The 53,124-nt window shown below is 40.4% G+C and carries 43 protein-coding genes (1 of these 43 cut by a window edge); 22 read left to right on the top strand and 21 right to left on the bottom strand.

Annotated features, from left to right (window positions below):
- Positions 1 to 1,093 carry the 3' portion of a PepSY-associated TM helix domain-containing protein gene (locus I6F54_RS13375; RefSeq protein WP_197119551.1) on the top strand. It extends 44 nt beyond the left edge of the window, so only the last 1,093 of its 1,137 coding nucleotides appear in the window; its start codon lies beyond the left edge, outside the window; its stop codon occupies positions 1,091 to 1,093.
- A 483-nt stretch (positions 1,094 to 1,576) separates the two neighbouring features.
- On the opposite strand, the gene I6F54_RS13380 is transcribed toward I6F54_RS13375, so the two are convergent.
- Positions 1,577 to 2,296 (bottom strand): DUF6445 family protein, encoded by a 720-nt coding sequence (locus I6F54_RS13380; protein ID WP_197141740.1) that lies wholly within the window; start codon positions 2,294 to 2,296, stop codon positions 1,577 to 1,579.
- A 316-nt stretch (positions 2,297 to 2,612) separates the two neighbouring features.
- Between I6F54_RS13380 and I6F54_RS13385 the strand changes: the two genes are divergently transcribed.
- Positions 2,613 to 3,773, top strand: a complete 1,161-nt coding sequence (locus I6F54_RS13385; protein ID WP_197141743.1) for a tetratricopeptide repeat protein — start codon at positions 2,613 to 2,615, stop codon at positions 3,771 to 3,773.
- Positions 3,774 to 3,789: 16 nt separating this feature from the next.
- On the opposite strand, the gene I6F54_RS13390 is transcribed toward I6F54_RS13385, so the two are convergent.
- The 4 genes from I6F54_RS13390 to I6F54_RS13405 all read right to left on the bottom strand — a co-directional run bounded on the left by I6F54_RS13390 (position 3,790) and on the right by I6F54_RS13405 (position 9,678).
- A complete protein-coding gene (locus I6F54_RS13390) occupies positions 3,790 to 6,606 on the bottom strand; it encodes a TolB family protein (RefSeq protein ID WP_197141745.1) in 2,817 nt (938 codons plus the stop codon).
- A 122-nt stretch (positions 6,607 to 6,728) separates the two neighbouring features.
- Positions 6,729 to 8,276, bottom strand: a complete 1,548-nt coding sequence (locus I6F54_RS13395; protein WP_197141754.1) for a PH domain-containing protein — start codon at positions 8,274 to 8,276, stop codon at positions 6,729 to 6,731.
- A complete protein-coding gene (locus tag I6F54_RS13400; RefSeq protein ID WP_197141762.1) occupies positions 8,269 to 8,802 on the bottom strand; it encodes a PH domain-containing protein in 534 nt (177 codons plus the stop codon). Before I6F54_RS13400 ends, I6F54_RS13395 begins: the two co-directional genes overlap by 8 nt.
- 21 nt (positions 8,803 to 8,823) lie before the next feature.
- Positions 8,824 to 9,678 carry a D-hexose-6-phosphate mutarotase gene (locus tag I6F54_RS13405; RefSeq protein WP_197141764.1) on the bottom strand — a complete coding sequence of 285 codons (855 nt, stop codon included), beginning with the start codon at positions 9,676 to 9,678 and terminating at the stop codon, positions 8,824 to 8,826.
- Between the two features lie 427 nt (positions 9,679 to 10,105).
- Between I6F54_RS13405 and I6F54_RS13410 the strand changes: the two genes are divergently transcribed.
- The 9 genes from I6F54_RS13410 (at position 10,106) to I6F54_RS13450 (ending at position 20,859) form a co-directional block, all read left to right on the top strand.
- Positions 10,106 to 10,588, top strand: a complete 483-nt coding sequence (locus I6F54_RS13410) for a MarR family winged helix-turn-helix transcriptional regulator (RefSeq protein ID WP_010554531.1) — start codon at positions 10,106 to 10,108, stop codon at positions 10,586 to 10,588.
- A gap of 99 nt (positions 10,589 to 10,687) precedes the next feature.
- The gene (locus I6F54_RS13415; RefSeq protein ID WP_007580455.1) at positions 10,688 to 12,013 is read left to right on the top strand and encodes a hypothetical protein; all 1,326 of its coding nucleotides are present in this window, start codon (positions 10,688 to 10,690) and stop codon (positions 12,011 to 12,013) included.
- A gap of 127 nt (positions 12,014 to 12,140) precedes the next feature.
- The gene (locus tag I6F54_RS13420; RefSeq protein WP_007580453.1) at positions 12,141 to 12,536 is read left to right on the top strand and encodes a YbaN family protein; all 396 of its coding nucleotides are present in this window, start codon (positions 12,141 to 12,143) and stop codon (positions 12,534 to 12,536) included.
- Positions 12,537 to 12,660: 124 nt separating this feature from the next.
- Complete coding sequence (locus tag I6F54_RS13425) at positions 12,661 to 13,293, top strand: PepSY-associated TM helix domain-containing protein (protein WP_165729369.1); 633 nt, start codon at positions 12,661 to 12,663, stop codon at positions 13,291 to 13,293.
- Positions 13,293 to 13,802, top strand: coding sequence for a DUF2271 domain-containing protein (locus tag I6F54_RS13430; RefSeq protein ID WP_165722677.1), 510 nt, complete (start codon positions 13,293 to 13,295; stop codon positions 13,800 to 13,802). The genes I6F54_RS13425 and I6F54_RS13430 overlap by 1 nt, the downstream gene beginning before the upstream one ends.
- 34 nt (positions 13,803 to 13,836) lie before the next feature.
- A complete protein-coding gene (locus I6F54_RS13435) occupies positions 13,837 to 14,682 on the top strand; it encodes a DUF4198 domain-containing protein (RefSeq protein WP_165729368.1) in 846 nt (281 codons plus the stop codon).
- A gap of 268 nt (positions 14,683 to 14,950) precedes the next feature.
- Positions 14,951 to 17,482 carry a TonB-dependent receptor plug domain-containing protein gene (locus I6F54_RS13440; protein WP_197141766.1) on the top strand — a complete coding sequence of 844 codons (2,532 nt, stop codon included), beginning with the start codon at positions 14,951 to 14,953 and terminating at the stop codon, positions 17,480 to 17,482.
- 206 nt (positions 17,483 to 17,688) lie between these two features.
- On the top strand, positions 17,689 to 18,582 hold the full coding sequence (locus tag I6F54_RS13445) for a hypothetical protein (RefSeq protein ID WP_197141768.1): 894 nt from the start codon (positions 17,689 to 17,691) through the stop codon (positions 18,580 to 18,582).
- Between the two features lie 387 nt (positions 18,583 to 18,969).
- Positions 18,970 to 20,859, top strand: coding sequence for a monovalent cation:proton antiporter-2 (CPA2) family protein (locus I6F54_RS13450; protein WP_197141770.1), 1,890 nt, complete (start codon positions 18,970 to 18,972; stop codon positions 20,857 to 20,859).
- 83 nt (positions 20,860 to 20,942) lie between these two features.
- Here I6F54_RS13450 and I6F54_RS13455 read toward each other — a convergent pair whose 3' ends face one another.
- The 10 genes from I6F54_RS13455 to I6F54_RS13500 all read right to left on the bottom strand — a co-directional run bounded on the left by I6F54_RS13455 (position 20,943) and on the right by I6F54_RS13500 (position 34,765).
- The gene (locus I6F54_RS13455; RefSeq protein WP_197141772.1) at positions 20,943 to 21,368 is read right to left on the bottom strand and encodes a hypothetical protein; all 426 of its coding nucleotides are present in this window, start codon (positions 21,366 to 21,368) and stop codon (positions 20,943 to 20,945) included.
- A 113-nt stretch (positions 21,369 to 21,481) separates the two neighbouring features.
- The gene (locus tag I6F54_RS13460) at positions 21,482 to 22,093 is read right to left on the bottom strand and encodes a hypothetical protein (protein WP_197141774.1); all 612 of its coding nucleotides are present in this window, start codon (positions 22,091 to 22,093) and stop codon (positions 21,482 to 21,484) included.
- A 250-nt stretch (positions 22,094 to 22,343) separates the two neighbouring features.
- A complete protein-coding gene (locus I6F54_RS13465; RefSeq protein WP_197141777.1) occupies positions 22,344 to 23,057 on the bottom strand; it encodes a hypothetical protein in 714 nt (237 codons plus the stop codon).
- 139 nt (positions 23,058 to 23,196) lie between these two features.
- A complete protein-coding gene (locus I6F54_RS13470; protein ID WP_197141779.1) occupies positions 23,197 to 24,987 on the bottom strand; it encodes an alkaline phosphatase in 1,791 nt (596 codons plus the stop codon).
- An 11-nt stretch (positions 24,988 to 24,998) separates the two neighbouring features.
- A complete protein-coding gene (locus I6F54_RS13475; protein ID WP_197141781.1) occupies positions 24,999 to 26,588 on the bottom strand; it encodes an alkaline phosphatase in 1,590 nt (529 codons plus the stop codon).
- Between the two features lie 209 nt (positions 26,589 to 26,797).
- Positions 26,798 to 27,160 carry a hypothetical protein gene (locus tag I6F54_RS13480; protein ID WP_165729361.1) on the bottom strand — a complete coding sequence of 121 codons (363 nt, stop codon included), beginning with the start codon at positions 27,158 to 27,160 and terminating at the stop codon, positions 26,798 to 26,800.
- A 184-nt stretch (positions 27,161 to 27,344) separates the two neighbouring features.
- A complete protein-coding gene (locus I6F54_RS13485) occupies positions 27,345 to 29,780 on the bottom strand; it encodes a TonB-dependent receptor (RefSeq protein WP_197141783.1) in 2,436 nt (811 codons plus the stop codon).
- Positions 29,781 to 29,987: 207 nt separating this feature from the next.
- Complete coding sequence (locus tag I6F54_RS13490; protein ID WP_197141785.1) at positions 29,988 to 31,727, bottom strand: solute:sodium symporter family transporter; 1,740 nt, start codon at positions 31,725 to 31,727, stop codon at positions 29,988 to 29,990.
- Between the two features lie 102 nt (positions 31,728 to 31,829).
- A complete protein-coding gene (locus tag I6F54_RS13495; protein ID WP_197141787.1) occupies positions 31,830 to 33,890 on the bottom strand; it encodes a glycoside hydrolase family 31 protein in 2,061 nt (686 codons plus the stop codon).
- A 107-nt stretch (positions 33,891 to 33,997) separates the two neighbouring features.
- Complete coding sequence (locus I6F54_RS13500) at positions 33,998 to 34,765, bottom strand: sulfite exporter TauE/SafE family protein (protein WP_331458729.1); 768 nt, start codon at positions 34,763 to 34,765, stop codon at positions 33,998 to 34,000.
- A 181-nt stretch (positions 34,766 to 34,946) separates the two neighbouring features.
- On the opposite strand from I6F54_RS13500, the gene I6F54_RS13505 reads away from it, so the two are divergent.
- The 8 genes from I6F54_RS13505 to I6F54_RS13540 all read left to right on the top strand — a co-directional run bounded on the left by I6F54_RS13505 (position 34,947) and on the right by I6F54_RS13540 (position 40,792).
- Entirely contained in the window at positions 34,947 to 35,696 is a 750-nt protein-coding gene (locus I6F54_RS13505; protein ID WP_024589596.1) for a GntR family transcriptional regulator, read from the top strand.
- 215 nt (positions 35,697 to 35,911) lie between these two features.
- Positions 35,912 to 36,874, top strand: a complete 963-nt coding sequence (locus I6F54_RS13510; protein WP_197141790.1) for an aldo/keto reductase — start codon at positions 35,912 to 35,914, stop codon at positions 36,872 to 36,874.
- Positions 36,875 to 36,883: 9 nt separating this feature from the next.
- Entirely contained in the window at positions 36,884 to 37,879 is a 996-nt protein-coding gene (locus I6F54_RS13515; protein ID WP_197141798.1) for a TauD/TfdA family dioxygenase, read from the top strand.
- Positions 37,879 to 38,883, top strand: coding sequence for a YeiH family protein (locus I6F54_RS13520; RefSeq protein WP_197119533.1), 1,005 nt, complete (start codon positions 37,879 to 37,881; stop codon positions 38,881 to 38,883). The genes I6F54_RS13515 and I6F54_RS13520 overlap by 1 nt, the downstream gene beginning before the upstream one ends.
- Positions 38,884 to 39,308: 425 nt before the next feature.
- Positions 39,309 to 39,518 (top strand): cold-shock protein, encoded by a 210-nt coding sequence (locus I6F54_RS13525; RefSeq protein WP_006792548.1) that lies wholly within the window; start codon positions 39,309 to 39,311, stop codon positions 39,516 to 39,518.
- A gap of 186 nt (positions 39,519 to 39,704) precedes the next feature.
- Positions 39,705 to 39,914, top strand: coding sequence for a cold-shock protein (locus tag I6F54_RS13530; RefSeq protein WP_010554515.1), 210 nt, complete (start codon positions 39,705 to 39,707; stop codon positions 39,912 to 39,914).
- A gap of 182 nt (positions 39,915 to 40,096) precedes the next feature.
- The gene (locus I6F54_RS13535) at positions 40,097 to 40,312 is read left to right on the top strand and encodes a cold-shock protein (protein ID WP_197141815.1); all 216 of its coding nucleotides are present in this window, start codon (positions 40,097 to 40,099) and stop codon (positions 40,310 to 40,312) included.
- 231 nt (positions 40,313 to 40,543) lie between these two features.
- Complete coding sequence (locus I6F54_RS13540; protein WP_002963088.1) at positions 40,544 to 40,792, top strand: DUF3297 family protein; 249 nt, start codon at positions 40,544 to 40,546, stop codon at positions 40,790 to 40,792.
- A 229-nt stretch (positions 40,793 to 41,021) separates the two neighbouring features.
- Here the strand turns inward: I6F54_RS13540 and I6F54_RS13545 are convergent, their stop codons facing one another.
- Positions 41,022 to 41,873 carry an alpha/beta hydrolase gene (locus I6F54_RS13545; RefSeq protein ID WP_197141800.1) on the bottom strand — a complete coding sequence of 284 codons (852 nt, stop codon included), beginning with the start codon at positions 41,871 to 41,873 and terminating at the stop codon, positions 41,022 to 41,024.
- Between the two features lie 146 nt (positions 41,874 to 42,019).
- Complete coding sequence (locus tag I6F54_RS13550) at positions 42,020 to 42,436, bottom strand: MerC domain-containing protein (protein WP_197112666.1); 417 nt, start codon at positions 42,434 to 42,436, stop codon at positions 42,020 to 42,022.
- A gap of 141 nt (positions 42,437 to 42,577) precedes the next feature.
- On the opposite strand from I6F54_RS13550, the gene I6F54_RS13555 reads away from it, so the two are divergent.
- Together I6F54_RS13555 and I6F54_RS13560 are read left to right on the top strand one after the other, a co-directional pair.
- Positions 42,578 to 44,989, top strand: a complete 2,412-nt coding sequence (locus I6F54_RS13555; RefSeq protein ID WP_197141802.1) for a TonB-dependent receptor — start codon at positions 42,578 to 42,580, stop codon at positions 44,987 to 44,989.
- 32 nt (positions 44,990 to 45,021) lie between these two features.
- Positions 45,022 to 46,425: a 5-methyltetrahydrofolate--homocysteine methyltransferase gene (locus I6F54_RS13560; protein ID WP_197141805.1), complete on the top strand. Its 1,404-nt coding sequence runs from the start codon at positions 45,022 to 45,024 to the stop codon at positions 46,423 to 46,425.
- 97 nt (positions 46,426 to 46,522) lie between these two features.
- On the opposite strand, the gene I6F54_RS13565 is transcribed toward I6F54_RS13560, so the two are convergent.
- The 4 genes from I6F54_RS13565 to I6F54_RS13580 all read right to left on the bottom strand — a co-directional run bounded on the left by I6F54_RS13565 (position 46,523) and on the right by I6F54_RS13580 (position 52,212).
- On the bottom strand, positions 46,523 to 47,824 hold the full coding sequence (locus I6F54_RS13565; RefSeq protein WP_197141807.1) for a DEAD/DEAH box helicase: 1,302 nt from the start codon (positions 47,822 to 47,824) through the stop codon (positions 46,523 to 46,525).
- A 189-nt stretch (positions 47,825 to 48,013) separates the two neighbouring features.
- On the bottom strand, positions 48,014 to 49,390 hold the full coding sequence (locus tag I6F54_RS13570; protein WP_197141809.1) for a KAP family P-loop NTPase fold protein: 1,377 nt from the start codon (positions 49,388 to 49,390) through the stop codon (positions 48,014 to 48,016).
- A 196-nt stretch (positions 49,391 to 49,586) separates the two neighbouring features.
- Positions 49,587 to 51,407, bottom strand: coding sequence for a glutamine--fructose-6-phosphate transaminase (isomerizing) (gene glmS / locus I6F54_RS13575; protein ID WP_197141811.1), 1,821 nt, complete (start codon positions 51,405 to 51,407; stop codon positions 49,587 to 49,589).
- A gap of 40 nt (positions 51,408 to 51,447) precedes the next feature.
- Complete coding sequence (locus tag I6F54_RS13580) at positions 51,448 to 52,212, bottom strand: DeoR/GlpR family DNA-binding transcription regulator (RefSeq protein ID WP_166421745.1); 765 nt, start codon at positions 52,210 to 52,212, stop codon at positions 51,448 to 51,450.
- 159 nt (positions 52,213 to 52,371) lie between these two features.
- Between I6F54_RS13580 and I6F54_RS13585 the strand changes: the two genes are divergently transcribed.
- Positions 52,372 to 52,899 carry a sugar O-acetyltransferase gene (locus I6F54_RS13585; protein ID WP_197141813.1) on the top strand — a complete coding sequence of 176 codons (528 nt, stop codon included), beginning with the start codon at positions 52,372 to 52,374 and terminating at the stop codon, positions 52,897 to 52,899.
- Positions 52,900 to 53,124 lie beyond the last annotated feature (225 nt).

Below are 53,124 nucleotides of genomic sequence, written 5' to 3' on the forward strand. Positions count from 1 at the left end.
AGCTATCATTCCATTGATTGTTATTAGTATTACAGGGAGCGTATTAGTTTTTAAAAGTGAAATAGATGGCTTACTTATGCCAAGCAGCCACTTTGTTGTAAATGCACTGCCAGAGCGCATGCCAATCGACACGTTAATTGCAAAAACAGAGCATGCTTACCCTGAATATGTAGTAGGTAGTTGGGAAATATTTAACAATGATACAGCTGATCGGGTTTACTTAGTCAAACGCGGCACAGAGCAATGGTATAAGTTTCATTTAAACCAGTATACGGGTGACATTTTGTCTGAACCTGTTGGTACCAGCCATTATTTTACCGATTGGTTTTTAGAACTACATTACACTTTTTTACTGAACGACTTTAAAAACCTGCCAGGGCAAACAGGCACTGTACTAGGCTTCTTTTTTGCTCTGTTTTTATTGGTATTAGGTATTACTGGGCTTATTATTTATCGTAAATTTTGGCAGCGTCTATTTAGTGTGCGCTGGCGTGCAACACTGCAAATTGTACTTAGCGACATTCATAAAATGACGGGGGTTATAGGATCTCCCATCATTATTATTTTAGCTATCACAGGTGGCTACTTTAACTGGGCGGTGTGGTATCACGAAGTTATTGAACACGCAGAGGAAGAGCACTTTGTACTAACCAAAAACCTACACAGTAGCGATATTTCGTTTCAACGCATACTTGATGACAGTAAAAAGCAAATACCCACTTTTAACGGCACGTTTTTAGTTATGCCACTCGAACCTGACGAAAATATTACTTTATTCGGCGAAGTCGATACCGCCAACCCACTTGCTAGTGAGTATGCCAATACGGTTAGCTATAACAAGCTAACAGGCGAGCACATAGCTAACTGGGATATTCGCGAAGTAGGCGTTGGCTGGCAGGTAATTGATAGCTTTAGAAAGCTTCATTTTGGCTACTTTGCAGGGCTAATAAGTAAAATACTGTGGTGCGTAATTGGTTTAAGCCCAGTGTGGCTAGCAGGTACTGGTTTTTATTTATGGTTTACTCGCCGAAAACGTAAAAAACAATCACAAAAAAACCGTTTAAATAAACGCCAAGTCACTAGGGCGTGTTGATCTTTGGTGGGTGAATTTGCAGCAGTATGTTTGGTTTTTAGGCAAGGCGGAGCCTATGTAGTGTGGTTATTCCCCATGAATAGGCGATAACGCAGCATAAATACCAAACATGCGCTGCCCTTTGGGTTCTTTCTAGGGACGATTGACTCTTTGTTGCTCGGTTTTTACTTAGCCCACTAGGTTACAAACCTCGCGCCGCGATTTAATCGCCCCTAGATTGAACAAATTTCAATCCACAAAGTTCAACATGCCCTAGCGTTTAAAAATAATAGCTTATGATTCATTTAATAATAAGCTATTTATAAATTATAAAAACAGCACTCTACATATTATTTATAGAAGAGAGTGCGCAATAATACTTAGTCATTTTGAGGGAGTAAACCTAACGCTAGTTGCATTAAAAACGTCTCATTTAGAACAACTAAGTAACGAAATTTTTGCCTTACTATCGACAAGATTTTTCTGCCTAAAAAGAATTATTAATTAATCTTCGCACATCCAAAAAAATGTTATCGCCAGCCTTTTAGTATTTAAATCATCTCCAAAATACTCAGATGCACTGTGAACAATACTACCTTTAAATATAATTAAACGATTAAAGCGATTCTCAATATCTATGTCTTTATACCATGCGCTATATGGAAGGCTACTTACATTAAGTGCATCAACAAGGTTAGCATAAGGAGGATCGACAATATTTCCTCCTGCCGCTTCATTTGCATACTTTAAACGATAAAAAGAGGTACCGGCAGAGGTAATTGGATCAGGATTTAAATACAAAACAGCAGCGTATCTACATAAATAACGATTATCTACATGAGGCCTAGAAGCCCCTTCTTCAGCCCCCACTAAAATTGCAGTATTGGTATCAACTACAACCTTATTGGAATCAGCAACCCATAATTTATTTTTTTTGATAACTGACTTAACATATTTTTCTATTTTTTTAAGCTGTTTACTATTTAGAGCATTAGGAGTGCGCATTCCAGGCCAAAGTTCTTTGGTATACGGCTTACCGTACTTCCAAACCTCTTTTTTTAAACATGAAGAACGAATAGCCATTGCTTCTTCATGTTTAAAAAACTCATCAACAACCCAATAGTTACTACCTAGTTCTGGCTTTTCATACCTTAAACCAGGTGCGTTGGAGGGGACGCTTGGAAGTACAACGCTCTTGGGAACTTTCTGATGCTTAAATGACATTGTCAAAATACTTATTTTATTAAAACAGCTCAGAATATAACATTTACTTAACAGTCATTTAAAGTGAATAATAAAACTCTACTTAGCGCATACCCAAAGCTACTACCGTTATTTTGCCTACAGCTCTGTATTAGGGCTGAGGGCATAGTTTATTAGTGTTTCATTATAAAACTATGGTCACATTAGTATTTAAGCCAAAATTTTATACATCGTAAATTTAGCATTAGTCCATTTATAAAATTTTTAGAAAAAACATCTATAACATTGATTAAAAACCCACCACATTGTAATGTAAAAATTAACAAAGGAGTGGGTTATGATATTTATCAAAATAGTTATTAGTATTACCTTTTTATTTTTAGTTGGATGTAACACAACCAAGGTTCAGCAAGTAGAACAACAAGTAGGGCTTGAACAACTATTAAACCATTCTTTGTTTAATAAACTAGACACACCTTCCGAGCACAGTATTTTTGAGTTACCGGATGCTGAAAAAGAAATGTTTTTAGCTTACGCCGAAAACCAAAAGCTATCCCAAATCCGTGATGACCGCATAATTTACAACTACCTCGAAAGCCAGATAGCTAACTTTAAATACCATGGCGATACACTTACTTCAGCTCAAACCCTAAAGCGTTCGCAAGGTAATTGCATTAGTTTAGCCATTTTAACGCAAAGCTACGCACAAGCTCTTGGGTTAGAAACAAGCTTTCAAGAAGTTACAAGTAAGCCCATATACGCAAAAGAAAATAATGTTGTTTATGTCGCTAATCACTTTAGAACAAAAGTATATGCTCCAAAAGTAGAGAAAAAAGATGATAATATAATTGAGTTTTTCAGAGCGGGCACCTTAATTGATTACTTCCCTACTCGTCGCAGTTTTTATTCAAGCAGCGCAGACTATAACGATTTAGTTTCTAAGTTTTACAGTAACTTAGCTGCAACAGCGCTAGCAGACAAACAGCTGGATATTGCTTACTCACTTATTCTACAAGCAAACAAATACACTCCCAATGATCCTGAATTATTTAATATAGCGGGCATTTTGCATCGTCGGGCTGGTGATTTACAAAGCGCTAAAAACATCTATCAAACAGCACTTAGTAATAATGAAATAAGCATTAATTTAATCAGCAACTATCAGCTTTTAGCTAAAAAATTAGGCGACAAAGAGCTTGTTAAGGAGCTCACCTCACAATTAGTTAATAAAGAAAAAGACCCATATGAATTACTAGTAATCGCTAAAAACGACTTACAAGCTGGCCACGCTCATCAGGCTAAAGCACACCTTGAGCAAGCTATTACTAAAGCGCCTTACATTGCTGAGTTATACTTGGAACTCGCAAAAGTTCGCTATCAACAAGGTAATATTAAACAAACACAAACCTTACTTGAGAAAGCAATTGAACTAGAACGTGATAATCAAAAACTCGATGTATATCAAGCTAAGTTACTATCCTTGCAGATGGATAAGTAACTTAGCCAGTTAATATTTATAACGAATAATAAAAGCTCAGCCAAGCACGCATTTCATCTTCAAAACTGTCGCCTTCTACTCGCGACAGTCCCATATTAAATGTTAAATCATTTACGCCTGCAGGCCCCATTCCAAAACTAAAATCACCTTGGTACTTTAAGCCGTAACTTTGTGCATATACGGTGTCGTCGAGTTGATGTTGCTTATAATAAAGCCACGGCATGCCTTCTTCAAAGCTAAAGCCGCCACCGTAGCCTTGATAGCGCTTTGCAGTTGCGCTGTAAAAAGGCAGCTCAGATGAAAGTACATATTCACTATTTTGCTGCTGATTAATAAGATTTGAGCTAAAGCCACCTAATGCAAGGCTGCTGTCGTCACGTTGCTTTTGATCAAAGTTTGCATAAAGAGGAATACCAAACGCTTTACCAAAAATTTTGGCGGCTAAATCGTAACCTTGCCAACTATTGCTCTTACTACTGCCATCGTACCAACTCGCATAAATACTTTGGCCTATAGCAAAGTCTTGACGATCATATTGCCAATTTTGAGCAACGCCTAAACGCGTCCAATTTTTATGGCTTTGCTTATAATCAGTGTAATTGTAGGCAAGCTCTGGCGTTAAACTTAACTGTCCAAATTTAACGGGGTAACTTATTGCGGCAAAACCACCACGGGCATCCATGTCTGCACTTAGACTTTGCTGATACTGGCGCGATGTATCTAAATTGTAGTCAAACAGTGCAAGTTTCAGTTTTACATCAAGCGCATTATATTTTGCCTGCACATAACCACCGTGCAATGCCCCATCGTGTAAATCAGTGCTATATCCCGCTTGTAAGTCGAGTTGCTTTAATAAGTCGCTACTTTTAATGCTTAAATCTAACAAACTGGTAGAAGCCGAATAATACTGCGTTCCTAGTGCAAAAGTAACGTGCTGGTCGAGCACGTTGTAATTTGTTTGCTGCGTTGTTTGGTGCGTATATATTTTAGCTTTTGGAAGTGTATGTTCGTTTACTATTAGCAGCGGTGCTTTTTTGTTAGCTGCAAACTCAGTAACTACAGTGCTTTTTATAGCTTTTGGCAGTGTTTTTACATTTGGCCCATCTGCGGTTATCGAAAAATAGAGTAACGAGCCATCAGCCATTTCAATTGGGTGGGCAACGGCATCTTGCCCTTGGGTTAACTTGGTGAGTGTTTTACTCTCTATGTTGTAGTTATAAATATCGGTGGCGCTATTTAAACCTGCAACAAAGTAAAGTGACTCGCCATTATGGCTAAAGCTTGGCTGACTTAAATATTGATACCCGTTTGGCATAGGTACTGATAGCTGTTGTTCGCCGCTTATACCTTGTATATACAATTGCCAATTTTCATTTAATGACGTTGATAAATAAGCTAATTTAGTTTCGTCAGGACTGAGAATTGGGTAATCGTAAGTTGTCTCAAGGCTTTTTGTAAATAATGGTGTGATGGTTTGCGTATTGAGATCAACCTTTACTAATTCAGAGTAGCCATCTCTTATTTGCTCGCCATACAAGGTTTCGCCGTTACTGGTTACGCTAAATCGTCGTATACCAGCAAGTTCAGTAAGTTGTGTAATATTTCCAGTGTCAGTGTTATAGCTAAATATGTCAGACACTTTGTTATAAATACCCGACTCTTCATTGCTGTACGCATTAAAATATAACGTTGTGCTATTTACCCATTGAGGGTTTGCAATACCGGCTCGGTTAATTTGATTAAGCACTTGTTTTTGTTCGCGCTTAAACACACTGGGCGCTGTATCGGGAATATCTTGTGCATCGTTTTCGAGTAGCTCTTTTTGCGCTTTAGTAAACTCTTCTTGCGCTTTAATGTTGTCATCAGTGCTATAAATTATAAGCTTGGTATTACTCTCTTTATCTCGCTCAACAATCGCAATTTTACTACCATCTTTTGAAAGTACTGGGTTACTTGCATATAAGTTAAGCTCAAGCCAAAGTTCACTATTAAGTAACGGCTCCCCTTGCTCTATTTGCATTGCTTTATAGGTATATTCAGCTATAAATCGGCGATATAGCTTGGCTGCACTTTGCCCAAACACACCGCTAAATGCCTCATCAAAATCACGCGTTTTTACGCCTTGCATTCGCGTCCAAACACTATCGAGTGTTTGCTCTGAATAGTTTTTCTCTAACCAATTTAAAAAGCGACTACCCATTAAATACGCCATTGAGCCGCCCATAAAGCCCTGCTCGCCATTTAACTGCCCATAGGTTGGCAGTGCGCCCTGTTGAGCAAATTCTCGCAGTATTGACTCTGAGTAGTTATCAAACAAACGTCCACGACCCGTCATTTTAGACTCAATCAATGTGGCATAACCTTCGGCTACCCAGCGCGGCGTATCACTGTAGGTTAAGTCGTATAAATCCCATATACCACGTACTTTCTGCTGCCAGTGATTGCGTGTAGGCTGTGCTAAGTGCACTAAGTGAATATATTCATGCAACACAAGCAACTGCTGCCAGCCAGCGCTGTTTGATATAACTGTGTCGGATTGTGGTGGGGTTGTAAAAAGTGCCATTACAGGGTTACTTGAGGTAGGTAGCGCAAAGCCGTTTGCTGCATTTAGGGGATCAAACACCACTACATCAACTGTTTTATCAAGTGCTCGGTTTTGCTGCTCAAGCACTTTGGTGCGTACTATTTCAAGCTCTGTTGCAGTTGATTTAGCAAAATCAGCATGCTCAACACTGTAGTGAATATTAAAATGTTCGGTATGAATAGTTTGCCAATCGGCTGCAAAGCTTGGTGCTGCTAGTAATAAAGCCGATGCGATAAGTGTTTTTTTCATGAGTGTCCCTAAAAGAATTCCTTAATACCATCTAGGGTATTATTAAATGTCTTTCATGGGCAGTAAGAAAGTGTAATAAAGCATGTGCAAATGTGTATTTACACATGTTTTATTAGGGGAGTTTACATCCAGCTGCGAGTATCTGACTCAATCTGCTTAATTGTAAAATCGATAATAAAGTCAGCATCTTGCTGCTTTATGTAGGGCATAAATGCAAAGCCTGAAGCAAGTTGTATGTATAGGCTTTTCAAGCCTGATTTGCGCATTAAGTACGTACTTATACTGCGCGCACTTTGCGCTTTATAAAGCTCAAAAACACGGTAATGAACGCCAATCATACCTTTGCGTACAACCATGTAAAATCGACCATTATCCTCATGCATGTAATAACCATAACGCTGATACGATAAAGTTACCAAGCCAGAAAACACCACCAAAACACCAAGGCTTATCAAAGTATTAATATCAGCAATAAAACAAAAGCCAAACACTAATGCACTGGGTAGCAGTGAATAAAAGCCTAAATTTTTATACAAAAGAGCGCGTTCTGCGCGCTTAAAAGCGAGTTTTTTACTATTAAACCACGGGTAAATCCATTGGCATACACTATCAACTTGTTCGCTATTTAATACAGGTAATACTAAGGTTTGTTTATTTTTTTTAGCCGCAACACCGGCTGCTATTCCGCCGCTACTTGCTTGCAAGCACTCAACGGTAAATCGCTTTAGCAATCGCCCCATTAGGTTTTGCTTAATAACAATAGATTGCACTTTATCCATGCTCATTGAAAGCTGATGGCGCTCTAACAAGCCAGCAATACGTTTAAATTTTTGACCTTTAAAATAAAGCTCAAAGTTATAAAAACGAATAAGCGACATAGTCACCGATAGCATTACAGCCACCAAAACTAACAAAACAATTAAGGTGATCATCGCAAAGGTAGCAGCACTTGCCAGCATGCCAAGCTCTTGCTGATAAAAGCCTTCTACTTTAGCAATAATTTGCTTCTCTAAAAAATCAACAATCAGGTTTATAAAAGGGGCAAAAGCAGCGATTGCTAAAATAGCCATATTCGACATTAAACCAAATTTGGCTATTTCTTTATTGCTAATGCTTAGGCTATTTTCAATAGTATCTACTTCGCTTTGCTCAGTGCTTTGTATTTCTTGCTGTTGCTGCGCTTTAAAAGCAAATATTTGTTTACGCATTTGCTGTGCGTAGTCTTTAGTGACGCCGGGTAAAACAACTTCTTGCGACACACTGCCTGCAGCATCAAAAATACAATTAACTAAGTTTACGGGGGTAAAATAAAATGGCTCGGCAATATTAACATTTTGTACGCGGCCAAATTTAAGCGTAAGTCGCTCTTTTTTAAATACGCCTTTGTTAAGCAATATTTCGTTATCGCTACTAATACAAAACTTAAAATTTAAATAATATAAAAATGAGTAAACAAGCAACGAAATCAGCGCAATACCACCTGCAACTTGCGCCCAAAATAATTTATTTTCTACTTGAGTAACAAATACTACAAACATAGGCAGTAAGTTTAAAAGGCCATCTTTTACAAAGCGCACACTAAAATGCACAACAAAATATAAAAGCGCCCAAGACGATACTTTTTGCCAATCATTTGAGCTAGTTTGCTCCTCAGTAATACTATTACTCATCGACTAAAACCGCCTGAGGAGCCGTATCGTCTTGACGGTAGTTTTGTACAAATTGGCGCATATTTTTACAATCATCATGGGTTAACCCACTAATTTGCAAATCGGCACTTACGCCGCCTGCGCTAAATAATTTGATGCTCGCAAGGCTAAGCTTTCGCTCTATTGGCCCCTGATGTATTTCCATATGTTGTACTCGCGCTAAAGGCAATACCGTTACTTGTTGCCAAATAACGCCTTTTTTAAAAGCAATATCGTGGTTTCGTACCGCAAAACCTTGCAGCCTTATGCTAACCATGTTGTACAACATGGAAACAGCTACTAAAACGGGCATACCAATTAGCAAGTAAGTTTGCGCACTCTCAGCAAAAGCTTCGTTAAAATAACAAACCGCAATAAGTACCCCAATTAACGGAATATAAAATGTAAGCCAGTTAAGCTGAGTATGTAATAAGGCCTTGCCAGCTAAAGGCTTAAAATTAATGGCGCTATGCGCTGGTAAATCCATTATTTGTTGGTTGTTAAACACAATTGCATCCTATCGAGATTATTAATTAGCCCAGCTAATGGTGGTTACTAATGTATGATTTTGCTTTGGCTCAAGCGTTACTTTATCTGTCAGTACATTAGCAGCCTCTAGGCAGAGCATTGTTTTATATTCATCATCAGCAAAATTAGATAAGCGTTTGGATTTTTCTATCCATGGATTCCACAGTACACACGAGTTTGAATTTTCACGGATCACATTAATAACACCTTCTGGCGTATTAATAGTTTGTACTGCACTTGCTTGTGTATAAATCATGTCGGTTTCGCGCTCAAAACTTACAACGTCATTTTGCACAAATGGCCCTTCACTAAACTCAATATATTGCGCGCCTTGCAAACCATCAACATGGGTATTTGTAATGTCTGATGTAGGAAAATAGGTATGCAGCGCTTGAGTAAAGCTAAATGGCGTATTTCCTAAGTTAGTCGTAGTTAAGCGAACCTGTAACTTATCACTTAATATAAACTCCACTTTTAATGCTGACTGATGCGGCCAATACGTTGTATTAACTAGCTTCATAGGTAACTTTAAACTAACCGTAATTTGCTCATCAGATTCGTGTACTTCATCGGCTTGCCACACGCTTGTGCGCGCAAAACCATGAGCAGGCCACCCATCGTTAGCGTGTGTACCAAACCACGGCCAACAAACAGGAATACCACCTCGAATACTTGCCCCTTCTTGATAGGTTTCTTCTTGCGATACCCAAATAAGCGGCTCATTATTTTTAGGGGTAAATTGGGTAATTTGCCCACCTTGCAAGAATATTTTTGCATCGCACTTTGCACTAGCTACTTTAATAAACTCAAGACCGGTTTCGCTTTGCTCAATGCTAACTGATGGCGATAATTTCATACCTTCCCCTATAATACTGATACTAAAGATTTTTAATATTTGTGCAGAAACAATAATGCATGCTTAAAGTATACGCTATTGATATTAAATATTGATTGCTGAATTTGTTCATTGCCGATTAATACATATACAGTAAACTCACAAACAATTACTTTGTACTAACAGCTGTAAATGAATAATACTAAAGTCTATACAATAAGACTTGCCAATTATTCACAACATACGTACTGTGCGCAACTTAATGCACACAAGATGCTAAGAAAATTTACTATAATTTAAACAATATAATTTTACATTAGTTACTGCTCTAACTATTAAAAACCAACAAAAGCGGCCTAATGTGCAATATATTGTTTGAATTCAATTTATTTGATGTGTAACATTTCGCGATTACGGCAAACTACCGCCCCATCGATGAGATAAGCAAATGCAAAAATATGACGAGTTATTGGTTTCTTTACGTAAAGTGATCCGCGCGATTGACTTACATTCTAAGCAGCTAAATAAAACTTCGGGTTTAACTGGCCCACAATTGCTTATAATGCAAGAAGTTAAAAAAACCGATGGGATAACGGCGAGCCGTATTGCTCAAAACGTAAATTTAAGCCCAGCAACGGTCACCAATATTCTCGACAGAATAGAAAGCAGAAACTTAGTAACACGCGTACGCAGTCAAATGGATAAACGCAGAGTGAGCTTATACCTCACCGAGAAAGGAAAAGAGTTACTTGATAAAGCACCTCAGCCATTGCAAGAACACTTTATTGAAAAGTTTTCTGCGCTTGCTGAGTGGGAACAGAGCCTTTTACTCTCATCAATGCAGCGTGTAGCCGCGATGATGGATGCAGATAAATTAGATGCATCGCCCCTTCTAGAAGTTGGTGCACTTACTCAAGCTCCTAAAGAATAAACAATAAAAAAAATACATAGTTTTGTACTTACTCTAAACGTAAGGCGTTTTTTGACGTCTTGAATTTTTTATTTTTTAATCACAAGCAGAGCGGCTATTATGACTAAACTCTCAAAATTAACACTAGCACTAGTCCTAGGTGGTGTTACAAGCACTTCTTATGCGTCTGATGATCTAGACACACTACAAAGCCAACTTAAACAGCTAAAGCAACAAATGCAATTGCTTGAAAATAAGTTAGCTGATGAAAAAACAAAACAACAGCAAATTAATAAGCAGCACGAACAACAAGTTGCAAACATCAGTAAAAAATCTGATCAAAAAGTAGTTGAAGTTGCCGCAGCTGAACCTGAGAAAAAAGATGAAGGCATTAAAGTTGGTGGAGCAATACGCTTTAATTACAGCACCAACACATACGATGAAGATACCCAAGATCGCGGTGGCGATTTTGATTTTGATATTTTCCGTATAAATGTATCTGGTGAGATTAACGATATTTCACTTAACGGCGAAATACGTTTTTACGATTACATGACCGTTGTTAAGTATGCTTACTTAGGTTACGAGTTTGCAGATGGCTGGGAAGGACAAGCAGGCATTGCACCCGTGCCTTTTGGTAATGGCCCATACAACTCACACAGCTACTTTTTCAGTACTAATTATTACGTAGGTCTAGAAGACGATTTTGATTTAGGTGTAGTAGTAAAACGTAAACTTAAAGATAACTGGAAACTAGACCTAGGCTTTTTCAAAAATGATGAGCTAGGTGGTATAGACGGTGGCTCTTCAGATATTAACCATCGTTACTCTTACGACATTATTGGTAGTCGCTCAGCAGAGGAAGGTACATACGATGCACCAGGCTCTCGCATAGGCGAATACAATACGTTTGCCGGGCGTGCAACATACCAAATTGAGCACAGCAAAAATATAACTACCGATGTGGGTGTATCATTATTAAGTGGTGGTTTACATGACGGTAACGATCGTGCAGGTAACTACGGTGCATGGGCATTTCATGTTGATAGCACAATTAACAACTGGAATATCCAATTTCAACACGGTGAATACGACTACGATCTAGACGACAGCAGCGACCGCTTTGTTGTTGGTGCGTATGCGTATTATGACACTGTATCTAGCGAAGCAACTATGACTAACTTTAACGTTGCTTATAATTACTCGCTTGATTGGGGCCCAGTTACCGACATTCAATTTTACAACGATTACGGCATTATTTATGACAAGTCTGACGATAGCGCAGATACATGGATGAACGTAACGGGTATGAGTGTTGCTGCAGGTGGTTTCTTTAGTTACTTCGACTTTATTCAAGCACGTAACCAGCCATTTATTGGCGGAACAATTATTGGTGATGGCGATACAGAACGTCGCTTCAACATAAATATTGGTTACTACTTCTAAACTGTTAACCGCATTTATTTTTAAAAGGGCAAACTTAGTTTGCCCTTTTTTATTGATTTTAAGCTTCGAATTAATAGCTATTTAGCCTACAATTAGAGATACCATAACACGCCTAAAAAGAGCCTAAGTGAATATAAAAGCAGTGTTTATTTGTTATAAAAACTTATGGTTTAAAGCGCTTGGCTTAATACTTGTAGCCTTGGGTATTATTGGCATTGTGTTACCGGTCATGCCTACCACTATATTTTTTATTTTAGCGCTCACCTGCTTTACTCGCTCATCACCCGCGCTTGAACAATGGCTGTTAAACCACCCTCGTTACGGTGTAACTCTGCAGCAATGGCAAGCCCATAAAGTAGTGCCTGTTAAAGCCAAATGCTACGCCGCCATTGGCATGTTAATTGGATTTATATTTTTACTGTATTCAGCCGCCCCTATTTGGGTTATTTATCTCGTTGCAGTAATAGAAGTATCGGTAATGATTTACCTTATTTTAAGACCCTCCAGCCCCCCTAAGCATTAAATATTCATTTTTTACCTGCATACCACCTCTGTTTTAAAGTTTTTATGTAAAGATAAGTAAGTAAATTTGTAATAGCTAATGCAAATCATTATCATGTTGTAAATTTAATTTATTTACTGTTTTTATGTCGTTTATTAATAAGCGGGCTTTGTATAGTACAAGCCGTGCTCTACATATTTATATTTCTACAGCTTTGTTTTTTTTGCTTATTTTATTTTGCGTTAGCGGCATTGTGCTTAATCACGTCGATTGGCTTAAAAACGATAAAAATAACGGTCAAGTAACCGCAACGATTCCTGCAGAGCTAGTTACCAAAGCAAATGAGCAGCTAAATACCTTGCCAACGCTTTACCCAGAAATAGAAGCTTACTTAGCCGAGCAATATGCACTTACAAAAGTAAAAAGCATTGAGTGGGAAAAAGAAGACGCGCTTGTCATGCTCGACTACCCACTGCCTGCAGGGTTTGCCTACGCAGAGCTTGATTTTACAACTGGCGAGTTAAACCTTGATTACCAAACAGGTGGCTTTTTAAGCCTCATTGGCGACTTACATAAAGGCCGCCACAGCGGTGAAGTATGGAGTTGGGTAATTGATATATCTGCCGTACTAATGATTTTATTTGCCATCACCGGCATGATTATTTTGTTTCAAAATAGAAAAAAACGCTTAGCAGGAATATGGATAACCTTACTAGGAGTCGCAACTCCACTGGTTATTTATTTATGTTGGGTTCCACAAATAAAAGGAGTGTCTTAATGGTTAAATTTAAATTATTTATAAGCGCCGCATTACTGCTTGTAGCTGCGTTTTTTCAAACAACGGCGCATGCGCAAACACCACAGCTAGAGGTTGAATTAACGCTTCCCGACTTAGAAGTACAACCGTATCACCGTCCATACGTTGCAGTTTGGCTTGAAACACCAGAGCGCAAACACGTTACAACGCTTGCACTTTGGGTACAAAAAGCAGAATGGTTTAAAGACTTACGCCAATGGTGGCGTAAAGCCGGTAAAAGCGATGCCAACTTTGATGGCATTAGCGGCGCAACCAAGCGCGCGGGTACTTACACCATAAACTGGCAAGGTAATGATTTAGACGGTAACCCAGTAAAACCAGGTAAATACTTACTAAATATTGAAGTTGTACGCGAAGAAGGCGGCAGAGACTACACCCGTGTTGAGCTTGATTTAACTAAATCAGGCAAGCTGACAATTGATGGTAAAAACGAGTTTTCACAAAGCTTCGTCACTGTAAGCACTAAGTAGCTGCTACTTAATCATTTAAATTTAAGGAAATACAATGAAAATTAATTTATTAAAAACGGCATTAATCGGCGCATTGAGCTTATCTGCTTTAGTGTCAACTTCGGCAAGTGCACACGGACGTTGGTTACTACCTTCGCATACATCTTTATCAGGCGATAAAGCGCATTACGTAATGATTGACGCGAGCATTTCAAACGAAATTTTTGCACCAGACAAAGCCTTTAAACCTAAAGAAAAAGGCGCCGAGTACGACGACACATTATTAATGGCACTTGCGCCTAATGGTGAGCCAGTATCTGAAACCATCCGTGCTTATTACTTAAAACGTAAAAGCTCAGCTGCGGTAAGCTTAACAGAGCAAGGCACTTATCACATTGCAATGACCCAAAAGCCAATGTACATGACCTTCTATAAAAACGAAGAAGGTAAGCGCAAGCGTGTATTTGGTAAGAAAACAGACGCCGAGTTACCTAGCAATGCAAAAGATGTAACTACAACGAAGGTTGTTTCAACAGTAGATACATTTGTAAGCCGAAATGGCACCTCAAAGCCTGCCCTATTAGGTTTAGGCTTAGAGCTTAGCGGTCCAACGCATCCAAACGATTTATTTGTAGGTGAACAAGCACGTTTTCAGTTACTACAAGATGGTAAATCTGCTGGTGAAGGCGTTGAAGTAAGTATTTTAAAAGGCGACACACGCTACCGTAACGACCGTGGCGAAGTAAAAGTAACGACCGATAAAGAAGGTATGTTTACAATTACGTGGAAAGAACCAGGCCTATACCTAATCGAAACTTCTAACAAGGTTACCGTAAATGAAGAAGGCGTAGATGCAGGACGTTATGCATTATTTACAACGCTTGAAGTTGCCCCTGAATAATTTAAATCACTAAATTTAAAAAATTGAAAGGCCAAGCATTTGCTTGGCCTTTTTACGTCTTACTAACTTTTATCTAAAATTCCCTTGAATTCGCAACCATTCGACACAAGATTGCAACTACAACGATCCAAACGCCTATATCGCGCGTAAACAGTGATCTTATGTGTTAACAACTTAGAATATCTTAGATAGTTTTTATCTTTGCACTAGGGTAGTCGCTTCTATATGATGCGCTCCTTTTCGACTAGCAGCTCTTGGGGAACAATTAATGACTTTTAAGCGTTTATCTGCAAATAAACTCGCACTTAGCTTGGCCGTTACCACTGCACTTAGCACACCTTACTCTATGGCCGTTGCCGCAGAGCAAGATAATCAAGCAGAAAAAAATATCGAAGTAATTTCGGTTACCGGTACTCGCAGAAGCCTACGCAGTATTGCCGAAAGCACCGTACCTGTAGATATTATTACCAGCGGTGATATGCAAAGTACCGGTCAGCTAGAAATAAGCCAAATACTAGCAAACCAAGTACCTAGCTTTAACTACCCAAGTGCCACTATGGGTGATGGTACTGACCATGCAAAACCAGCTGTTTTACGTGGATTAGCACCCGATCACACACTAGTACTTATAAACGGTAAGCGCCGCCACGCTGGTGCGCTATTAAACTTAGCGGGCGTTGTTGGCCGAGGCTCTACAGCTGTTGATTTGAACATGATCCCAACCTCTGCAATTAAACGTGTTGAAGTACTACGTGACGGCGCAGCCGCACAGTACGGTTCTGATGCAATTGCTGGGGTAATTAACATTGTACTTAAAGATGCCTCAGAAGGCGGTAGCGTAAGCGTAACGTACGGTAAATACGATACTCAAATGGCTGGTGTATCTCAGCTAGACAGCACCTACGCAGATGCAAACGGCGACTTAGCCTTTAATACCGGTGGCGACAGAGAAGTAAACGACGGTGCAACACGCACTGTTAGTGCAAACTCTGGTTTTGCGTTATCTGATAACGGTTTTGTAAACGTATCAATTGAATACCGTGATAACGACTCAACTCAGCGCTCAGGTTTTGACCCACGCGAACAATACAGCCGCCTTGATGATGGCAGCCTAGACCCACGTGAATTTACTATCGATCGTTACAACCACCGCTTTGGTAAAGCAGACCTTGAAGATTACGCGTTGTTTTACAACATGGGTTACGATTTAGATAACGGCTTAAACCTTTATTCATTTGGTAGCTACTCAAAGCGTGAAGGTAATTCAGGTGGTTTTTACCGCCGAGCAAAAGACAGCCGTAACGTTTTAGAAGTGTACCCAGATGGCTTTTTGCCGCAAATTGAAACAGACGTACAAGACTACTCATTTGCACTGGGCTTACAAGGCGAAACTAACGACTGGACATGGGATGTAAGTACCAACTACGGCCGTAACGACTTTGGTTTCGGTGTTGTAAATAGTATTAACACATCACTAGGTGCCGACAGCCCAACTGAATTTGATAACGGTGCACTGGTTTACGATCAGTTTTTAGTAAACGCAACTGCCAATACCACTCTCGATTTAGGCTTACCTGATGACGTATTTTTTACCGTAGGTACTGAATACCGCCACGAAAGCTACAAAATAGAAGAAGGCGAAGAAGCGTCTTACATCACCGCACTTGATAGCGATGGTAACCCAATTGCAGCCGGTGGCGCGCAAGTACTTGCTGGTTTTGGACCAGAAAGTGCGACTGACGAAAGCCGTCATAACATCGCTTTATTTGTTGAGTTTGATACCTACTTAACAGAAAAATGGAACGTAGTTTTAGCGGGTCGTTATGAAGATTACAGCGACTTTGGTGACACATTTACTTCTAAGCTTGCTTCGCGTTACAGCATTACTGAAAACCTATCGCTGCGCGGTGCAATTAGTACAGGTTTTCGTGCGCCATCTTTAGCGCAAAGCTCGTACCGCCAAATATCAACCGTACTTGAAAACAACCAACCATTTGAAGTTGGTCTATTCCCAACCGATTCTGCAGCAGCGCAAGCGCTAGGTGCACAGCCGCTAGATGCAGAAGAGTCAGTAAACGTTACTGCGGGCTTTATTTACACTCAAGGCAGCTTTAGCTTAACTGTTGATGCGTACCGTATTGATATTGATGACCGTATTGTATTGTCTGAAAACTTAGAAGGCGATGCAGTTGTTGAAATACTACAAAATGCCGGTGAGCTAAATACCGAAAGCGTACGTTACTTTACCAACGCTATCGACTCACGCACGCAAGGTGTAGATATAGTTGCCACTTATAACTTAGATTTAGACAACTTAGGTGATTTACGTTTAAACGTAGCAGCTAACTTTAACGATACCGAAGTAACGCACGTAAACGACAACCCAGCACAGCTTAACTCACTAGGTGACGACTACGTAGTGTTTGCACGTCGTGAAGTAGGTCGCTTTGAAGAAGGCACGCCAGATAGCAAATGGAACCTATCTGCAGTATGGAACTTTAACGAATGGCAAACAACGCTTCGTGCCACACGTTATGGTGAAGTCGCTGATATATCAACTACAGCTGATCGCGATGAATACCTAGACCCTAAGTGGATCACCGACCTAGAAGTGGCATACCGTCCAGACGAATATTGGAAATTTGCCGTTGGTGCAAACAACTTGTTCGATCAGTACCCACAAGCCACCGTGAATAACATTGGTTACTCTGACTTTGGCCAAATATTCCCGTACACACCGTATGCGCCTTACGGATTAGACGGGCGTTTTTTATACGGTAATATTACTTACAGCTTTTAATTAGTTCCCTAATAAAAGCAGAGCAATCATAAAAGGATGCATCGCGCATCCTTTTATATTAATAATTAGTTATTTTAACCACTTATTAGTATTTCAACTTTCATAAAAAACCACCACCCTATATAAAACAACAGCTTACATTTCGGCCTCATTTTTGCTCTATATTGTTTATATAAATACAAACAATAAATACCAAAGGACTAAACATGAGCTCATCAACACAATTAAGCATTGCAAAACCACTTTCACTTATTGGCGGCATTTTATTATTAAGTGGCTGTGTATTTCATATATCGCCAAGCGTTGCCTCGGTAAAACAAACTAAACAGCTATCACTGCCAAGCAATAATCTTGAGTATTTAAATGTGTTAAGCGGCGCAGGTAGCCTTGAAATAAAAGGCTCAAAAACGGCCACCAGCATTAGTGTTGATGCCACTATTTACACAGCCGACATTGAAGACGAATACGAGCTAACGCTCGAGCAAGACGGTAAACAGGCAAAGCTTGTTGCCCAAAATAAAAGCCGTAATGGCATTAGCTTTTACAGTGGCCAATCTCCAAGTATTAATTTAGTGGTTACTGTGCCAAGTAATCTAAATTTAGATATTGATGATGGCTCTGGCGACATTTTAATAAATGCTATGCAAAGCAATATTGATGTAAAAGACGGCTCGGGGGACTTAACTATAAGCAGTGCTAAAAACCTAACTGTTGACGATGGCTCAGGTGAAGTAAACCTTGAAAACATCGCAGGTAATTTAGAATTAATCGACGGCTCTGGCAGTATTCATATAAACAACGTAAGCGGCAATGTAACTATTGACGATGGTTCTGGCGAAATGCACGTGAGCAGCATAACTGGTTCGCTAAACGTTGAAGATGGATCGGGTGATTTAGTAATAAGCCATATTAGCGGTGCAGTTAATGTTGATGATAACTCTGGCGACATGATCATTGAGCATATTGGCTCAAGCGTAACAATTGAAGACGGTTCGGGTGATATTCGCGTTAACCATGCAAAGGGGCTGACTATTACTGAGTCAGGCTCGGGCGATGTAAGTATCGATAATATTAGCGGCTCAGTAAAAGTAGCTGATTAGGGCGTGTTGATCTTTGTGGATTGAAATTTGTTCAATCTAGGGGCGATTAAATCGCGGCGCGAGGTTTGTAACCTAGTGGGCTAAGTAAAAACCGAGCAACAAAGAGTTAATCGTCCCTAGAAAGAACCCAAAGGGCAGCGCATGTTTGGTATTTATGCTGCGTTATCGCCTATTCATGGGGAATAACCAAACTACATAGGCTCCGCCTTGCCTAAAAACCAAACATACTGCTGCAAATTCACCCACCAAAGATCAACACGCCCTAACAGTATGAGCTAAAAATAACGTATTTTCAGCCACATGAATTATTGTATTTTATAAGAACCTAAGTCATTCTATTTATGCTCAAATACCTTGAGCATAAATAGAATGACTTAGGATAAACGCGTGTTAGAAATAGCTTTAATTTACTTAGCAGCAGCCATAGTAGCTGTCCCTATTGCAAAACGAGTCGGACTTGGCTCTGTGTTAGGTTATTTAATTGCCGGCATTCTCATTGGCCCTTATGCGCTGGGTGTTGTGGGCGATCAAACCGATGTAATGCACTTCGCTGAATTTGGCGTAGTAATGATGCTGTTTTTAGTGGGCCTTGAGCTACAACCTTCGCGTTTATGGACATTACGCCACTCTATTTTAGGACTTGGCGGCTTACAGGTTGTGTTATCGGCAGCGGCTATATTTGCATTTTGTTATTGGTTTTTTGCCATGCATTGGCAAACCGCACTCGCCATTGGTTTAATGCTCGCGCTCTCCTCTACTGCTATTGTGCTGCAAAGCCTTGAAGAAAAAGGCTGGCTAAAACAAGAAGCCGGACAAAACGCATTTTCGGTATTGCTGTTTCAAGACATCGCAATTATCCCTATTTTAGCCCTATTGCCACTGCTTGCATTTGCCCCGCAAACTAGCACAAAAGAAATCAGCGATTCGATTATTGCAGGCTGGCCTGTATGGCAACAAGTATGTGTTTCGGTTGCGGTTATTGCCGCTATTATTGCCGGCGGTAAATATGTATCGGCGCCGTTATTTAGATACATTGCCCAAACCCACATGCGTGAAATATTTACTATTTTTGCACTCTTTTTAGTAGTCGCTATTGCACTGGTTATGCAAAGTATTGGTTTATCGCCTGCGCTGGGGACTTTTTTAGCTGGCGTTGTACTTGCCGAGAGCGAATTTAGACACGAATTAGAAGCCGATATAGAACCCTTTAAAGGCTTACTTTTAGGATTGTTTTTTATAACTGTTGGCGCATCAATTAACTTTGAGCTGCTATTTAACGAGTTTAGTACCGTTATAGGCTTAGTGGTTTTACTTATTGTAGTTAAAGCCTGCATTTTATTTGCCCTTGCCGTTACCTTTAAAATTAACAGTAAACAGCAGTTATTATTTGCCTTAGCGCTTGCCCAAGGGGGTGAGTTTGCCTTTGTACTGTTAAGCGTAACCACTACGCTCAGCATTTTAACGCCCGAGCAAACCAGCCTTGTTACCTTAGTTGTGGCGGTATCAATGCTAATAGCGCCGTTACTACTTATGGTTTATGAACAAATACAAAAACGCAGTAGCAGTGCTCTGCCTGAGTTTGATAAGCCAGAGCAAATTAGCACCGCTAAGCACGTAATTATTGCGGGCTACGGACGTTTTGGTCAAATTATGGGGCGTTTACTGCACGCGCAAGGCTACGAAATTACCGTACTTGATCACAGCCCTAGCCAAATAGAATTACTACGCCGTTTTGGTAATACCGTATTTTATGGCGATGCCGCACGCCAAGAACTCCTTGAAGCAGCAGGCGCACACACCGCGCAAATGCTAGTAATTGCAATTGATAACCCCGATAAAACCATTGAGATAATTAAGCTCGCGCATAAAAACTACCCGCAGCTTAAAATAGTTGCTCGCGCAATCGACCGCCGCCATGCGTATCAGTTACTTAATTTAAAAGTAGATGCGTTTAACCGCGAAACAGTCGACTCAGCTATTAACCTTGCCGTAGAAGCACTCGAGTTACTAGGTAACACTAAGCAAGATGCAGAGCGCGCCGGTAAATTATTTAGAGACCACGACCGCGCTGCAGTAGTACAACTTGCTGCATTATGGGGCGACGACGCCAGCTACGGCGTAGCAGTGCGCCAACGCATGGAAGATTTAAAACACGTGCTACAACAAGATAAACAAGCACAAAGCGATTTAAATACCTGCGATAGCGGTGATTGCGAAGATGGCTTAACAGAAGTAGCGAGTAAACCTAAAAAGCCTGATGATGCTCATCTTGAGTAGTGTCAGGCGGCTGTGTTTGTATTGTTAGCAGATGGCTATATTACCTTAGACAATGCGATAAATTGTTTTATGGTATGTAATGATCATATAAACGAATTTAAAAAAGCTCCATAAGCCCAGATTAAAGTGCCGATTATTGTCACTATTAAACCTATAGCTTCGGAGTTTAAAATTCTATTTGCTTCGCTGATTCTTTTACTTATCCTAGCTTCTCGATTGGTAGCAGATTCCGTTTCAGAAAAAATTCCATCTCTACTCTCAGGAAATAAACTATCTAAAAACCGGTTTATTTCTTCTTCGGACATCGGTACTGAGTGGCTTACTGTCAGTAATATTCCAAAAATAGTAGCGACCCCTCCATACGCAGAAAACCAAGCGAAGTCCTTTTTTATTATTGATACAAAAATTGAAATAACGCAAAAGATTGACAGTAAACTGAAAACTAGATACTTCCTAGTTACTATAAAATTGAATAAGACTAATATTTTGGGGACTTTAACCTTTAACATAAAAACTCCTTCCAATGCTTACTTACTGCACTTTAAATAGTAGGCACGTGTATATAAGCAAAATTTATATAGCTACCTTAATATGCCTTCACTGAACACTGAAGATGTTTTCATCAACTTATATCTTTTAATAAAGGGCTTAATTTTGTTAGTGTGCCCGTAAACTCATCCCAAGCAATTAGCGAGGGAGGCAGTGATGTTGGCTTTTCGTCAAGGAGATCACGAACTGCTCCCGAGTCAGTGTTTACAAATTCGATAATTGAAGATAAATAAATCTCTGTTGCTGCATCAAATTGTTTTTCCCCCCAGCTTGTCTTGTATAAAAATTTAACTCTTTCGTTATTTTTACTTACACAATAAAGAGCTAGTACCAAAGAGTAATCGCTGTCAGGTACTTTTTTACTTGAGTTTCTAGATGTAATGATTTGATATCTATATTCTGGGTTTTTACCAAAATATTTTTTATAGACAGTCTCAAGAGACTTTTTAATTATTGGGTAACAATCTTCAGCGATCCTATCGCCAAGTTTTTTCACAAATGATGCACCAAAAATAAATGCAATTGAAGTCATCATTACAAGGATTGCCGATACTTGAATACCTTGCGCTGGAGTTTGATGGAACTCTATATTATCTTCGAGAAAAGCTAAGTTATTTTTAAGATGTATGATTGCTTCTGTATCCATATCTTCTTCAAAAATAATATTAAATATCTGAGGGTTCATCCTTGCTTTCCTTGTGCATACAACAGCCTTACTCTAAGAACATTTTATCACTTTCACAAAATGCCCCTACAATGTGAACATCTATTAATAACAAACTAGATAAGTTTTTGCCAATTAAAAAATTGTTCACCTTTTGTAGCTTTATTTAGAATTAATTTAAAGCTGCCCATTTGTAGCATTGACTAAAGAGGCTTACGCGTTGGAGTCTAAATTAAGCCCCCTTTGCGAATACAACTTAAGTAACTAAAACCTAGTGGTGGTGACCGCCTTGAATAGCTTCGCCCTGCTGATTATAAAACCCCGTTGCGCTGTGTTCTATAAAACCAAGATTTATCATTTTAGCTAAAAACGGGTCATTTTCGTTATCGCCAATGTCGGCGTAGTCGGTGGTTTGAAAGCGATCCAATTTGGCAAACTGCTCAGTTATTTCTGCTTTATTGCTGCTTACATTATTAAGGCTAAGCAATGTAGTTGTTTGGCTTTTTTTGTTACTAATACTAAATGTTTTAACTAATTTTGATTGCGTGTAAAAGGCAAGGTTAAAGTCGTTGCCATTTTCGCTCAGTGTATAGCTTTTTACTTCATCGCAGCCTGTGCCTTGGGTGTTTAAAAGCGTCATTTTTTCTATTAAGTGCGCATCCACCAGCTGGTTTTTAGCACTCCAGTTTTGTACGCCGCGTACTTCAGATGGTTGGTATTCAATGCCGCGTTGCTGGGCATTAAAGTAACGAATTGGTCGTATTTGCTTATTAGCTAAGTGCTGCCAAAGCTCGGTAATTACTTCACTTTGATGCGCTACTTGCTGATTGTTTCGCCAAAGGGTAAGTGACTCGCTATTTTGCTGCGCTTTATGGCTGTTGGTAATTTTATAATCCGCTTTTAAATGCTTAGCATCAATATCACATTGCGAGGCAAAGCTACTTGTACTCACAAGCGTGGCAATTATTAATAACGCTTTTTTCATTTAGCTATCTCTTATTTATATTTCAAGTTTATGGCAATAACATAACGATTATAAATGTCAGTTTAATGACAAAAACCCCGCAAAGTAGGCGGGGTTTTTTATTTAGATATATTTAACTATATTTATAACTAGACGATATTTACTGCGTTACTTTTTCGTCGGCTGTTTTAACTAAATCAGCCGCAAAGTCCATTACATGGAATAAAAAGCTTTGCTCGTTTGTGCCTGTTACCAAGTGTGCACCTGGTCCCATTGCATAAACGCCTACGTCTTCACCGGCATGTGTTTCTGAGCCCATTGGTACCAGTGCTTCTTGATGAAAACCAGGTGTGGTTGTATCAATGTCAGATAAATCAACACGCCCTGTAACCGGTGCAAACGCGTAACCTGCATCGGCATCAGTCTCGCTACCTAGGTTTCTAAAGCCACCACCATTGGTGTAACCAACCGTTGTATAAGGCATATCGTCTGCAGCTAAGCTTGGCTCAGTTGCACCTACTGCAACCACTTTACCTAAAATTGGGTTACCGCGTTTAGGGTAACCGGCAATGGTAAATACATGGCTGTGATCGGCAGTTACAACTATTAATGTTTCTTCTGGGTTGGTGTTTTCCATCGCCACTTTAACGGCTTTGGCAAGCTCAATAGTGTCGTTTAACGCGTTATAAGCGTTACCCGCATGATGCGCGTGGTCAATTCGACCCGACTCAACCGTTAAGAAAAAACCTTGCTCGTTATTATCAAGCACGTTAATTGCTTTTTCGGTCATTTGCGAAAGCGAAGGCTCGCCCGCTACGTCGTTTGCGCGGTCGGCTTCGTATTGCATGTGGGATTCGTTAAACAAGCCAAATACTTTAGTAGCATCGTCGCTTATTGCATCAAAACCAGTTTGATCCATTACGTATGTGCCGCTTGGGTAAGTTGCTTGCCACTCAGTCACTAGGTTACGGCCATCAGTACGATCGCCTTCTACTGCGCTTACTGCATCGCTTGAATTTGCCGCTGCATCTTTTGGTAAAAAGTGACGACGACCGCCACCCATTACTACGTCAATACCGTCTACATCAACACCACTAAAGCGTGCTTCTAGGTTGGCTTCAAAGTTAACCAGTTGCGATGCAATGTCTTCACATGTTGCCGCACTTTCTGGCATATCGGAGATATCTTCCCAGTTACGCTCTGCCGATTTAGCATAGGTTGCAGCGGGTGTTGCGTGAGTAATACGCGCTGTAGAAATAATCCCTGTTGCTTTGCCTGCAATTTCAGCAAGCTCTAACGAGGTAACAAGTTCGTGCCCTTTGCCTGATGCACAATTACCACGTTCAACCGCTTCATCAATACCAATAACGCCCGCGTCGGTTTTAACGCCCGATGCCATTGCGGTCATAGTGCCTGCCGAATCTGGCGTTTGCGCATCTACGTTGTATGTTTTTACAAAGCCCGAAAAAGGCATAGTTTCAAAGCTTAACTGGTGTTCTTCACCCATTTCGCCCTCTAACTGACCCGCTAAAATACGTGCTGCGGTTATGGTAGAAATACCCATACCATCGCCAACAAATAAAATAACGTTTTTCGCTTTGCCTGATTCAGTAACAATGTTGCTACTGGCTGTTTGTGCAGCACCTAATTTTGTTTGTGCTTCACTAAACCAAGTATTGCTAGTGAGCGAGGCTAACTGCTCGCTTGTTAACGACGTTGCAGGTGCATTACACACTAAATTAGTTGAGTTAACTTCGTCGCTATCTAGCACGTCGTTATTATTGGTATCTGCGCCTACTTGCGTCTCTACACCGCCATTAATACACTGCTCAGAGCCCACTGCAATAGCGTTATCTACTGCGATAATATTATTTTCATTTTTGTTATCGTCACTTGAGCAACCTGCTAGCGCGACCATTACTGCCAAAGAAAGTACTGTTAATTTGTTCATGTTAGCCGCCATTATTGCTGAGTTAGTTCAAGAGCTTGATTAATTAGATGAAACACTACGTTTTGTTCAATTACGCCTTGTGCTAGCTGAGCACCAGGGCCTTTAGCATGTAAAGATATATCTTCACCTGCGTGTGTTTCTGAACCCATTGGTACCGTTGTTTCTTGGTGAAAACCTGGGGTTGTTGTATCAACGCCATTTAGCTCTACACGTCCGGCTACTGGGCCAGTTGCATAAGCAGCATCGGCATCTGTTTCATCAACTAAATTTCTAAAACCTAAACCATTTGCGTAACCTACTGTGGTGTACGGCATATCGTCGGCGGCTAAGCTTGGTGTTGTTGCACCTACTGCAACTACTTGACCTAAAATTGGATTACCACGCTTAGGGTAGCCTGCAATAGTAAATACATGGCTGTGATCGGCGGTTACTAAAATAAGGGTTTCTTCTGGGTTTGTGTTATCTACCGCTGCTTGCACGGCTTTAGCAAACTCAATGGTGTCGTTAAGCGCGTTGTATGCATTACCTGCGTGGTGCGCATGGTCAATTCGTCCCGACTCAACCGTTAAGAAAAATCCATTATCGTTTTTACCAAGCACTTCAATTGCTTTAGTGGTCATATCGGTAAGTGAAGGCTCGCCCGCTACATCGTTTGCGCGGTCAGCTTCGTATTGCATGTGGGATTCGTTAAATAAACCAAATACTTTAGTGGCGTCATCGCTTATTGCATCAAAGCCTGTTTGATCCATCACGTACGTAGCATCTGGGTATTGTGTTTGCCACTCAGTTACTAAGTTGCGCTCGTCAGTACGGTCGCCTTCTATAGCACTTACTGCATCTGTTGAGTTAGCTGTTTCGTCTTTTGGTAAAAAGTGACGACGACCGCCCCCCATTACAAAATCAAGGCCGTCTACGTCGGTCCCTACAAATCGTGCTTCTAGGTTTTTTTCAAAGTTAACCAGTTGCGATGCAATGTCTTCACAGCCACCCGTTACTGCATCTTCTGGCATATCTGATACGTCTTCCCAGTTACGGTCAGCCGATTTAGCATATGTGGCAGCAGGGGTTGCATGAGTAATACGTGCTGTAGAAATAATACCGGTAGATAGCCCTTTAATTTCAGCCAATTCAGTCGCGGTAATTAGCTCGTTACCTGCCACTGTTGAACACACGCCGCGTTCAATATCTTCGTCTACACCAATAACGCCCACATCGGTTTTTACACCCGAAATAATAGCCGTCATCGTGCCTGCTGAATCAGGAGTTTGAGCATCTACGTTATACGTTTTAACTTGTGCAGAGTATGGGAACTCTTCAAAGCTTAAATAACCTTCTTCGCCAGATTGGTTATTACGCTGCCCTTGTAAAATGCGCGCGGCGGTAAGTGTAGAAATACCCATACCATCGCCCACAAATAAAATGACGTTTTTAGCTTTAGTGGCTTGTGTAGCCTGCGCTTGTGCTGTTTTTGTTGTTAGTTTAGTTTGCGCAGCGCTATACCAGCTGCTGTCTTTTTGGCTTTGCGGTAGTACATCAGCATGGCTCACTGCGCTAAACGTTAACGTTAGCGCGATTGCCGCAGCGACTTTTTTAATTTTCATCCGTAATTCCCATTGTTTAGTGGTTATTTTTTGAAATGTGTAAACACAAAAAAGATCAACCGCTGCACTATAGAAAACAGATGTGACTGATAAAGGTAATTTTGATGAAAGTAAAATGACTAAACTATTACAAAAATAAGTCACAAAAATAAAAAAGCGCAACGTGTTAAACGTTGCGCTTATTCATTCAATAAACGTTATTATTTTTATTAACGACCATCTTCAAACGAAGCCGTTGCAGAAACTTTGCTCCAAGTACCATCTGTATATAATACCGTTGCTTCTGCTTTATTACTTTTAAATGATTTTATCGAGAATGAGCATGATGTACCCGATACGCCACAAGACGACGCAGCATTTGACCAAACAACACTATCAATGTCAGAGCCATTACCTACCACTCTGAATACTGCTGTAGCTGTTCTTTTACCATAAATCACAGCAAAACAATGATTAGGAGTAAATTGGTCATATGCTTGAGTATCTACGTAACATTCCATTTGGTCTGCACTCGCTTGTGCAGAAAAAATAGATGCCAAAATAATACCTGTAGTAATTAATATAGTTTTCATTTTTATCCTTAATAATTGAACCTAAATAGGTACAAAAAAGATAGAACAACAACGCCCACCTGTACAATTAATTTACAAAAAAAACCTAAAAAGCATACAAAAGGATTGTTTTGATTAAAAAAGCGCAACGTGTAAAACGTTGCGCTTATTTTCAGGGAAATTATTAAATGTAATTATTTAAATATTAAAAACGCGCCTTAAACGATACGCCAAAGTAGCGCTCTGCATCACGCGGTATTTGGTAACGGAAGTTATCGCCACTGTAGGTAGTTGCGTAGCTTTCGTCGGTTAAGTTTTTAGCAATAAGCGATACTCTAAACGCATCATCTTTAAACGATAAGCCAACACTTGCGTTTAAAATGCCGTAATCTGGCAGTAACGACGCTGGGTTAAACTCGCCTACGTTATCTGGCAAGTCTGAGTATTGCTCGTCGGTGTAAATGTATGAGCTATTTATGTGTACGTTAAAGCCATGCTCAGTTTCAATAAAGTAGTCAGCTGTTAGTGAGTATTTTAAATCTGGCGAAAATGGAACATCTAAGCCAGAGCGGTCAGTACACGAACCTGCAGCTACTTCTGCCGGACAATTAAACTCGTCAATTTCGGCTTTAATATAAGCGACACCACCGGTAAGCGTTAGTGACTCTGTTGCAGCCCACATAAAGTCAACTTCAACACCTTGTGTGCTTACATCGCCCGCGTTTGTTAAGCGGGTAATACAGGTGCCGTCTGAACAGTCAAAGTTGTTAGCTTGAAAACCTTCAATTTCTGTTCTGAAAAGTGCCATGTTAAACACAAACTCGCGGCTTGCGTATTTGTAGCCAATTTCGTAAGCATCAGACTCTTCTGGCGATATTTCGCGGCTGTCGGTGTCTGGATTAAAGTTGTAATAAATATTAAAACCAGGCCCTTTGTAACCTTGCGAGTAGGTACCGTATACCATTTGGCCATCGCCTAAATCGTATTGCATACCTAAACGACCCGATACGTTGGTTTCTTCTGCTTTGCCTTCGTCATCGGTATTTAGTGTTGCTGGGCGTACGCCTACACCGGTGCGGCCATATACATCATTGCTTACACGGCGATGCGTGTAAGACACTTCATCGTCGGTGTAACGAATACCAAATAATACGCGTAAATCTTCAGATAAATCGTAAGTACCGTCGGCAAAGGCTGCCCAGTTGTTAAATTCTGTGCTCATAAAAGCAGTGGCCGATACAATATCGTTTGCGTTACAGCTAACGCCTAGGCCTTGCGTGTAACCATCTAAGTCGTTAAGTGCAGCATCAAGCTCTGCGCCCGATAAGTTATTTTGCGCGTAAAAAGCCATTGCGCTATCAAGCTGGCCACCATTGTTTTGACAACTTGCATCACGAGTAAAGTTACGTTGTGAATCCATGTTCCAATAAAATAAACCGGCAACATAATTAAATGGCCCAGCTAGGTTTGATGTAACTCTAAACTCTTGTGAAAACTGATCCCATTGCTGTGCACCAATATCATGTAACTGAAACGGCGCGCCAAATACTGGCTCGCTGCTGTCGCCAGCAATAGAGGTAAAGTCGCCTTCGCGGTATTCGGTATTATCCCATGAGCGCTGCGCTGTAATTGACGTGTACGTATAGTCGCCAATTGTTTTATCAACTTGCACCGAAAACGCGCTATGTTCGTCAATTGTGCGCGACTCGTAATCATGGTCTACTTTGCGTTGGTCTAGGTCAATATCGGCTACGCCATCAACAATACCATTACTGTTTGGCGCTGCTTTTGAATCAGGATTACGACCACTTGGCAGGGCTTCTAAGTCGGCGCAACAATCGTCGTCTGCGTTATAAAATTCAGCTATAAATTTTACGCTTAAGTCGTCCTCTGGCTCGTATTTAAATACAGCACGTGCACCTTCGCGGTCATAACCGTTTACTTTTTCGTTGTTGTAAACGTTATCAATGTAACCGTCAAACTTGCCTTTAAATACCGTTAAGCTAGCGGCTAAATCGTCGGTTAAACCGCCGCTTATAACACCTTTAAAACGGTATTCGTTATCTTGATAAAACGAGGTTTCTACGCTGCCGGTTGTGTCGTACGACGGATCTTTAGTGGTAATATTTACCACACCTGCTGAGGCGTTTTTGCCAAATAACGTACCTTGTGGCCCGCGTAATACTTCAATGCGGTCTACGTCGTATAAATCGGCAAAGGCTTGACCCGAGCGGCCAAGTACCACGCCATCAACAACAGTTGCCACACTTGGCTCGGCAGCAATACTAAATGAAATAGTACCAATACCGCGCACTGTTAGCGCTGAGTTACGTGTTGTGGTGCCTTTTCTAAAGCTAACCGAAGGAACAAGTGACTGTAAGCCTTCCATGTTATTAGCAAAAGCTGAATTAATTTGATCGCTATTAAGTACCGATACCGCAACAGGTACTTCGTTTAAACTTTGCGTTCTTTTTTGTGAAGTAACGACTATTTTTTCAAATGTATCGTTTTTAGCTGTTTCTGTTTTTTGTTGTTCTTGTTCGGTTTGCTCTTGCTGTGCATGTACCTGCGCGCTAAGCGCTAAACCGGTTGTCATTGCTAACGTGACTGCCAAGCTTAAGACGGACTTTTTAGCTCTCATGTCATTCTCCATATTGTGCGTGTGCTGTGTGGTACCGCGCTAGCAATTGTGTGAGTTGCTAAAAAGCGGTGTCAGTGTGTGTGATACTTTCCTTAAAGCTCTTATATCTTATATAAGAGCTTTAAATTTAAACAAACTATCTTACTAATGCAAACATTATGTGAATTAAATGTGATTTAAGTTTGGTGTATAGAATATAGCCGCACGTTATGCGGCGTTTTTAGCCCCAATACGCGCTAAGCTATTTTCGTAACGAACCTGCCAACGACGTACACTCCACCAGCTAAGCACTAAAACAGTAGACCAAACAGCAACTAAACTTGGTACAAAGTACACACTGGTTCCACCCACTAATCCGAGCGGAGAAAACAATATATATAAGCTAACAATTAGGCCTACTAATACGATGGCGCAAGGCAATGCGTACTTCCAAGGATTAAGGTCTACCTCGGCTTTGCGTGTAAATTGCCATGGTGTTTTAAGTGGTTTGTAGTAACCAATACCCAGCATTATTGCCAATTCAATTATGAACAAAATGGCGTAAATATGAATAAAGTTAATGTCTACATCCCATACAAATTTAAGCAAGGTGTAGGCAATAATATGGAATATAATCGCGACTTTAGCGCCCAGTGCAGGCACTTTTCGAGTAAACAAACCTACCAATACAATTGTGATGACCGGAATGTTGTAAAAACCTGTAAATACACGAATTATGTGCCATAAGCCTTCAGGTGCAAACATCAATAATGGCGCGGTTATAAACGATAATACGGCAATAATAATACTGGTAATTTTAGCCACTTTTATAAGTTGGCTGTCTGTTACTTTGTCTTTTTTCATTGGTTTGTAAACGTCTAAACAAAATAAGGTTGCTGCACTATTTAACAGTGAGTTAAACGAGCTAAATACGGCACCTAGTAGCACCGCTAAAAAGAACCCAGACAAATACTGTGGAAGTACTTCTTTTACCAAATGTGGGTAAGCTAAATCGATAGTTGGCAGGCTTTCGTGTTTATAAAGATGGTAAGCAATAACGCCTGGGATCATCATCATAAACGGTACTAGCACTTTAAAGTACCCTGAAAACAACACCCCTTTTTGACCTTCAACTAAGTTTTTAGCGCCCAATGTACGCTGGATCACATACTGATTAGTGCCCCAATAAAACAAATTAGCTAAGATCATCCCTGTAAAAATAGTGCCAAATGGCACGGGATCATCGCTACTACCAATAGCATTGAGCTTTTCTGTGTCGGTGTTTACTAGGGTGCTTAACCCTTCTGAAAAACTACCATCACCCAATGCAATTAAGCCCAGTGTTGGCACTAAAATACCAATAATTAATAACCCAACACCGTTAATGGTATCTGATACCGCAACCGCCTTTAAACCACCAAATACAGCATAAATAGCCCCAACTGAACCCACTGTAATAATGGTCACAATTAGGCTTGCTTGGTAGCTCATATTTAATAAGGTGGGTACATCAAAAAGTCTAAGTACGGCAATTGATCCTGAGTACAAAACAGAAGGGATCGTTATAAAACAATACCCTACCATAAATAAGATCACCGTCATGCGTCGTACGGTATCGTCAAAACGATCCCGTAAAAATTCAGGTAAGGTAGAAAACGCGCCCGCTAAATAACGAGGCAAAAAGATCAACGCCATAATAATGGTTGAGATCCCTGCGGTTACTTCCCACGCCATTGAGCTTAGGTTGTAACCATAAGCTGAGCCATTAAGGCCAATTAGTTGCTCGGCCGATAAGTTAGTGAGGATCATCGACCCTGCTATAAATGTACCTGTTAACCCACGACCCGCTAAAAAGTAGCCATCTTGGGTGTTAACTTCCCCTTTGGTTTTTTGGTACGAGATATATCCCACCAGCGCCATAAACGCCAAGCACGATAGCAGTGTCATGGTAATGTTCATACCTTCCATCTTGCGCCCCTTTTAGCTTACTTTACTCGGTAAAAAGTAAGCTAATATCTTTATTATTGTGTGTGTTGTATGTGTGTTGTGTGTTTTTTATTAAGCCGAGTTTTATTTAGGCCATGGCGTTAATTGGCTCATGTCTTGTTCTATGTGTTGAACGTCTGGGCCAAGCATTAGGCTGTCGCCTTCGCGCATAAATACTGCCATTTCTTCAAGTGCGAGTGTGTGCTCGTAGTACTTACCACCTTCGTAAGCTTGTTTATTCGGAAAGCGAATCCAGCTGCCTTGTGGTAAATAAAATTTCACTTTACCGTTTGGTACTACACATGGCACAACCAGTAATTTTTCACCGCACATAAATTGCTGATCAAAACTATGTGCTAGCACATCATCAGGAAATGCCAGTGCCATTGCACGCTGAATCGGCAAACCGGTTTGCTGCGCTTGCTCTGCACTTTGTTCTAAATAAGGAATAAGTTGGTAGCGTAGTTTAAGTGCTGCAAATACCGCGTCACTTGCTTGCTCAGTATAAGACCACGGTTCGCGAGGGCCAATACCATGCAAGCGCATGTGTGCGCTAAATACTGAGGCTTGCGCCCAGCGCACGTAAAGCTCTGCGTCGCGAGTGTCTTTGTAAAAACCGCCAATGTCGGTTGCAAAAAACGGCCCGCCCGACATGCCCCATGCTAAGCTGCCGCGAATGCTCGCCGCTAAACCTTGCCAATCGGCTTGTGGGTCGCCGCCCCATTGAGCTGGGAATCGTTGGCTGCCAGTCCATGCTGAGCGGCTAAATAAAAATGGCCCTGTTTTACAGTATTTTTCGGCGGCTTCATAAACGCAGCGGTTGTACAACATGCTATAAACGTTGTGCAATCTAATACCGCTGTCGCCACTGTGCGATACCATATTTTCGTCTTCTAACTGTTCGCCAAAATCTGCTTTTATCATATCTACGCCAAGCTCAAACAATGGCTTGTGCGATTCGAGCCAGTATTCGTAAGCATCAGGGTGCGTAAAATCTAAAATACCCGACTCTGGCAGCGGCGTAAGTACTTCGCCAAATGGACTTAAATCCCACTCGTATTGATACGCTTTGCCTGTGCGTTTGTCTTTTATAAGCCAGCCGTTTTCGGCCGCTTTAGCAAACAATGGGTTATTTACCGAGATCATCGGGTATTCCCACACACAAATTTTAAAGTCCATGGCTTTAAGTTCATCAAGCACTGGTTTTGGGTCGGCGTAGCGTGTTGGGTCCCATTCAAAGGCAAAGCGAGTGTCGGTGTCTTGCCATGCTCGGCCATCAAGGGTAATTACGTCGCACGGCATTTTTTTAGTACGTACTTCGCGGGCAACACTAAGTAGTTCGTCGGCATCTTTGTAATACGCTTTTGATAAAATAACACCAAAGCTCCACTGCGGTGGCACCGGTGCAAAACCTGTTAGTTCACAATAGCGGTTAATACTTTGAGCTGGTGTTTGTTCTTGATATAAAAAGACATCTAGCGCGTCATCTTCAACTAAACATACATAAGCGCGTTGCGACCACAATGCATAACCGACGCCATGGGTAACAGGCGCGGGTGTATGTACAAATAAATTCCAGCCTTCTGGGCTCCATGCATACGGGGTATTTTTATAAGACTTTTCGGCGTTAACGCCCAGCGCATCGTGGTTGTATGAACGAATAAGTTGGCCGCGTTTATCAAGCTTGCCCCACTTTTCGCCAAGACCATACACTGCCTCATCGTAGTTAAGCTCAAGGCTTAAAATCCAGCCGTTATCTGTTTTAGCCAGTGGCGGTAAACGGTGTTGGCGTACAAAGTGGCCATCAGTTGCTGATTGCTGTACTAGCTCATCGTTTTTATAAAGTTTGAAATGAAAAGGGTCGCTGTAAAATTCTAGGCGGTATTCGCCACCGCTTACACTGTAATCATTATTGTTTTTGCTAAGTGTAAGGGGATATTCTGATGGGGTTGTGGTTAATATTTTAAACTGCTCGTCATGCGTGGTGCCTGCATTTAAACGTAAACCAAACTGGCTTATCGTTACGCTAATATCACCAAACTGAGTGGGCAAAACCAGCACATTACCTTGTAACTTTGGCTGTGCGGTTAAGCGTGCTGGCTCTATTGCGTTCCAGTCTGGCTCACGTAATTCAAATGCATTCATGGGAGTTCCTTAACCAATTATTAGTCTTGTATAAGACACAAGTTAAATAATTGTAATCCCCATGTCAATGTAAATAACCCTAAGATGAATTATTTACATCGCGATTTTTAAAATATACCCGGCGCCGATGTAGCCACCAGCGATACGCCGCTCAGTCCTAGCAGCGTAATAGCTATAATGCGTATCCATTTAGCGTCTACGTAGGGCGTTAATTTACGAGCAAAATGCGTAACTAACAACACCAAAGGAATAGCCGCTGCAATTAAAAACATAATATCGAGCTCTGGCAAAGTACCAAATAAAGCGATACCTACACGTACTAGCCCGCCAATAGTAAATACCGCTAATAACGTACTGCGAATAGCTTCAATAGACCAACTTTGCTTATAACACTGAAACACAAGCGGTGGCCCAGAGGTTGAAAACAACCCTCCAAGTAACCCACTCACCCCACCGGCTATTAAAAACGAACGAGGACGGCTTTGTTTATTAGCACGATCGCGGCCAATCAGCATTAAAGCGCAGCACAATAGAATGCTTACGCCCAAAATAAAGTTTAAATAGTGCGTTAAATGCGACGACATAAACTCAAGCAGCACAAAACCTACCAGCATTAACGGAATACCGGTATACAACATAAGTTTTAGCTCGGGTACTTTTACCGAGCTGCGGTTTTTAACCACCACAGTTGTGGAGTTAACTAAACCCAATAAGCTCACTAAAAATGTAGTCGCGGTGAGCGGCAATACATCTAGCAGCGTAAAACTTGCAACCACCAGCAACCCAAAGCCAAACCCACTAAGAGTTTGCATAATAGTGGCGAGGCTTAGGCACAGCGCCATAAGCAAAATGAGTTCGAAAGAAATACTGAGCACTTTTAATTTCCTAAGGGTGAGCTATTGTAGTGTAACGATTTGTTTTTAGGCATAATGTATATTTTGCGCCTATAAAAACATTACAGCAGTAGTTCACGTTTAATTGAGCTAGCGCAAATATGCGTAAAAGGTTTCACCTATGATATAACTACAGGTGGATTAAATTTAATGGTAAATAATAATGAGTAACTCTATGTTTGATCACAAATTAAGTGGCCCAAGCTTGGCTTTTCAACCGCTTTACTTACAAGTGGCTGATTATATTAAACAGCTCATTGTTGAAAGACGCTGGGTACCTGGCGAAGCACTACCAAGCGAATTTCGCCTTGCTGAAGAATTTAACGTAAGCCAAGGTACGGTTCGTAAAGCACTTAATTTATTAACCGATAATAAAATAGTGACTCGTCGCCAAGGTGTTGGTACGTTTGTATCGCAACATACTGCGCAAGATGCCTTATTTAGATTTTTTCCGTTACAAGCCGACGGTAAAGGCGCCGATTTGCCAAAGGCTGAACTGCTATCGGTTGAGCTTTGTGCAGCACCAGTTGAAGTAATAGAAGCGTTACAACTCAATAAAAAAGACAAAGTTACCAAGCTTGTTCGTAGGCGTATTCTTGATAACGAATTTTGCATGAGCGAAACTATATACCTACCGCAAAGCTACTTTCCTGATATACATCAAAGTAGTGATATTCCGCATACATTGTACCATTACTATCAGACCAAATTTAACCAAACTGTACACAAAACCCAAGACAGTATTAAAGCCGTACTTGCTACAATGGATGATGCCAAAATGCTTGCTATTAAAGCTGGCGACCCACTACTGCTGGTATCACGTATTACCGAATCAATCGAAGGTAAGCGTATTGAATACCGCCAAAGCAAATGCCGTAGCGATCATTACCACTATCAAATTGAGCTTGATTAATTAAAAGCGTGTTTAGTGCTAAAAACCCACTTTAGCGCATAATAATTAAATATTTTTTAAAGGCAGCAAACGCTGCCTTTTTGCTGCCTGTAGGTTTTTTAACTGAACCATTTACTGCTTTGCTGTTAACACAGTATTGACACTGTTTGATTCGTATAATAACTTATGTCTTATACAAGACCTAAGTCATTATGCATTTTTAACAGGAATTCCCAATGAGTTCATTAAATAATATCCCTCCAGTAGGGTTCGGTTTATGGAAAGTCGCGCAAGAAGATTGTGCACAAACGGTATACCAAGCCATTAAGGCAGGTTACCGCCATCTTGATTGCGCATCAGACTACGGTAACGAAGAACAAGTAGGCGATGGCATCGCCCAAGCAATAAACGATGGCTTATGTACCCGTGAAGAATTATGGGTAACATCAAAACTGTGGAATACCTTTCATGCACCAGAGCATGTTGGCCTCGCGATTGATAAAACACTGAGTGATTTAAAGCTAGATTACCTAGACTTATACCTAATTCATTTTCCGATTGCGCAAACATTTGTGCCAATAGAAACCCGCTATCCACCAGAGTGGTTTGTTGATCCTACGGCGCAAAACCCACAAATGGAGTTGGCAAAAGTACCACTTTATTTAACGTGGCAAGCAATGGAAGAACAAGTACACAGCAACAAAGCAAAACGCATTGGGGTATGTAATTACTCAAGCGCACTGCTTCACGATTTAATGACCTACGCAAATATCAAACCCGCTATGTTGCAAATTGAGTCGCACCCTTATTTAACGCAAGAGCGATTAGTAAGATTAGCTAAGCAGTACGATATTCCGGTTACTGCGTTTTCACCACTGGGTGCACTTTCGTATCTTGAGCTTGAAATGGCAGATAAAACCGAATCGGTTCTTGAGCAAAGCGTTGTTAAAGCGGCTGCACAAAATCATGGCAAAACGCCAGCACAAGTCGTACTTCGCTGGGGCGTGCAACGTGGCACTGCCATTATTCCAAAAACTTCAAAACTTGAACGCATGAAAGAAAACCTCGCACTGTTTGATTTTGAATTAACAGAGCAAGAAATGGCGCAAATTTCTGCGCTTAACAGTAATCGCCGATTTAACGACCCTGGGCACTTTTGTGAAGCTGCCTTTAACCGTTTTCACCCAATTTACGATTAGGAACATACAATGTCAGCTACCGAAATTAACTACGCCTCAGTGCCAACTCAATTAACATTCGATGATTCGGTTTTTCCGTGCATTGTGGTTAATAACAATAACGCCAGCACCGTTGAAGAAGCGGTAGCTTTCATTCGCGCCAATAAAAGCGAACTAGCTAAAAAACTTCGCAGCTCAGGAGCTGTGTTGTTTCGTGGCTTTCCTGTAAATAGCGCCGAAACATTTGATACGTTTTCAGCTGGGTTTGATTACGACAATTTTACTTATAAAGAGTCGCTTTCAAACGCGGTGCGTATTAATTTTACCGAGCGTGTATTTACAGCTAACGAAGCGCCAAAAGATGTAGAAATATACTTACACCACGAAATGGCACAAACGCCTATTTCGCCAAGTAAGTTATTCTTTTTTTGTAAATCGGCCGCAGAAGAAGGTGGTGCAACACCTCTTTGTCGATCAGATAAGTTATTTAGCGCATTAAAAGAATACGACAGTAAACTTGCCCATGACTTTGAACACAAAGGCCTAAAGTACACCACCTATATGCCAGCCGCTGACGATGCAACATCAGGCCAAGGCCGAAGCTGGAAAAGTACACTAAGCGTTGAAACCAAAGACGAAGCACATAACAAATTAACCGAACTGGGTTACGAGTGGGAATGGCTTGAAGACGGCTCACTAAAAGCCGTTACACCGGTACTTCCTGCTGTAGTAACTCTTGAAAACAACGTACAGGTTTTTTATAACCAACTGATTGCCGCTTACATGGGCTGGAAAGGCGTACGCGAAAACCCATCGGTTGCTATTGCCTTTGGCGATGGCAGTGCTATTCCTAAAGCTGGACTTGATAAAATTGTTGAGCTTTCAAAAGTATTTACCTTTGATCTTGCATGGCAAGATGGCGATGTAGCTTTAGTTGATAACGAAATGGCTATGCATGGTCGCCGCCCTTTTACAGGCGAACGTAAACGCCAAGTGTTAGTAGCACTTACCGCAGCTAAAGCGTAATGCAGCGCTTAAGTAGTAAATTAAGCTGTAAAATATCACCTTTATGGCAAGGTACCAGCATTGCTGCAATGACTGGCCTTGCCGCTTTATTTTTAAGTGAGCATTACGGCGCGCCAGCCATGCTGTTTGCTTTGTTACTGGGTATGGCAGTCTCATTTTTATATCAAAGCGATAGCCCTTGCGCCAAAGGTATCGACTTTACCGGCACCACGGTTTTGCGCGTAGGTATAGTGCTGCTAGGCACACGCATAGCACTGGGAGATTTAGTAACACTAGGTTGGCAAACCGCACTTATGTTAGCGGGCGCTATATTTACTACTATTATTTTAGGCGTAGTACTTGCGCGCGCATTTGGCTTACAAAAACGCTTTGGTGCACTTACAGGCGGCTCAGTTGCTATTTGTGGAGCGTCTGCTGCGCTAGCTATCTCCTCTATTATGCCAAACAGCGAACATAAAGAGCGCGATACTTTACTTACGGTTATTGGCGTAACAGCCATGTCGACCCTTGCTATGATCCTCTACCCTATTGTGGTTAATTACCTTGAGTTTGACGCCCATAATGCAGGCGTATTTTTAGGCGGCACAATACACGACGTAGCGCAGGTAGTAGGTGCTGGTTATTCGGTATCACCTGAGACTGGCGATATAGCAACCCTCACTAAACTTGTACGTGTTGCTATGCTGCTACCCGTTGTACTTATTATGATGGTTATTATTAATCGCTCAAATAAAGAAAAACACGGAGAATTACCTAAAGTCCCTGGGTTTTTAATTGGCTTTGTCATACTCATGATAATAAATAGCTGCTTTTCTCTTCCTATAATAGTGCTTGAAACCGCTAACGAACTTTCGCAGTTCTTTTTAATTGCGGCTATTTCAGCCATTGGTATGAAAACTAATTTAGGAAAACTTACCGAAGTAGGTATAAAACCTATTATTTTAATTGTTGCTGAAACACTTTGGATTGCATTATTAATACTTGGATTTGTAATTTGGGGCTAATGAATCACGTTATTTAAGATATATATCAAAAAATTTAGTAGGTAATTAGGTCATGTTTTAACCAGTTAAAACCTGTATTTTACCTACTCTAAAACTGTGTACAAAAATAAGCGTAAAGCTTTGATTAAAATAAACTTAACTTTAATTTATAAGTTAAAAAGATCATCTCAATCATAACTAGTTAGTTAAAAAACGAACAAACAAATAAAGCACTTACTCTAAAATAAATTTACAATAGGGCTTGGTATATGACTTAATTTACTGTTATCCTGCTTGCCATCGGGTTGACAGAAAACCCTATTTATTTGTAAGTACCACGTTGTTTTAGTAATAATCCTTCGCGTTATCCTCAGTTAAATGTATGTTTTCTTCCTGTTAAATTGCCTAATTTAAGGCGCACTTTTATTAATTCTTAGGATACTATTATGTCTAATACTACAACTGGTACAGTTAAATTTTTCAACGAAGCAAAAGGTTTTGGTTTTATCGAGCAAGAATCTGGTCCTGATGTTTTCGCACATTTCAGCGCGATCTCTGGCGACGGTTTCAAAACTCTAGCTGAAGGCCAACGTGTACAGTTTACTGTTACTCAAGGTCAAAAAGGTCCACAAGCTGAAAACATCGTTAGCATCTAATTGCTTTCGTTAAAATGGGTTAGCAATAACCCATTTTGAATACTAGTTTGAAAGAAGTTCTGTTTTATTTGTTAGTACCGAGTTGTTTTAGTAATAATCCTACGCGATATCCTCAAGTTAACTATTTTTTCCGGCTCAATCGCCTCTTTTCAGGCACACTTATATTAATTTTTTAGGATACATATTATGTCTACTACAACTACTGGTTCAGTAAAATGGTTTAACGAAGCAAAAGGTTTTGGTTTCATCGAGCAAGAATCTGGCGCAGACGTGTTCGCACATTTCAGCGCAATCTCTGGCGACGGTTTCAAAACTCTAGCTGAAGGCCAACGTGTACAGTTTACTGTTACTCAAGGTCAAAAAGGCCCACAAGCCGAGAACATTGTTAGCATCTAATTGCTAAACAATTTAGTGGGTTAGCAATAACCCATTTTGAATACTAGTTTGAAAGAAGTTTTGTTTTATTTGTTAGTACCGAGTTGTTTTAGTAATAATCCTACGCGATATCCTCAAGTTAACTATTTTTTCCGGCTCAATCGCCTCTTTTCAGGCACACTTATATTAATTTTTTAGGATACATATTATGTCTANATACAACTACTGGTTCAGTAAAATGGTTTAACGAAGCAAAAGGTTTTGGTTTTATCGAACAAGAATCTGGCGCAGACGTTTTTGCACATTTTAGCGCAATCTCTGGCGACGGTTTCAAAACTCTAGCTGAAGGCCAACGTGTACAGTTTACTGTTACTCAAGGTCAAAAAGGCCCACAAGCCGAGAACATTGTTAGCATCTAATTGCTAAACAATTTAGTGGGTTAGAAATAACCCATTAATATATTTATCTTTATAATTATTTAGTCGAATATCTTCAAAACCTCCTCTGTAAATATTTTCCAAGCGCAATCTCATTTGTATACACAACTCATTAATTAGTACATTTTTAAACACATTTACTACTATCTCTCTTGAGCGAAAGCTTTGTATTGCCTACAATAGCGCATACTTCATTCAATATAGAATATGACCATGAACGACACTACCGCAAAACCTGCTTTACCAGATCGCCTTTCTATTAATCCACGCAGCCCACATCATGTGGAAGAAGTTTTTGAACACGATATTGGTATCACGTTCAACGGCAAAGAGCGTTTTGATGTTGAAGAATACTGCATCAGTGAAGGTTGGATAAAGTTTGCATCGCCTAAAGGGCTTGATCGTCGCGGACAACCTCTTTTACTTACAAGAAAAGGCACTGTTGAAGCTTTTTACAAGTAATACCAACCTGCTTAATTAAGTGATCTATTTTGAGGGCGGAAAAACGAGTTGGTAGCCAGGCAAAAAAATCGCTATTTAGTTGTTCTAATTGAGAATTTTTTAACGCAGGTAGCGACACGTTTAGCCCCGCAAAATGATTAAGTATTATTGCGGATTGGTATAAGCTAATAATACTCACTAAAAAAGCGACACCTTATTGGGTAGTCGCTTTTTTTGTGCTTGTTAAAAATCATTTAATAGTATTAATTTTCGCTTTACCCAGCACCCAATCTAAGCCTTGGATTGCTGTTGTTGGAAATGCGGTTGCATGATTAGCGCCGTCAATAACAACACTTTTTAATTCTATATTGTCACTTTTAAGCGCATTAATTTTTTGCGTTAGCTGCTTAGCACCTTCAACCATATTTTGCTCTTCGCCGAAAGCTGGCGTTTCCATAGATCCAACTGATATATATACCCTTATAGGCAATTTTGGCTTATTCACTTTTAACGCTAATAGTACATTATTATCAAACCAAACCGATGGGCTGCCAATGATATAATTGCTAAATAAATCGGGTGTCGTTAATAAAATAGTCGCGCCAAATAAACCGCCTAACGAATGCCCCATGTAGGTTCTTTGTAAGTTACTGGCCCGATAGTTTTTTTCAATAAAAGGGAAAACTGTACTTTGTAAAAACTGAATATGCCCTTTGGCATTACCTGTTTGCTTTTTCCAATCTTTTGCAAAGGTAGGCGTGTAATCTCTAATTCGGCTGTTAGAGCCAGCGGACCCTTTTTCATAGCCAATTGCTACAATAATAGCCTGTTGCATTTTGCCACTATTCATAGGGAATCGTGTAGCCCCAGCAACGATGGGAAAGGTATACGGTGCATCGGTTACATAAATAACTGGATACGTTTTATTAGGCTGCTTTTGGTATGATTTAGGAAGCTGAATATACACAGGATACGCCCGCTCGCTAACGGGCTCAATGAGCTCAACCACGTTACTTCGGGGTATTGAATAAGGGGTATTTGCGCTTAATTTAAAACATATTAAGGCACTTAAAAGCAAAAGAGATTTTAAAATAAGAGGCACTGTATTGGTTAACCTAAGCTAAAAATAAATTAAGTACCTACTTTAAAGTACTTTTAGCGAATATTTAAGCTATCTAAAAAAACAAAGTTTAAATAAAAAATAAAGTGCCAGTGTAGCTTTCGTTTAAACCACCAGCACTTATAGCATTAAACCACTTGATCTGGCTCACCGCCTGAACATGGGCAGTTGTCGTCATTCTGTTTAAGACATTGCTGATAATTAAACCAATGGGCTACAGCAATAAACGCTGAGCCTATTAAGGTTAGCGCTTTTTCGAGCACTTCATGGCCTAGCAATACGGCAAATATCATAAAAGCTAAGCCTGTTACACCAGACACCATATAACGTGTACGTTTATGTTTTTTACAGCCTAAACTCAATGCCAACAAACTGGTTGGCATTACCGCCGCAAGAATCCATAAATGAAATTGCTCACTATCTATTTGCATTACAGCAAAGCTTGGTAATAACGCTAAAATAACCGGGGTTGCAAAGCAATGCACTGTGCACATTACCGATAACCCTATTGCCATACGATCCATAACACTTTGACTCGACTTCATTATTTCCTCTACTAAATCAGTGTCTCCACTCAAAAACGCTACTTTTAAGGAGACATTTTAATAACATCAGTTAATTACTGTTGATATATTATAACATTACTCGCATAATTGATATAATATAACATCCAACAAGGTAGTCAAATGAAACGTAGATCACAATTAGCTGTTCTCATAGCAGCTTTATTGCCGGCTAGTGTGCTTGCATCCACAATAGAAGGCGTTGTTTTAAACAACAAAGGTAAAGCAGTTACCAATGCAACGGTAGAAGTTGAAGGCTCAGATCTTAAAGTAACCACCGATGAAAACGGTAAATCTGTTATAACAGAACTAAAAAATGGCTTAAAAGAGCTTCACGTTGTAGCCCCTGGTTATGCGCATCTTCATCGCGATATAACAATAACTAATGATGAAAACCAATCGGTTACTTTTAATTTAAAGCGCTCGCCTATTGAAGTTATTGATATTGAAGCGACCCCTATTCATATGTCGGCAATGGAATCTGCCTCACCTGTAAGTGTGCTCTCTGGCGAACAGCTAAGACGACAACAAGCTGCAACACTTGGCGATAGCCTTGAAAAACTCCCAGGCGTTAATACTAACTTTCACGGTAAGGTAGCCAGTACCCCTATTATTCGTGGTTTAAGCGGCCCGCGTGTACTCATTACTCAAAATGGTCTTGATGTTAGCGATGTATCAAGAGTTGGCCCCGATCACTCTGTTGCGTCAGAAGCATCGACCGCACAACAAATAGAAGTATTACGTGGTCCTGCAACCTTATTTTATGGCAGTGGTGGCGTTGTAAATATAGTTGATAACCGCGTACCAACCGACAGTACAACCCGTGGCGAGTGGAACGTAGAACATAACTCGGTTGATAACCAAAAAGTAGCCTCGTTTAATGCCACCACAGGTACCGATTCATTTGCTTTTTACGCCGATGCGTTTTGGCGTGAAGCCGACGACTACGAGGTGCCTGTAGCTGCCGATATAGATAGCAACGGTGAAGAGCATCATGGCGATTACACTGTTGAAAACAGTAATGAAGAGTCCGACGGTTTTACTGTTGGCGCTAGCTATTTAATGGATAATGGATTTATTGGCATAGCGGTAGAGCAATTTAATCGTCAATACGGCATTCCTGGTCATACGCACGTCGAGGAAGAAGAGGAAGAACACAACGACGAAGAAGAAAGCGTATTTGCTGATTTAGAGCAAACTAAAGTGCAATTATTAGGTGAGTACAACCTAGATAATAAATGGCTAAACAAAATAAATCTCCGCGCTGGCCATACCGACTACGAACACGCTGAAATTGAGAGCGGCGCTGTTGGCACTACCTTTAAAAACGAAACCAACGAATTACGCATAGACCTACTGCATAACCAATTTAACGAATGGAATGGCGGTATTAGCTTTCATTACAAGCAAAGCGATGTTGAAGCACAAGGTGAAGAAGCCTTTACGCCTCCATCAGAAACCGAAAGCTTTGCTGTAGCGTTAATGGAAGAAAGGCACTTTGGTGATTTTTTAGTGCAGGTAGGTGGGCGTATTGAGCGTGTAACCATTGAAGCAGGCGACGTATTGCTGCCAAATATTGACGCTCACGCACACGATGAAGCAGAAGAAGCCGAAGAAGCCGACGAGCATGATCATGGCCACGAAGAAAGCGCAGAAACCACTCGCGTATTTGATGTAGAGCATGAATTTACGCCAGTCAGTTTATCGGCAGGGGTAGTATGGGATTTTACATCTAACTATAACTTAGGGCTGTCGATATCGCGCTCTGAACGCGCACCTTCTGCCTCTGAGTTGTTATCGTTTGGGCCGCATATTGGTACTGGCACTTACGAAGTAGGCGCACTATTTGATTTAGATGAAGATGGCCATTTGGGTTTATCTGAACAAGCAATTGATCTGGAAACAGCCAATAATATCGATTTAACCCTACGTAAAACTCAAGGCGATGTTGGCTTTATTTTAAATGCCTTTTACAACCAAGTAGATAACTACTATTACCAAATAGACACCGGTTTATTCGCCGAAAGTGGACACGACCATGGCGATGAAGAAGAAGGCGTTGACGAGCACGACCATTCATCAGAGCTACCCGTTTATTTATTTAAAACAGATGATGTAGTTTTACACGGCTTTGAAGCGCAAGTTGCATGGCAACTAACTAACGAGTTTAAGCTAGATGTATTCTCTGACTACGTTCGTGCACGCCTTAAAGACGGCGGCGATTTACCCCGAACACCACCGCTTCGTTTTGGCAGCGAGCTAAGCTATCAAACAGATAAATTAAGTGCGCATATTCACGTAACTCGCTATCAAAAGCAAGACCGCACAGCCCCACAAGAAACAGCCACAGACGGTTACACCTTAGTTGATGCGAGCATCTCTTACGACCTTTTAGTGTTAAACCAAGATGTGTCTGTTTACCTACGAGGCACTAACTTAACAGATACAGAAGCACGCGTGCACAGCTCGTTTGTAAAGGATATAGCGCCACGTCCAGGACGTAGTTTTGCGCTAGGTATTCGCGGTTATTTTTAAGCGTTAAAAAATTATAATTAAAGGAAATAAACATGAAAAAACTATATCAATTAAAGCTTATTGCACTCGCTATTAGCGCTACATTTATTACGGCCTGTGGCGATGCAGAAACCAACATTGTGGAAAAAGATCCTATTGTTGTAGAAGACGAGCACGACCATGATGATGATGATGATCACGACCATGACGACGGCTATACCATAGACTCACTTGGCAGACTTGCCGTTCTGGCAGGTGACAGTAACGAAGCTAGCTTTTTTGATTTAGACAACAGCGAATTACTTGATACATTTACACTAAACAATGACTCAAACACGTTATCTGCATCACCAGGCTTTCGTTATGCTGTTATTGCTAATCGTACTCAAGATTACCTAGGGTTTATAGACGGCGGTATGTGGCGCGAAGATCACGCAGAGCACTTGCATGATTATGAGCAAGGCCCTGCATTTAGTAGCTACGAGCTAACAAGTGGTAGCCGCCCTACACACTTAATGACTCATGACGGACAATTAGCAATATTTTACGATGGCGATGCAGATTCAGGTGCGCCTGCTTCTGTTGAAGTATTAACAGATAGCGATATCACTAACGCAACAGCAACACTCCCTGGTATTAGCTACGATATAAATATGCACGGTGTAGCTGAACCACGTGGTGAACATTTATTATCAACTATTCGCCGTGATGATAGCGAGAGCACATCAGTTGCTAAAGTAATGCCAGACCAAGTCGGTGTTTATCATTTTCATGATGGTGAATACGAACTTGAACAAACGCTAGCGCCTACATGTCCTGATTTACACGGCGCAGCACAAAACCACGACTATGTTGTATTTGGTTGTGGTGATGGTGTGCTAATAGCTCATCAACAAGATGATGTATACGAAGCACAAAAAGTAGCAAATATAGAAGCTGTAGGCACTGAACGCATTGGTACTTTATATGGCCACGAAAATAGCGACACCATTTTTGGTATTGCCGCAGGACACGATGGCAGTAGCTCAGTATTACTGAGTATTCATTCTGAAAATGCCGAAATGGAAGAAGTAGAATGGCAACTTGCTGATGGCGCAAGTGCTGTTTCTTATTCTTTTTCAGCCAGTGGTGAACACTTTTTAATACTCGACAGCCTAGGCTTTTTAAATGTACTTACTGGGCATAAACATGACGGTGAAATGCACTGGGAACTCGCAGGCCAAGTAGATATTACTCAAGCAGACGTAACCACAATGCCCGAAGGAATGAGCTTTAGTATGACAGTGGCGCAAAGTGGTCAGTTTGCTTATATTGCCGACCCAATTGCTCAACACATAGTGCAAGTGCACCTAGAAGACCTAGAAATTGAAAGTGAGCTAGAGTTAACTTTTCCACCTGCAAGCATTACCTGGTTAGGGATTGCACAAGAAATAGAAGATGAAGGTCACGACCATTAATTTAAAACTAACGCTTTAAATTAAAGCCACAAAACAAAAAACCCGTAATTAGGTTTACTAATTACGGGTTTTTACAGCTATTTATTTAGCTCTATTGTTACTTACGGCGCCAGCCACTCCATACATCATCTATATCATCGGCTTTATTTTTTTTCTTTTTCTTGCCTGTGCCTTCTGGTTTTGCCATTGGCTTTTCATTTTTAAGTGCAAGGGCCGCATCTAAGTTTGCTTGGTTAACAGCAAAGCCAGCTACTTCCTCACGTTCAAGGCGAAGCTTGTTTTTCTTCTCGATTATTTTAAAGTGATGAAAGTCTTCATAATCAATTAATGATAATGCTAAGCCTACTTCGCCCGCACGACCACTTCGACCAATACGGTGCATATAATCAGATGGGCTGCGTGGTAGATTAAAGTTTATTACTACTGGCAGTTTTTCAATATCTAAACCACGTGCAGCAATATCTGTTGCGATAAGTACTTCGATTTCGCCCGCTTTAAATTTTTCTATTACGCGAGTACGTTCACTTTGACCTTTATCGCCATGGAATACTTGTGCGTTAACACCGCGTTTTTCAAGTTTACTGGCTAAGTGCTCACAGTCTTTTTTAGCGTTTACAAAAATCAGTGCTTGGCGCCATTTATGTGTTTTAATTAAATGCGCTAAAACAGTCGTTTTTTCACCTTTATTTACGGTAAACACACGCTGTACTAACGTACTTTCGTCTTTGCTTTGAACTTGTATTTCAACAGGGTCATTTAATAGCTTTTGCGTTAGAGACTTAACTTGCTCAGGAAAGGTCGCTGAAAACAACATGGTTTGTTTTTTAGCAGGCATTAACGCTAATAGCTCAGCAAGCTCTTCGGTAAAGCCAAGGCTTAGCATGCGGTCGGCTTCATCAAGTACAAGCGTATTTAGTTTATCAAGCTTAATCGCGTTACTTGAGATTAAATCGAGCAAACGCCCAGGCGTTGCAACAATAATATCAGCACCACCACGCAGTGCCTGCATTTGTGTATTAACCGATACACCACCAAACACCGCAACCGTTTTAATTGCGCCATTAAAGTTAGCAGAATACGATTTAACACTATCGGCTACTTGCGTAGCAAGCTCGCGAGTAGGTACTAAAATAAGCCCTGTTACAAAGTTGCCTTTGCTGGCTGAGCTTTTACTACCTTGTTCAACAAACATTTTTTGTAGCATTGGCAGCGCAAACGTTGCTGTTTTACCTGAGCCAGTATTTGCCCCTGCAATTAAATCACTGCCCGCAAGCACACAAGGTATAGCCTTAGCTTGAATTGGCGTAGGCTGGGTATATTCCAAATCGGTTAAACGAGCTAATAGCTCTGGAATAAGACCAAGTTCGGTAAATGTGCTAGGGCTTGTGGCTGAGGTCATGAATGTTACGGGCTCATTGCTAAAAAAGTAGCCTGTAATTTTAGCGTATTTAGCGATTATTAAGTAGGGATTAGTGATTTAAATGTTTTTATAGATAATAGCTGCGCGATTCGAGCTACAAGCTCTAAGTATACTTTAGATCTGATTATTTTTGCTCATTAATACGAAAAGGGAGTTTTCCCCCTTTATTTAAGATATAAAACGACCTGCACGCTCAACTAACTCAGGGTAATGTAATATCGAAAACTGTCGATTTTGGTTGAAGCTAAAGTCATATAGGATCATGTCGCCAAGCTCCGCTGAACATTGTTGAATTTCTGAAGGTTTTATTCCGGTTTTTCCTAGTAACTTACTTATAATGCTAATAATTTTACCTTCATAGGCTTTATTTGAGTCCAAGTTTGATTCAGGGTTACTCATTTTTTCAATAAAAATATTCCAATCTTGACTGGAGTCAGTTCGAAATTTATCTTTCCACATTGGTATCGTAATTTTATATAATTCTGGCTTACTTATTTTTAGGATAGCTAAAAATACTAACGGTAACGTATATAGCCTTTCTTCAGTTGTTAGCTGAATTGCTTGTAAAATCTTTATGGCTTGTTCAATATCTCGTAAACCCGCATCACATAAAAGAGCTGTTTGAGCCAGCAAATAAGCATTACCATTTTTATGCACAGCAATTAACTTATCATCATTAACAAGCTCTGTTTTCCATAAGTACTCTGAGTAAGACAAGCGATTTGGTGGTGGTAGATGATAAATTTGATCGAAAAATCTATTTAGGTATTTTTTAGATTCAAAATTATTACCATAAATAGCCTTGATTGAATGGCTTAATTGCTCGGATGCAGTAGCAACAACAAAGTAAACGCGCGGTATTTGGAATAAATGTTTAATTGTCTCGAGTAGTTCAATGGCATAACTAGGTCTACATCTGTCTAACTCATCTACGAATATAAAAATTGGTTTTATATCCTTACCTGCCTTTTTCGCGATCTCCCCTAAATTAGTCTTAAAAGTAATAATACTATTTTCTATGCTTTCTTGATGTTCTAACGCAATATTTGTTGCTTGAGTAGTTAGACCTTCAACTAATCTATTTGTAGCTTTTTTATCTATATCGGATGCTTTACTTTCCTCAAAATCACTCTCGATTAATTCGTTTATTTGATCTAGAGAATAGCCCGTCAATTTTTTTGCTATAAAAGATAAAAGTAATGGAGCGGCAGCAAGCTTGAATTTATTCCATTTATTTTTTTGGCTTGCGTTGGTCTTTTTACTAAAAAAAGGTTTTAGCTCTTTATCGATCGCAGAAATAAAACCAAGCAAAGGGTTATCTGTAAAATCCTTCTCCCAAGCATTAAAATAAACAACTTCGCAGCCTTGTGACTTTAAATCACTTCGCCAATTTGTAAGAAAATAGGTTTTACCAAAGCCCCACTCTGCATCAATATTTAAAACGAAAGGTTCTTCTTTTTTTATTGTAAACCGGTTGAGTAAGTAAGAGGTTAGATATTTTGCATCCTCACCTCGATTTAACTTATCGTCATTCCATGGTTCCATTTTATCTTCCCTGATTTTGTTTATAACTATATTGCCATGAAGACGTTGATTACGAAACATTGTATTCAAACGAAGTTATTTTTATTGTTATTTAATTAAGTTGCCTTGCAACAAGAGAACACAACTACAATTACTCATAAAAAAAGGCGCATTGAGCGCCTTTCACCTTTAATAGGTAACAACTAACCCATTGATTTTACTCAACTGTAACCGATTTTGCTAAGTTACGAGGTTGATCAACGTCAGTGCCTTTAATTACGGCTACGTAGTACGACAATAACTGTAATGGCAGTGTGTAAACTATTGGCGCAATAATGTCGTCAGTGTGGTTTACGTTGATTACACGCATTGTGTCGTCTGACTCAAAGTGTGAATCTTTATCTGCGAATACGTAAATAATGCCGCCACGTGCGCGTACTTCTTCTACGTTTGATTTAAGCTTTTCTAATAACTCATTGTTTGGTGCTACAACAATAATTGGCATGTCGGCATCAATAAGCGCTAGTGGGCCATGTTTAAGCTCCCCTGCGGCATAAGCTTCTGCATGAATGTACGAAATCTCTTTAAGCTTAAGCGCGCCTTCCATTGCAATTGGATATTGCGAACCACGACCTAAGAATAATGAATGGTGTTTATCAGCAAACTCTTCTGCAAGATCTGCAATGCCATCAGCTAGTAGCAATGTTTCTTCTAACTTAGCTGGAAGTACTTTAATTGCATTTACAATTGCGCTTTGATCAAGGCCTTTTTCTTGCGCTATAGACGCAGTAAGCATTAACAAACCAACCAACTGCGTAGTAAATGCTTTAGTAGATGCTACGCCTATTTCAGCGCCTGCTTTAGTCATAAAGGCAAGGTCTGATTCGCGTACAAGCGATGAACCAGGTACGTTACAAATAGTCATTGAGGCCATGTAACCTTGCTCTTTAGCTAGGCGTAATGCAGCTAGCGTATCGGCAGTTTCACCCGATTGAGAAATAGTAACAAGTAAGCTATTTTCATGAACAAACGACTGACGGTATCTAAATTCAGAAGCTATTTCTACATTACAGCTAACGCCTGCAAACTGCTCAAGCCAGTAACGTGCAACCATACCTGAATGGTAAGACGTGCCACAGGCAATAATTTGTACGTGTTTTACATCTTTAAATATTTGCTGAGCGCTGTCGCCAAAGGCATCAATTGCTACGCGGTCGTCGTTTAAACGCCCTTCAAGAGTATTACGTACAGCAAGTGGCTGCTCGTAAATTTCTTTTAGCATGTAATGGCGGTAATCGCCTTTGCCTGATGCATCTTGCGTAATGTTTGATTCAATCACTTCACGCTCTACAGCGTCGCCATTTTCATCAAAAATTTCTACTGTGTCACGTGTAATACGCGCTACGTCGCCTTCTTCTAAAAAGATGAAGCTACGAGTAACAGGTAGTAATGCTAATTGATCAGACGCAATAAAGTTTTCGCCAAGGCCTAAACCAATAACAAGAGGACTACCTGAGCGCGCTACAATGATTTCGTTGTCGTTGTCTTTATCAAATACAACAGTACCAAAAGCGCCTTCAAACTGTTTAACAGCTGCTTGTACTGATGCAAGTAACGTTGTGTGTTGTTTACGAAGTTGGTGAATTAAATGCACCATTACTTCTGTATCAGTGTCTGATAAGAATTCGTAACCATCTGCTTTAAGTGCTGTACGTAGGCTAGCGTGGTTTTCAATAATACCGTTGTGCACAAGTGCTAACTGGTTGTTTGATACATGTGGGTGAGCATTTGCTTCTGTAACGCTACCATGTGTTGCCCAGCGCGTATGTGCAATGCCTGTATGACCACTAACGCCGGCTTTTTCTAGCGCTGCTTCTACGTTAACTACTTTACCTACTGCTTTAACAGTATTAAGTGTGTTGCCATCAAGCAAGGCTACGCCTGCTGAGTCATAACCACGGTATTCAAGACGCTTAAGGCCTTCAACTAAAATTTTGTTTACTGGACGTTCTGCAACTGCCCCAACTATTCCACACATAGTGTCTCCATTAATTTTTTAAATACTTGCTACTGAGTAGCTATTGTATAATCTCTGCGCAAATTAGTTTTACACCACACGCCTCAATCGCTTTGCGTTTATCGTCTGCTAAGCCATTGTCGGTTATTAATGTGGTTACTATTTTCCACGGTAATTCTAAATTTGGTATTTTTCGGCCAATCTTGTCAGATTCAACCATTACTATTACTTCACGTGCCGCTTTTGCCATAACCTGGCTTAAGCCTACTAACTCATTAAAGGTTGTAGTGCCACGCTTTACGTCTATACCGTCAGCACCAATGAAAAGCTGATCAAAGTCGTAAGAACATAATACATTTTCGGCAACTTGCCCCTGAAATGACTCAGAATGTGGATCCCACGTTCCGCCGGTCATTAAAAGTGTCGGCTCGTTCTCAAGTGCTAATAAACGACTAGCGACTTTAATCGCATTGGTCATAACAACGAGCCCACGTTTATTGGCAAGTTCAGGGATCATCGCTGCTGTAGTGCGTCCGCTATCAATAATAATGCGATTATGATCGTTTATAAGTGAGGCCGCCGCTTTTGCTATTGCGACCTTGCGCTTTGAATCTACTTCATCGCTAACAATTTCTTTAGGTAGTGCTATAGCACCACCGTAGCGGCGAAGTAATAAGCCACTTTTTTCAAGCGAGGTTAAATCTTTTCGAATGGTTACTTCAGATGTTTGAAACTGTTCAGCTAGCTTTTCAACAACTACTTCACCTAGTTCATTAACCTGAACCAGTATATTGTGACGACGCTGTTGTGTGTTTCGTTTAGTCATAAAGCTCGTGAATTAAGTTTCGTTTCGAAAGTTATGCGATTTTAAACGAAACAACCTAAATGGCAAGTGAACGAGCAAAAAAAACACAGTTTTATTCTAATAATAATAAAACTAAAAATACGGTAAGCTATAACCAATTAAGTTATAAAGATAAATACAATGCAGTCATTTAACAGTATCAGTAAAGAATACTTAGCACAGCGAAAGCAAGCTGGTGAAACTTGCCGTTTATTCAATAAGAGCCCAAGCAAAGGGAACTTAAAACGTATCAAGGAGTTATTTTTAAAGTCGGGTGATGGTGTAATTATAGAATCAGGTTTTCATTGCGATTACGGCAATCAAATAGTTATTGGTGACCGTACTTTTATGAATATTAATTGCACACTTCTCGACTCGCCATTAGCCAATCACTCAATCACCATAGGTGATGACTGCTTAATTGGCCCGAACGTTCAGCTTTTAGCTGTGTCACATGCTACTAATCCAGCAGAAAGGCTTAATAAGGAAAACTTTGCAGCATCTATCGTGTTAGGCAATAACGTATGGGTTGGCGCAGGTGCAATTATTTTAGCGGGTGTGAGTATTGGTGAAAATAGTATTCTGGGTGCGGGTGCTGTGGTTACTAAAAATGTAATGCCTAATACTGTAGTAGCGGGTAACCCAGCTCGTGAAATAAGAACACTGTAGCTATTCTCGATGTGATTTTAACGTTGGGAGTCGCTACGCTCGCCCTACGTGCTAGGTGTTGATGTGAGTGCGCATTAATTGCACGTATTTTACTTTTCTGCAGACGTAAAAAAGCCCGAATCGTTAGATTCGGGCTTTCTACAATTTGAAGCCTGGTAATGTCCTACTTTCACATAGCAAATGCTACACTATCATCGGCGCTGTTTCGTTTCACTACTGAGTTCG

The sequence above is a fragment of the Pseudoalteromonas sp. SWXJZ10B genome (assembly GCF_015864475.1).
Taxonomy (GTDB): Bacteria; Pseudomonadota; Gammaproteobacteria; order Enterobacterales; family Alteromonadaceae; genus Pseudoalteromonas; species Pseudoalteromonas arctica.

Coding starts and splice junctions, on each gene's coding strand:
- I6F54_RS13470 (WP_197141779.1), bottom strand. CDS start 24,987: ATGAACAAATTAACAGTACTTTCTTTGGCAGTAATGGTCGCGCTAGCA.
- I6F54_RS13555 (WP_197141802.1), top strand. CDS start 42,578: ATGAAACGTAGATCACAATTAGCTGTTCTCATAGCAGCTTTATTGCCG.
- glmS (WP_197141811.1), bottom strand. CDS start 51,407: ATGTGTGGAATAGTTGGGGCAGTTGCAGAACGTCCAGTAAACAAAATT.
- I6F54_RS13465 (WP_197141777.1), bottom strand. CDS start 23,057: ATGAAAAAAGCGTTATTAATAATTGCCACGCTTGTGAGTACAAGTAGC.
- I6F54_RS13485 (WP_197141783.1), bottom strand. CDS start 29,780: ATGAGAGCTAAAAAGTCCGTCTTAAGCTTGGCAGTCACGTTAGCAATG.
- I6F54_RS13565 (WP_197141807.1), bottom strand. CDS start 47,824: ATGACCTCAGCCACAAGCCCTAGCACATTTACCGAACTTGGTCTTATT.
- I6F54_RS13480 (WP_165729361.1), bottom strand. CDS start 27,160: ATGAAAACTATATTAATTACTACAGGTATTATTTTGGCATCTATTTTT.
- I6F54_RS13515 (WP_197141798.1), top strand. CDS start 36,884: ATGTCAGCTACCGAAATTAACTACGCCTCAGTGCCAACTCAATTAACA.
- I6F54_RS13570 (WP_197141809.1), bottom strand. CDS start 49,390: ATGGAACCATGGAATGACGATAAGTTAAATCGAGGTGAGGATGCAAAA.
- I6F54_RS13540 (WP_002963088.1), top strand. CDS start 40,544: ATGAACGACACTACCGCAAAACCTGCTTTACCAGATCGCCTTTCTATT.
- I6F54_RS13495 (WP_197141787.1), bottom strand. CDS start 33,890: ATGAATGCATTTGAATTACGTGAGCCAGACTGGAACGCAATAGAGCCA.
- I6F54_RS13585 (WP_197141813.1), top strand. CDS start 52,372: ATGCAGTCATTTAACAGTATCAGTAAAGAATACTTAGCACAGCGAAAG.
- I6F54_RS13530 (WP_010554515.1), top strand. CDS start 39,705: ATGTCTACTACAACTACTGGTTCAGTAAAATGGTTTAACGAAGCAAAA.
- I6F54_RS13445 (WP_197141768.1), top strand. CDS start 17,689: ATGAGCTCATCAACACAATTAAGCATTGCAAAACCACTTTCACTTATT.
- I6F54_RS13385 (WP_197141743.1), top strand. CDS start 2,613: ATGATATTTATCAAAATAGTTATTAGTATTACCTTTTTATTTTTAGTT.
- I6F54_RS13525 (WP_006792548.1), top strand. CDS start 39,309: ATGTCTAATACTACAACTGGTACAGTTAAATTTTTCAACGAAGCAAAA.
- I6F54_RS13410 (WP_010554531.1), top strand. CDS start 10,106: ATGCAAAAATATGACGAGTTATTGGTTTCTTTACGTAAAGTGATCCGC.
- I6F54_RS13490 (WP_197141785.1), bottom strand. CDS start 31,727: ATGGAAGGTATGAACATTACCATGACACTGCTATCGTGCTTGGCGTTT.
- I6F54_RS13510 (WP_197141790.1), top strand. CDS start 35,912: ATGAGTTCATTAAATAATATCCCTCCAGTAGGGTTCGGTTTATGGAAA.
- I6F54_RS13505 (WP_024589596.1), top strand. CDS start 34,947: ATGAGTAACTCTATGTTTGATCACAAATTAAGTGGCCCAAGCTTGGCT.
- I6F54_RS13430 (WP_165722677.1), top strand. CDS start 13,293: ATGGTTAAATTTAAATTATTTATAAGCGCCGCATTACTGCTTGTAGCT.
- I6F54_RS13560 (WP_197141805.1), top strand. CDS start 45,022: ATGAAAAAACTATATCAATTAAAGCTTATTGCACTCGCTATTAGCGCT.
- I6F54_RS13435 (WP_165729368.1), top strand. CDS start 13,837: ATGAAAATTAATTTATTAAAAACGGCATTAATCGGCGCATTGAGCTTA.
- I6F54_RS13580 (WP_166421745.1), bottom strand. CDS start 52,212: ATGACTAAACGAAACACACAACAGCGTCGTCACAATATACTGGTTCAG.
- I6F54_RS13440 (WP_197141766.1), top strand. CDS start 14,951: ATGACTTTTAAGCGTTTATCTGCAAATAAACTCGCACTTAGCTTGGCC.
- I6F54_RS13425 (WP_165729369.1), top strand. CDS start 12,661: ATGTCGTTTATTAATAAGCGGGCTTTGTATAGTACAAGCCGTGCTCTA.
- I6F54_RS13455 (WP_197141772.1), bottom strand. CDS start 21,368: ATGTTAAAGGTTAAAGTCCCCAAAATATTAGTCTTATTCAATTTTATA.
- I6F54_RS13550 (WP_197112666.1), bottom strand. CDS start 42,436: ATGAAGTCGAGTCAAAGTGTTATGGATCGTATGGCAATAGGGTTATCG.
- I6F54_RS13395 (WP_197141754.1), bottom strand. CDS start 8,276: ATGAGTAATAGTATTACTGAGGAGCAAACTAGCTCAAATGATTGGCAA.
- I6F54_RS13460 (WP_197141774.1), bottom strand. CDS start 22,093: ATGAACCCTCAGATATTTAATATTATTTTTGAAGAAGATATGGATACA.
- I6F54_RS13475 (WP_197141781.1), bottom strand. CDS start 26,588: ATGAAAATTAAAAAAGTCGCTGCGGCAATCGCGCTAACGTTAACGTTT.
- I6F54_RS13520 (WP_197119533.1), top strand. CDS start 37,879: ATGCAGCGCTTAAGTAGTAAATTAAGCTGTAAAATATCACCTTTATGG.
- I6F54_RS13390 (WP_197141745.1), bottom strand. CDS start 6,606: ATGAAAAAAACACTTATCGCATCGGCTTTATTACTAGCAGCACCAAGC.
- I6F54_RS13405 (WP_197141764.1), bottom strand. CDS start 9,678: ATGAAATTATCGCCATCAGTTAGCATTGAGCAAAGCGAAACCGGTCTT.
- I6F54_RS13380 (WP_197141740.1), bottom strand. CDS start 2,296: ATGTCATTTAAGCATCAGAAAGTTCCCAAGAGCGTTGTACTTCCAAGC.
- I6F54_RS13415 (WP_007580455.1), top strand. CDS start 10,688: ATGACTAAACTCTCAAAATTAACACTAGCACTAGTCCTAGGTGGTGTT.